Annotated in this window: 70 protein-coding genes, 1 rRNA gene and 2 other annotated features; of the genes, 68 read left to right on the top strand and 3 right to left on the bottom strand. The window is 40.1% G+C overall.

Going from position 1 to position 54,383, the window contains the following annotated elements; genetic code table 11:
- Positions 1-326 precede the first annotated feature (326 nt).
- From gltX to tuf, 22 genes are all read left to right on the top strand, one after another.
- The gene (gene gltX, locus PQ474_RS18505; RefSeq protein ID WP_273846519.1) at positions 327-1,790 is read left to right on the top strand and encodes a glutamate--tRNA ligase; all 1,464 of its coding nucleotides are present in this window, start codon (positions 327-329) and stop codon (positions 1,788-1,790) included.
- 6 nt (positions 1,791-1,796) lie between these two features.
- Positions 1,797-2,010: a binding site (T-box leader), on the top strand.
- A gap of 63 nt (positions 2,011-2,073) precedes the next feature.
- Positions 2,074-2,733: a serine O-acetyltransferase gene (gene cysE, locus PQ474_RS18500; protein WP_273846518.1), complete on the top strand. Its 660-nt coding sequence runs from the start codon at positions 2,074-2,076 to the stop codon at positions 2,731-2,733.
- 47 nt (positions 2,734-2,780) lie between these two features.
- Complete coding sequence (gene cysS, locus PQ474_RS18495; RefSeq protein ID WP_273846516.1) at positions 2,781-4,178, top strand: cysteine--tRNA ligase; 1,398 nt, start codon at positions 2,781-2,783, stop codon at positions 4,176-4,178.
- Position 4,179: 1 nt separating this feature from the next.
- Positions 4,180-4,593, top strand: a complete 414-nt coding sequence (locus tag PQ474_RS18490) for a Mini-ribonuclease 3 (protein ID WP_273846514.1) — start codon at positions 4,180-4,182, stop codon at positions 4,591-4,593.
- A gap of 2 nt (positions 4,594-4,595) precedes the next feature.
- Positions 4,596-5,348, top strand: coding sequence for a 23S rRNA (guanosine(2251)-2'-O)-methyltransferase RlmB (gene rlmB / locus PQ474_RS18485; RefSeq protein ID WP_273846513.1), 753 nt, complete (start codon positions 4,596-4,598; stop codon positions 5,346-5,348).
- Between the two features lie 2 nt (positions 5,349-5,350).
- Positions 5,351-5,860 (top strand): NYN domain-containing protein, encoded by a 510-nt coding sequence (locus PQ474_RS18480; protein WP_273846511.1) that lies wholly within the window; start codon positions 5,351-5,353, stop codon positions 5,858-5,860.
- 79 nt (positions 5,861-5,939) lie between these two features.
- A complete protein-coding gene (sigH, locus tag PQ474_RS18475) occupies positions 5,940-6,596 on the top strand; it encodes an RNA polymerase sporulation sigma factor SigH (RefSeq protein ID WP_273846510.1) in 657 nt (218 codons plus the stop codon).
- Between the two features lie 280 nt (positions 6,597-6,876).
- Entirely contained in the window at positions 6,877-7,026 is a 150-nt protein-coding gene (gene rpmG, locus PQ474_RS18470) for a 50S ribosomal protein L33 (protein WP_273846508.1), read from the top strand.
- A gap of 122 nt (positions 7,027-7,148) precedes the next feature.
- Entirely contained in the window at positions 7,149-7,340 is a 192-nt protein-coding gene (secE, locus tag PQ474_RS18465) for a preprotein translocase subunit SecE (RefSeq protein ID WP_273846505.1), read from the top strand.
- Between the two features lie 65 nt (positions 7,341-7,405).
- Positions 7,406-7,939 (top strand): transcription termination/antitermination protein NusG, encoded by a 534-nt coding sequence (nusG, locus tag PQ474_RS18460; protein WP_273846503.1) that lies wholly within the window; start codon positions 7,406-7,408, stop codon positions 7,937-7,939.
- 169 nt (positions 7,940-8,108) lie between these two features.
- Complete coding sequence (gene rplK, locus PQ474_RS18455) at positions 8,109-8,534, top strand: 50S ribosomal protein L11 (RefSeq protein WP_273846501.1); 426 nt, start codon at positions 8,109-8,111, stop codon at positions 8,532-8,534.
- A 117-nt stretch (positions 8,535-8,651) separates the two neighbouring features.
- Positions 8,652-9,347 carry a 50S ribosomal protein L1 gene (gene rplA, locus PQ474_RS18450; RefSeq protein ID WP_273846497.1) on the top strand — a complete coding sequence of 232 codons (696 nt, stop codon included), beginning with the start codon at positions 8,652-8,654 and terminating at the stop codon, positions 9,345-9,347.
- Positions 9,348-9,409: 62 nt separating this feature from the next.
- Positions 9,410-9,545: a sequence feature (ribosomal protein L10 leader region), on the top strand.
- 38 nt (positions 9,546-9,583) lie between these two features.
- Positions 9,584-10,081, top strand: coding sequence for a 50S ribosomal protein L10 (gene rplJ, locus PQ474_RS18445; protein WP_273846494.1), 498 nt, complete (start codon positions 9,584-9,586; stop codon positions 10,079-10,081).
- A gap of 109 nt (positions 10,082-10,190) precedes the next feature.
- Entirely contained in the window at positions 10,191-10,553 is a 363-nt protein-coding gene (rplL, locus tag PQ474_RS18440) for a 50S ribosomal protein L7/L12 (RefSeq protein WP_273846492.1), read from the top strand.
- 99 nt (positions 10,554-10,652) lie between these two features.
- Positions 10,653-11,255, top strand: coding sequence for a class I SAM-dependent methyltransferase (locus PQ474_RS18435; protein ID WP_273846491.1), 603 nt, complete (start codon positions 10,653-10,655; stop codon positions 11,253-11,255).
- 330 nt (positions 11,256-11,585) lie between these two features.
- Positions 11,586-15,128: a DNA-directed RNA polymerase subunit beta gene (gene rpoB / locus PQ474_RS18430; RefSeq protein ID WP_273846489.1), complete on the top strand. Its 3,543-nt coding sequence runs from the start codon at positions 11,586-11,588 to the stop codon at positions 15,126-15,128.
- 129 nt (positions 15,129-15,257) lie between these two features.
- Complete coding sequence (gene rpoC / locus PQ474_RS18425) at positions 15,258-18,884, top strand: DNA-directed RNA polymerase subunit beta' (protein WP_273846487.1); 3,627 nt, start codon at positions 15,258-15,260, stop codon at positions 18,882-18,884.
- An 88-nt stretch (positions 18,885-18,972) separates the two neighbouring features.
- Positions 18,973-19,221 carry a 50S ribosomal protein L7ae-like protein gene (locus PQ474_RS18420; protein WP_273846485.1) on the top strand — a complete coding sequence of 83 codons (249 nt, stop codon included), beginning with the start codon at positions 18,973-18,975 and terminating at the stop codon, positions 19,219-19,221.
- A 112-nt stretch (positions 19,222-19,333) separates the two neighbouring features.
- Positions 19,334-19,753: a 30S ribosomal protein S12 gene (gene rpsL, locus PQ474_RS18415; RefSeq protein ID WP_273846484.1), complete on the top strand. Its 420-nt coding sequence runs from the start codon at positions 19,334-19,336 to the stop codon at positions 19,751-19,753.
- A gap of 29 nt (positions 19,754-19,782) precedes the next feature.
- Positions 19,783-20,253, top strand: coding sequence for a 30S ribosomal protein S7 (rpsG, locus tag PQ474_RS18410; protein WP_273846482.1), 471 nt, complete (start codon positions 19,783-19,785; stop codon positions 20,251-20,253).
- Positions 20,254-20,304: 51 nt separating this feature from the next.
- Entirely contained in the window at positions 20,305-22,383 is a 2,079-nt protein-coding gene (gene fusA / locus PQ474_RS18405; protein ID WP_273846478.1) for an elongation factor G, read from the top strand.
- A 139-nt stretch (positions 22,384-22,522) separates the two neighbouring features.
- Positions 22,523-23,713: an elongation factor Tu gene (tuf, locus tag PQ474_RS18400; protein ID WP_273846475.1), complete on the top strand. Its 1,191-nt coding sequence runs from the start codon at positions 22,523-22,525 to the stop codon at positions 23,711-23,713.
- Positions 23,714-23,735: 22 nt separating this feature from the next.
- On the opposite strand, the gene PQ474_RS18395 is transcribed toward tuf, so the two are convergent.
- Complete coding sequence (locus PQ474_RS18395) at positions 23,736-24,944, bottom strand: MFS transporter (protein ID WP_273846471.1); 1,209 nt, start codon at positions 24,942-24,944, stop codon at positions 23,736-23,738.
- Between the two features lie 324 nt (positions 24,945-25,268).
- Here PQ474_RS18395 and rpsJ point away from each other — a divergent pair, with 324 nt between their 5' ends.
- The 43 genes from rpsJ (at position 25,269) to PQ474_RS18180 (ending at position 51,379) form a co-directional block, all read left to right on the top strand.
- Positions 25,269-25,577 (top strand): 30S ribosomal protein S10, encoded by a 309-nt coding sequence (gene rpsJ, locus PQ474_RS18390; protein ID WP_017729599.1) that lies wholly within the window; start codon positions 25,269-25,271, stop codon positions 25,575-25,577.
- A gap of 87 nt (positions 25,578-25,664) precedes the next feature.
- Positions 25,665-26,294 (top strand): 50S ribosomal protein L3, encoded by a 630-nt coding sequence (gene rplC, locus PQ474_RS18385; protein WP_273846464.1) that lies wholly within the window; start codon positions 25,665-25,667, stop codon positions 26,292-26,294.
- Positions 26,295-26,319: 25 nt separating this feature from the next.
- Positions 26,320-26,943, top strand: a complete 624-nt coding sequence (gene rplD, locus PQ474_RS18380) for a 50S ribosomal protein L4 (RefSeq protein ID WP_273846463.1) — start codon at positions 26,320-26,322, stop codon at positions 26,941-26,943.
- A complete protein-coding gene (gene rplW, locus PQ474_RS18375; protein ID WP_034745215.1) occupies positions 26,943-27,233 on the top strand; it encodes a 50S ribosomal protein L23 in 291 nt (96 codons plus the stop codon). The genes rplD and rplW overlap by 1 nt, the downstream gene beginning before the upstream one ends.
- Positions 27,234-27,261: 28 nt before the next feature.
- A complete protein-coding gene (gene rplB, locus PQ474_RS18370) occupies positions 27,262-28,092 on the top strand; it encodes a 50S ribosomal protein L2 (RefSeq protein WP_273846460.1) in 831 nt (276 codons plus the stop codon).
- A 61-nt stretch (positions 28,093-28,153) separates the two neighbouring features.
- Positions 28,154-28,432, top strand: coding sequence for a 30S ribosomal protein S19 (rpsS, locus tag PQ474_RS18365; RefSeq protein WP_273846458.1), 279 nt, complete (start codon positions 28,154-28,156; stop codon positions 28,430-28,432).
- A 28-nt stretch (positions 28,433-28,460) separates the two neighbouring features.
- The gene (gene rplV / locus PQ474_RS18360) at positions 28,461-28,802 is read left to right on the top strand and encodes a 50S ribosomal protein L22 (RefSeq protein WP_034745221.1); all 342 of its coding nucleotides are present in this window, start codon (positions 28,461-28,463) and stop codon (positions 28,800-28,802) included.
- Positions 28,803-28,805: 3 nt separating this feature from the next.
- Positions 28,806-29,465 carry a 30S ribosomal protein S3 gene (gene rpsC / locus PQ474_RS18355; protein WP_035664741.1) on the top strand — a complete coding sequence of 220 codons (660 nt, stop codon included), beginning with the start codon at positions 28,806-28,808 and terminating at the stop codon, positions 29,463-29,465.
- 2 nt (positions 29,466-29,467) lie between these two features.
- Positions 29,468-29,902, top strand: a complete 435-nt coding sequence (gene rplP / locus PQ474_RS18350; protein ID WP_273846449.1) for a 50S ribosomal protein L16 — start codon at positions 29,468-29,470, stop codon at positions 29,900-29,902.
- Positions 29,892-30,095 (top strand): 50S ribosomal protein L29, encoded by a 204-nt coding sequence (rpmC, locus tag PQ474_RS18345; protein ID WP_273846446.1) that lies wholly within the window; start codon positions 29,892-29,894, stop codon positions 30,093-30,095. Before rplP ends, rpmC begins: the two co-directional genes overlap by 11 nt.
- Positions 30,096-30,112: 17 nt before the next feature.
- Complete coding sequence (rpsQ, locus tag PQ474_RS18340; protein WP_273846445.1) at positions 30,113-30,373, top strand: 30S ribosomal protein S17; 261 nt, start codon at positions 30,113-30,115, stop codon at positions 30,371-30,373.
- Positions 30,374-30,406: 33 nt separating this feature from the next.
- Positions 30,407-30,775, top strand: a complete 369-nt coding sequence (gene rplN / locus PQ474_RS18335; RefSeq protein ID WP_034631482.1) for a 50S ribosomal protein L14 — start codon at positions 30,407-30,409, stop codon at positions 30,773-30,775.
- Positions 30,776-30,823: 48 nt separating this feature from the next.
- Positions 30,824-31,135: a 50S ribosomal protein L24 gene (rplX, locus tag PQ474_RS18330; RefSeq protein ID WP_273846545.1), complete on the top strand. Its 312-nt coding sequence runs from the start codon at positions 30,824-30,826 to the stop codon at positions 31,133-31,135.
- Positions 31,136-31,161: 26 nt separating this feature from the next.
- The gene (rplE, locus tag PQ474_RS18325; protein WP_273846441.1) at positions 31,162-31,701 is read left to right on the top strand and encodes a 50S ribosomal protein L5; all 540 of its coding nucleotides are present in this window, start codon (positions 31,162-31,164) and stop codon (positions 31,699-31,701) included.
- A gap of 30 nt (positions 31,702-31,731) precedes the next feature.
- Positions 31,732-31,917 (top strand): type Z 30S ribosomal protein S14, encoded by a 186-nt coding sequence (locus tag PQ474_RS18320; RefSeq protein WP_012957149.1) that lies wholly within the window; start codon positions 31,732-31,734, stop codon positions 31,915-31,917.
- Positions 31,918-31,946: 29 nt separating this feature from the next.
- The gene (rpsH, locus tag PQ474_RS18315; protein WP_273846433.1) at positions 31,947-32,345 is read left to right on the top strand and encodes a 30S ribosomal protein S8; all 399 of its coding nucleotides are present in this window, start codon (positions 31,947-31,949) and stop codon (positions 32,343-32,345) included.
- A gap of 33 nt (positions 32,346-32,378) precedes the next feature.
- Positions 32,379-32,915: a 50S ribosomal protein L6 gene (gene rplF, locus PQ474_RS18310; protein WP_273846430.1), complete on the top strand. Its 537-nt coding sequence runs from the start codon at positions 32,379-32,381 to the stop codon at positions 32,913-32,915.
- A gap of 30 nt (positions 32,916-32,945) precedes the next feature.
- On the top strand, positions 32,946-33,305 hold the full coding sequence (gene rplR / locus PQ474_RS18305) for a 50S ribosomal protein L18 (RefSeq protein ID WP_273846428.1): 360 nt from the start codon (positions 32,946-32,948) through the stop codon (positions 33,303-33,305).
- A 21-nt stretch (positions 33,306-33,326) separates the two neighbouring features.
- Complete coding sequence (gene rpsE, locus PQ474_RS18300) at positions 33,327-33,827, top strand: 30S ribosomal protein S5 (protein ID WP_273846426.1); 501 nt, start codon at positions 33,327-33,329, stop codon at positions 33,825-33,827.
- A gap of 13 nt (positions 33,828-33,840) precedes the next feature.
- A complete protein-coding gene (gene rpmD / locus PQ474_RS18295; RefSeq protein ID WP_034631470.1) occupies positions 33,841-34,029 on the top strand; it encodes a 50S ribosomal protein L30 in 189 nt (62 codons plus the stop codon).
- Between the two features lie 32 nt (positions 34,030-34,061).
- On the top strand, positions 34,062-34,502 hold the full coding sequence (gene rplO / locus PQ474_RS18290; RefSeq protein WP_273846421.1) for a 50S ribosomal protein L15: 441 nt from the start codon (positions 34,062-34,064) through the stop codon (positions 34,500-34,502).
- Positions 34,502-35,794, top strand: coding sequence for a preprotein translocase subunit SecY (gene secY / locus PQ474_RS18285; protein WP_273846419.1), 1,293 nt, complete (start codon positions 34,502-34,504; stop codon positions 35,792-35,794). Before rplO ends, secY begins: the two co-directional genes overlap by 1 nt.
- A gap of 75 nt (positions 35,795-35,869) precedes the next feature.
- Positions 35,870-36,523: an adenylate kinase gene (locus PQ474_RS18280; protein ID WP_273846417.1), complete on the top strand. Its 654-nt coding sequence runs from the start codon at positions 35,870-35,872 to the stop codon at positions 36,521-36,523.
- Positions 36,520-37,266, top strand: coding sequence for a type I methionyl aminopeptidase (map, locus tag PQ474_RS18275; protein WP_273846414.1), 747 nt, complete (start codon positions 36,520-36,522; stop codon positions 37,264-37,266). The genes PQ474_RS18280 and map overlap by 4 nt, the downstream gene beginning before the upstream one ends.
- A gap of 18 nt (positions 37,267-37,284) precedes the next feature.
- Positions 37,285-37,593 (top strand): KOW domain-containing RNA-binding protein, encoded by a 309-nt coding sequence (locus PQ474_RS18270; RefSeq protein WP_273846412.1) that lies wholly within the window; start codon positions 37,285-37,287, stop codon positions 37,591-37,593.
- A gap of 4 nt (positions 37,594-37,597) precedes the next feature.
- Entirely contained in the window at positions 37,598-37,816 is a 219-nt protein-coding gene (gene infA, locus PQ474_RS18265) for a translation initiation factor IF-1 (RefSeq protein ID WP_010896341.1), read from the top strand.
- Positions 37,817-37,917: 101 nt separating this feature from the next.
- The gene (gene rpmJ, locus PQ474_RS18260) at positions 37,918-38,031 is read left to right on the top strand and encodes a 50S ribosomal protein L36 (RefSeq protein WP_003322638.1); all 114 of its coding nucleotides are present in this window, start codon (positions 37,918-37,920) and stop codon (positions 38,029-38,031) included.
- A 20-nt stretch (positions 38,032-38,051) separates the two neighbouring features.
- Complete coding sequence (gene rpsM / locus PQ474_RS18255) at positions 38,052-38,417, top strand: 30S ribosomal protein S13 (RefSeq protein WP_273846261.1); 366 nt, start codon at positions 38,052-38,054, stop codon at positions 38,415-38,417.
- Between the two features lie 20 nt (positions 38,418-38,437).
- Positions 38,438-38,830, top strand: coding sequence for a 30S ribosomal protein S11 (rpsK, locus tag PQ474_RS18250; RefSeq protein ID WP_273846259.1), 393 nt, complete (start codon positions 38,438-38,440; stop codon positions 38,828-38,830).
- 166 nt (positions 38,831-38,996) lie between these two features.
- On the top strand, positions 38,997-39,941 hold the full coding sequence (locus PQ474_RS18245) for a DNA-directed RNA polymerase subunit alpha (protein WP_273846257.1): 945 nt from the start codon (positions 38,997-38,999) through the stop codon (positions 39,939-39,941).
- A 78-nt stretch (positions 39,942-40,019) separates the two neighbouring features.
- On the top strand, positions 40,020-40,382 hold the full coding sequence (gene rplQ, locus PQ474_RS18240) for a 50S ribosomal protein L17 (RefSeq protein WP_273846254.1): 363 nt from the start codon (positions 40,020-40,022) through the stop codon (positions 40,380-40,382).
- Positions 40,383-40,781: 399 nt separating this feature from the next.
- On the top strand, positions 40,782-41,618 hold the full coding sequence (locus PQ474_RS18235; RefSeq protein ID WP_273846252.1) for an energy-coupling factor transporter ATPase: 837 nt from the start codon (positions 40,782-40,784) through the stop codon (positions 41,616-41,618).
- Positions 41,594-42,460, top strand: a complete 867-nt coding sequence (locus PQ474_RS18230; RefSeq protein WP_273846250.1) for an energy-coupling factor ABC transporter ATP-binding protein — start codon at positions 41,594-41,596, stop codon at positions 42,458-42,460. Before PQ474_RS18235 ends, PQ474_RS18230 begins: the two co-directional genes overlap by 25 nt.
- A gap of 4 nt (positions 42,461-42,464) precedes the next feature.
- A complete protein-coding gene (locus tag PQ474_RS18225; RefSeq protein ID WP_273846247.1) occupies positions 42,465-43,271 on the top strand; it encodes an energy-coupling factor transporter transmembrane component T family protein in 807 nt (268 codons plus the stop codon).
- 11 nt (positions 43,272-43,282) lie between these two features.
- The gene (gene truA / locus PQ474_RS18220) at positions 43,283-44,047 is read left to right on the top strand and encodes a tRNA pseudouridine(38-40) synthase TruA (protein WP_273846245.1); all 765 of its coding nucleotides are present in this window, start codon (positions 43,283-43,285) and stop codon (positions 44,045-44,047) included.
- Positions 44,048-44,230: 183 nt separating this feature from the next.
- The gene (gene rplM / locus PQ474_RS18215) at positions 44,231-44,668 is read left to right on the top strand and encodes a 50S ribosomal protein L13 (RefSeq protein ID WP_273846243.1); all 438 of its coding nucleotides are present in this window, start codon (positions 44,231-44,233) and stop codon (positions 44,666-44,668) included.
- A gap of 19 nt (positions 44,669-44,687) precedes the next feature.
- Positions 44,688-45,080: a 30S ribosomal protein S9 gene (gene rpsI, locus PQ474_RS18210; RefSeq protein ID WP_273846241.1), complete on the top strand. Its 393-nt coding sequence runs from the start codon at positions 44,688-44,690 to the stop codon at positions 45,078-45,080.
- A 944-nt stretch (positions 45,081-46,024) separates the two neighbouring features.
- Positions 46,025-46,975: a TRAP transporter substrate-binding protein gene (locus PQ474_RS18205; RefSeq protein WP_273846542.1), complete on the top strand. Its 951-nt coding sequence runs from the start codon at positions 46,025-46,027 to the stop codon at positions 46,973-46,975.
- Positions 46,968-47,453 (top strand): TRAP transporter small permease, encoded by a 486-nt coding sequence (locus tag PQ474_RS18200; RefSeq protein WP_273846239.1) that lies wholly within the window; start codon positions 46,968-46,970, stop codon positions 47,451-47,453. Before PQ474_RS18205 ends, PQ474_RS18200 begins: the two co-directional genes overlap by 8 nt.
- Positions 47,453-48,748, top strand: coding sequence for a TRAP transporter large permease (locus PQ474_RS18195; protein ID WP_273846237.1), 1,296 nt, complete (start codon positions 47,453-47,455; stop codon positions 48,746-48,748). The genes PQ474_RS18200 and PQ474_RS18195 overlap by 1 nt, the downstream gene beginning before the upstream one ends.
- 215 nt (positions 48,749-48,963) lie before the next feature.
- Complete coding sequence (locus PQ474_RS18190) at positions 48,964-49,398, top strand: YbaK family protein (RefSeq protein ID WP_273846234.1); 435 nt, start codon at positions 48,964-48,966, stop codon at positions 49,396-49,398.
- Positions 49,399-49,525: 127 nt separating this feature from the next.
- Positions 49,526-50,245: an N-acetylmuramoyl-L-alanine amidase CwlD gene (gene cwlD / locus PQ474_RS18185; RefSeq protein WP_273846232.1), complete on the top strand. Its 720-nt coding sequence runs from the start codon at positions 49,526-49,528 to the stop codon at positions 50,243-50,245.
- Between the two features lie 81 nt (positions 50,246-50,326).
- A complete protein-coding gene (locus PQ474_RS18180; protein WP_273846230.1) occupies positions 50,327-51,379 on the top strand; it encodes an Mrp/NBP35 family ATP-binding protein in 1,053 nt (350 codons plus the stop codon).
- 83 nt (positions 51,380-51,462) lie between these two features.
- Here PQ474_RS18180 and gerD read toward each other — a convergent pair whose 3' ends face one another.
- A complete protein-coding gene (gene gerD, locus PQ474_RS18175) occupies positions 51,463-52,071 on the bottom strand; it encodes a spore germination lipoprotein GerD (RefSeq protein ID WP_273846228.1) in 609 nt (202 codons plus the stop codon).
- Between the two features lie 145 nt (positions 52,072-52,216).
- Here gerD and PQ474_RS18170 point away from each other — a divergent pair, with 145 nt between their 5' ends.
- Positions 52,217-52,807, top strand: coding sequence for a KinB-signaling pathway activation protein (locus PQ474_RS18170; RefSeq protein ID WP_273846226.1), 591 nt, complete (start codon positions 52,217-52,219; stop codon positions 52,805-52,807).
- 61 nt (positions 52,808-52,868) lie between these two features.
- Here the strand turns inward: PQ474_RS18170 and pdaB are convergent, their stop codons facing one another.
- A complete protein-coding gene (gene pdaB / locus PQ474_RS18165) occupies positions 52,869-53,630 on the bottom strand; it encodes a polysaccharide deacetylase family sporulation protein PdaB (RefSeq protein ID WP_273846224.1) in 762 nt (253 codons plus the stop codon).
- A gap of 183 nt (positions 53,631-53,813) precedes the next feature.
- Between pdaB and PQ474_RS18160 the strand changes: the two genes are divergently transcribed.
- The gene (locus PQ474_RS18160) at positions 53,814-54,035 is read left to right on the top strand and encodes a hypothetical protein (protein WP_273846221.1); all 222 of its coding nucleotides are present in this window, start codon (positions 53,814-53,816) and stop codon (positions 54,033-54,035) included.
- Positions 54,036-54,316: 281 nt separating this feature from the next.
- A 16S ribosomal RNA gene (locus PQ474_RS18155) occupies positions 54,317-54,383 on the top strand; the annotation flags it as partial.

The following is a 54,383-nucleotide window of genomic DNA, read 5'->3' as shown; positions in this document are numbered from 1 at the left end:
GGGTTTCTCTTAAAAGGCGCGCTAGCTAAGCGAAGCCATTGCCACGGCCAGAGGAAAGACAAAGTAAGAAAGTAGCTTACTAAAAAAAACGGAACCAAGGAAAAGTAGCCGCTGCCAATGTTTTAAGCCTTTCTGAGCGGGTTTCTCTTAAAAGGCGCGCTAGCTAAGCGAAGCCATTGCCACGGCCAGAGGAAAGACAAAGTAAGAAAGTAGCTCATAATAGAATGATTCCACAATCAACCAAAACTTGACCAAAAAAGTCTTAATGCTAAAATAGATTAAGTGAAAAAAAGCATAAATCATGCTAGAAACGGAAGGTGTTACATATGGGAAGTGATGTTCGCGTTAGGTTCGCACCTAGTCCAACAGGACATTTACATATCGGTGGTGCTCGTTCAGCACTATTTAATTATTTGTTTGCAAAGAGCCAAGGGGGTAAATTCATTCTACGCATTGAAGATACCGATCAGGCTCGTAATGTGGAACAAGCGCAAGAGAAACTATTAGATAGTTTGAAATGGCTTGGTATGGAATGGGATGAAAGTATTGATATTGGTGGCGAGTATGGTCCATATAGCTGTATGGAGCGTGTGGGTCTCTATGAGGAATATATTAAGCAATTGCTTGAGTCAGGGAAAGCTTACTATTGCTACATGACTGAAGAGGAGCTTGAGGCTGAGCGTGAAGAACAGAAAGCTCGCGGTGAAATGCCTCAGTATAGTGGACGTGATCGCGATTTAACGGAGGAGCAGCGCAACGTTTATGAAGCAAAAGGCCTTAAGCCAGTTGTTCGTTTTCGAGTACCTAAAGGAGAAGTTATTAAAATTGATGATGCAGTTCGTGGTGAAGTAACCTTTGAATCTGATGGCATTGGTGACTTTGTCATTGCTCGTAAAGATGGGATTCCAATGTATAACTTTGCTGTTGTCATTGATGATCATTTAATGAAAATCTCTCATGTCATTCGAGGTGAAGAACATTTATCGAATACTCCTAGACAAGTAATGCTGTATCAAGCGTTTGGTTGGGATGTACCTCGTTTTGCTCATGCATCTCTTATTTTAAATCCAGACCGCCAAAAGATGAGTAAGCGTGATGAGTCCATTATCCAATTCGTTGAGCAATATAAAGAGTTAGGTTATCTTCCAGAGACATTAGTGAACTTCCTTGCCCTACTTGGTTGGTCACCGGTTGGCGAAGAAGAAATTTTCTCTATGAAGGAATTAGGTGAGCAGTTTACATTAGAGCGTGTATCTAAAGCTCCGGCTGTATTCGATACCGATAAGCTCGCTTGGATGAATAACCAGTATGTGCAAAAAGCAGAACTTGATACAGTCGTTGACCTTGCCTTGCCGCATCTTGTGAAAGCCGGAAGACTTCCAGAAGACATGACAGAAGAAAAGCAAGCTTGGGCTAGGAAGCTTATTGGCTTGTACCAAGAGCAATTGCAGTACGGCGCAGAAATTGTTGAGTTAACAGAACTTTTCTTTAAGACAGAAATTGAGTATAATGAGGAAGCAGAAACCGTTTTAAATGAAGAGCAAGTTCCTGGAGTGCTCGCTCATTTTCTTCAAGAGCTTGAAGCTGTAGAAGAATGGAATGCAGCTTCAATTAAAGCAGCGATGAAGGCTACACAAAAAGCAACTGGTCAAAAAGGAAAGAAATTATTTATGCCAATCCGTGTTGCGACAACCGGACAGTTGCACGGTCGAGATCTTAACGATTCGATTGAGCTTTTAGGCAAGTCCGTTGTTTCAGCTCGTTTGCAACAATTATTAAATAAATCATAAAGATCTAAAAAAGCGTTGAGAGGGAAAAGTAAAAGGAGTAAGCCTTTCAGAGAGAACCATCATGGCTGAGAATGGTTTAGGTCACTCACTTTGAACATGCACCCTTGAGCCTTTTTCTGAAACTTTTAGTAGGAAAAAGCGGTTAGCTCCGTTAAAGGCTATAGAGTTAGTAGTGAACCTACTATTTAACAGAGTGGAACCGCGCACCCGCGCCTCTGTGCATCCTATATGCACAGAGGCGCTTTTTTATTTAGATAGACAAGAAGAAGGGGGATTGGAGAAGATGGGAAAAAGAATTCGTACATTATTAAATGATGTGGATGTTGTATTTGAGCAAGACCCGGCTGCCCGGAGTCGTTTAGAAGTCATCTTCACCTATTCCGGAGTTCATGCGATTTGGGCACATAGATTGGCCCATTGGTTTTGGAAGAAGCGCTTGTTTTTTATTGCTCGAAGTATTTCTCAAGTGAGTCGATTTTTTACAGGGATTGAGATTCATCCTGGTGCAGTTATTGGTCAACGGTTGTTTATTGATCACGGTATGGGTGTTGTCATTGGGGAAACCTGTGAAATTGGCGATAATGTCACTATTTATCAAGGTGTTACACTTGGGGGAACAGGGAAAGAAAAGGGGAAACGGCATCCAACGGTTGAAGACAATGTATTGATTGCCTCAGGAGCAAAAATATTAGGTTCGTTCAAAATTGGGGAGAATGCACGTATAGGGGCAGGATCTGTAGTCTTAAAAGAAGTACCACCGAACTCAACAGTTGTAGGGATTCCAGGTAGAATTGTAATTCAAGATGGGATCAAAGTTGAACATGGGTTGAATCATCATCTCATGCCGGATCCGATTGCTGATAAATTAAAAGAACTCGAAGAAGAAATAAAAGCATTGAAAGCAGAAAGAGAAAAAATACAGAAAGCTTACTCAAGAAAGTAACTTCCTGCATACGGTATAGAGAAGATTTGTAAGAAGGAGTCGTGCAAATGTCTATTCAGGTTTATAACAGTTTATCAAAGAAAAAAGAGCTTTTCGTTCCGTTAGAAGAAGGAAAGGTGAAAATGTATGTATGCGGACCTACCGTTTACAACTACATTCATATTGGAAATGCTAGACCGCCGATTGTTTACGATATGGTTCGCAGGTATTTAGAATATAGAGGCTATGATGTAACCTTTATCTCTAACTTTACAGATGTTGATGATAAAATCATCCGTGCTGCAAATGAATTAGGTGAAGAGGTTTTCGAAGTGGCTAATCGCTTTATTGAAGCCTATCATCAAGATACCTGTGCCCTTGGTGTTAAAGAAGCAGATATTCACCCACGTGTCACAGAGACGATACCAGAAATTATTTCGTTTGTTCAAGCTCTTATTGAAAAAGGCTATGCTTATGAGTCAAAAGGAGATGTGTATTTTAGAACGAGAAAGTTTGAAGGATACGGAAAACTTTCTTCGCAATCGATTGAAGACTTACGTTCTGGGGCAAGAATTGAAATAGATGAACGTAAAGAAGATGCTTTAGACTTTGTTCTTTGGAAAGCAGCGAAAGAAAATGAAATTTCTTGGAACAGCCCTTGGGGAGAAGGTCGCCCAGGTTGGCATATTGAATGTTCAGCAATGGTCAAAAAATATTTAGGTGACACGATTGATATTCATGCCGGTGGTCAAGATTTAACGTTCCCTCATCATGAAAATGAAATTGCCCAATCAGAAGCTTTAACTGGAAAACCGATGGCTAATTATTGGCTTCACAATGGATTTATTAACATTGATAACGAAAAAATGTCGAAATCACTCGGAAATTTTGTTTTGGCTAATGAGATCATTCGACAACATTCGGCAGAGGTCGTTCGCTTTTTCATGTTGACTGCTCATTATCGTAGTCCTATAAACTTCAGTGATGAATTATTAGAAGGGGCAAAGAGTGGACTTGAACGATTAAAAACAGCCGTTTCAAGTTTGGAATACAGACTTAATGAATCAGCTGGGTTAGGTGAAACCGGTGATTGGCTAGAGAAAATCACGGCACTAAAAGACCGCTTTATTAAAGAAATGGATGATGATTTTAATAGTGCGAATGGAATTGCTGTCTTATTTGATTTAGCCAAAGAAGCAAATCGTTATTTACGTGAATCGAATACCTCTAAAGAAGTATTGGAAGTTTTTCTATCACAATTTAATGATTTATCAAATGTATTAGGCATCAATCTTCAAACTCAGAAGGAGCTTCTTGATGAGGAGATTGAGCAATTGATTGAAAAACGAAACCAAGCTAGAAAAGATAAAGACTTTGCTCTAGCCGATCAAATCCGTGATGAATTAAAAGAGCAAGGAATTATGTTGGAAGATACGGCACAAGGTGTACGCTGGAAGCGAGGATAAGATGAAACTGATTGATGCCTCAATTGATTTGAAACAATTAAACGCATTAGCTCTTGCCTACATGGGGGATTCGGTGTTAGACATGTATGTTCGCTACTATTTAATCGCAAAAGGGAATGTAAGACCACACCGTCTCCATGTTGAGGCAACCAAATATGTCTCAGCGAAAGCACAAGCGTTTATTATTGGGAAGATGTTAGAGGAAGAATTTTTAACAGATGACGAGATTGCGGTTTTCAAACGTGGTCGAAATGCGAAGTCTGGTTCCATTCCGAAGAACACAGATCTGAACACCTATCGCTATTCAACTGGATTTGAAGCCATGTTAGGTTATCATTATTTTCAAGGAGCACAAGAGCGTCTTGATGAGATTATGAAAAGAGCCGTTTGGATAGTAGAAGAAAGGAGGAAATAAAGATGAGTCAGGAAGAATTTATTGTTGGGAAAAATCCCATTATTGAAGCGTTAAAATCCGGTCACTCAATTAATAAGATTTGGATTGCGGAGGGGTCTCAAAAAGGGCAGATGACAAAGGTCGTTCAATTGGCGAAGGAGAATGGTGTACTCGTTCAACATGTGCCAAAGAAGAAACTAGAGCAGCTTGCCGATAGTGACAATCATCAAGGGGTTGTGGCTTCGATTGCGGCCTATGAGTATGCAGAGATGGACGACCTGTTCCAAGCAGCAGAGAAGAAAGGGGAAGAACCATTCTTTCTTTTATTAGATGAAGTAGAAGATCCCCATAACCTCGGATCGATCTTACGGACAGCGGATGCAGTTGGTGCACATGGGGTCATTATTCCAAAAAGAAGAGCAGTTGGGCTAACGCAAACAGTTGCTAAATCTTCTACTGGAGCGATTGAATATGTACCAGTAGTGCGAGTTACGAACTTAGCCCGAACGATGGACGATCTAAAGAAAAGAGGCATATGGTTTGCTGGAACCGATGCTAAGGGAACGGATGATTATCGACAAGCTTCATTTGATATGCCAATTGGGTTAGTGATCGGAAGTGAAGGAAAAGGGATCAGTCGTCTTGTAAAAGAGAAATGTGATTTTCTTGTACGAATTCCGATGGTCGGGCATGTCACGTCTTTAAATGCTTCAGTTGCTGCAAGTTTGTTGATGTATGAAGTCTACCGGAGACGAACAAAAGTAGGCAGTGAATAAGGATGAAAGATATCTTGCTCGTGGACGGCTATAATATGATTGGCGCCTGGCCTGAGCTTCGTCAAATGAAAGATAAAGATCTCGGTTTAGCGCGGGATCGTTTAGTTGAAATCATGGCAGAATATCAGGCATACACGGGGTATAAAGTGAACGTAATCTTTGATGCACATATGGTTGAGGGGATCGGAAAGAACTATCATAATCATCGTGTCGATGTCATTTATACGAAGAAGAATGAAACGGCGGATGAACGCATTGAGAAATTAGTCCATCAGTTAAAGAGAATCGATACCCGAATTCATGTTGCAACCTCGGATTTCACCGAACAATCACTTACCTTTGGAAGTGGTGCTTTAAGAAAGTCGGCGAGAGAACTTCTCATAGAGACGGAAATGACCGGAAAGGGCATCGACAAAGAAGTACAAAAAACGCAAAAAAAGAAAAATTCGACAAAAATTCCGCTTAGTGATGAAATTGCTGAAATTTTTGAAAAATGGCGTCGACAGCGTTGATGTGTGGTTGACCAGCTGGAAAACTGTGCTATATAATGACGTTATAACTTAGTCAACAGCCAAGGTCGGAGGGATTGTCGTGAGCATGGACCTTCAAGAAACGAAATTAAAACCGATTTATGACACAGTGGACGATGACGATTTAGTCATTTTTGTACGAAATGGTGACAGTGGCGCACTGGAATTTTTGATCAACAAATATAAGAATTTTGTTCGCGCAAAAGCAAGGTCTTATTTTTTGATTGGTGCAGATCACGAAGATATTGTTCAAGAAGGAATGATCGGACTTTATAAAGCGGTTCGCGATTTTAATGGGGACAAGCTATCATCCTTCAAAGCTTTTGCTGAATTATGTATTACAAGACAAATTATTACGGCCATTAAAACAGCAACAAGACAAAAGCACATCCCGTTAAATTCATATGTTTCATTGGACAAGCCTTTGTATGATGAGGAATCAGATCGAACGTTACTCGATGTTATTTGCGGGACACGTGTAACCGATCCTGAGGAATTACTCATTAATGCGGAAGAGTTTGCTGATATTGAATTGAAAATGGGAGAACTACTAAGCGATTTAGAACGTCAAGTTTTAATGCTCTATCTTGATGGGAGATCGTATCAAGAGATATCAGTTGATTTAAATCGTCACGTTAAGTCAATTGATAATGCTCTGCAACGTGTCAAAAGAAAACTTGAGCGTTATGTTGAGTTGAAAGGTGTATCACTAACTTAATATCTCTAAGGATAACCCCTGATATTTGGTCATGAATAATGTTAGATCGAATGCAGGGGTTATCCTTATGAACTCCAAGTCTATGAAAAAGAGAAAACCGGTAGATTAAAAGATTTAACAACAAAGAGAAGATTTTAGAGTGAAACAAGTGAAGTATAATGAACGATGAATAGCTACTGGAACAAGAATGACTGACTCTTTCTATTCTTCTAATAATTGACACGTTATACCGTGTATGATAGATTGAATTAGTATGTACTTGAAATGCTGGAGGTGCGAAGTGCGAACGAATGTTGTACTAGCATGTGAAATTTGCCGGTCAAGAAACTATTCAACTCAAAAGAATAAACAAAATACAAGTGAGCGGATTGAAATGAAGAAGTTCTGTAAAGCTTGTCAAGAACATACTCTTCATCGTGAAACGAAGTAGTGTTTATTCGTTGAATCTAAATTTTTATCGGACAAGCTTCGTCCATTTTATTTAACTATTAATGATATTCGAATAGATAAGGGCAATTTTGTCTATATTGATTGATGCTGGGGGTGTCTGTCGTGGCTGGCGGAGTGAAAAACATTGGAAGTTTCTTTCGAGACGTCGTAAAAGAAATGAAGCGCGTATCGTGGCCATCTCGTAAAGAGTTAACACGTTATACGTGGGTTGTTATTGGTACAGTAGCTTTTATTTCTGTATTCTTTTTTATCGTAGATTACGGGATTTCAACACTTCTTCGTTTCTTAAACTAATTATATTGGATAGATCATTAAAGCGCTTAGCGAAGGAGGGAAGGACAAAATCGTCCTATTGAAAAATGGAAAAAAATTGGTATGTGCTTCATACGTATTCAGGTTATGAAAATAAGGTAAAGACGAATCTGGAAAAACGTCTAGAATCAATGGACATGACAGATAAAATCTTCCGTGTACTCGTACCTGTAGAAGAAGAAACAGAAGTGAAAAACGGGAAGAGTAAGACTGTATCAAAAAAAGTATTCCCTGGTTATGTTATTGTTGAAATGATTATGACAGATGACTCGTGGTATGTTGTTCGAAATACACCAGGAGTAACAGGGTTTGTTGGATCTGCGGGTGCTGGTTCAAAACCAACTGCGCTTCTTCCAGAAGAAGCGGAAGCAATCTTGAAACAAATGGGTGTAGAGCAACCAAAAGCGGAAATCGACTTCGAAATTAAAGAATCTGTAAAAGTTAAAGAAGGTCCTTTTGCTAACTTTGTTGGATCCATTGAAGAAATTCAAATGGATAAACAAAAAGTAAAAGTACACGTAAATATGTTTGGTCGTGAAACGCCGGTCGAACTGGACTTTAACCAAGTGGAAAAGATTTAATTCGAAAAAAACTTGCTATCTTGTGATAGAAGTGATAGAATCTTCATGGTTGACAAATGGTTTCATTAAATGAGCCATCGGGTGCATGTGTGCATCCGTTTTTTGAGTGGGAGGGTGCAAATTTAAACACCCGGATACCACATCACGGACTTTAAGGGAGGTGTGTCACGTGGCTAAAAAGGTTATTAAAATGGTAAAATTGCAAATCCCTGCTGGGAAAGCTAATCCAGCGCCACCAGTTGGTCCTGCATTAGGTCAAGCAGGTGTTAATATCATGGGATTCTGTAAAGAATTTAACGCTCGTACTTCAGACCAAGCTGGTCTTATTATTCCAGTTGAAATCACGGTATTTGAAGATCGTTCGTTTACATTCATCACGAAAACTCCACCTGCAGCTGTTCTTCTTAAGAAGGTTGCTGGGATTGAGTCTGGTTCTGGAGAGCCTAATACAAAAAAGGTTGCTACAGTAAAGCGTGATAAAGTACGCGAGATTGCTGAGACAAAAATGCCAGATCTAAACGCAGCTAGTGTAGAATCTGCTATGCGTATGGTTGAAGGTACTGCTCGCAGCATGGGTATTGTGATTGAAGACTAATTGGTAAGTTTCTGGAGGTTGCGATGAGGAGATACCCTCTTTACCTAATTTATTAGGTTCGCAACCTTTAATAGTGGGAGGTATTACCGCTAAAACCACATTCGAGGAGGAAATAGCATGGCTAAGAAAAGTAAAAAATATGTAGATGCTCTTAAACTTGTTGATCGCGATACAGCGTATCAAGTAGAAGAAGCAATTGAGTTAGTTAAAAAGACGGCAACAGCGAAATTTGACGAAACAGTTGAAGTAGCTGTACGCCTTGGTGTTGATCCTAAGAAAGCAGACCAACAAATTCGTGGTGCTGTTGTTCTTCCAAACGGTACAGGTAAAACACAACGTGTGCTTGTATTCGCAAAAGGTGAAAAAGCAAAAGAAGCTGAAGCTGCTGGTGCTGACTATGTAGGTGATGAGGATTTCATCAACAAGATTACTCAAGGGTGGTTTGAGTTTGATGTAATCGTAGCTACACCTGACATGATGGCTCAAGTTGGTAAGCTTGGTCGCGTTCTTGGACCGAAAGGCTTAATGCCAAACCCTAAAACTGGTACGGTAACATTTGATGTAACGAAAGCTGTTAATGAAATCAAAGCTGGTAAAGTTGAATACCGCGTTGATAAAGCTGGTAACATCCACGTTCCTATCGGAAAAGTTTCTTTTGAAACTGAAAAACTAACTGAAAACTTCAAAACGATCATTGAAACTCTTGTAAAAGCAAAACCTGCTGCTGCAAAGGGAACTTACATGAAGAACGTTGCTGTTGCTTCTACAATGGGACCTGGAGTACGCGTAAACGCTACTGCTCTTACTAGATAATTAATGATTGACATAGATGTCTTGTGTGTGTATACTCTTAAGAGTGTCTTACACAAGACGCATTAAAATTGAATGTCATACCGTAGACAGTAGGTGTGTAATACACACTTAATTTCCTACCGAGGTAAGCGATAGATACAGGATTTTCACTGTGTTTGTATGCCCTCATGTCTACATGGGGGCTTTTTATATGCTTCTTTTGACGGTATGGTACGAAAACCATAGGAGGTGTAAGAATGAGCGTATTAGAACAAAAAAAGCAAGTCGTTTCTGACATTGCTGCGAAACTACGTGATAGTAAAGCAACAGTTGTTGTTGATTACCGTGGACTTAACGTTGCTGAAGTAACTGAACTTCGTAAACAGCTTCGTGAAGCTGGCGTTGAATTCAAAGTATACAAAAACACACTTGCTCGCCGTGCAACTGCAGAAGCAGAACTTACTGCTCTTGATGAGCAACTAGTAGGACCTACTGCTATTGCATTCAGTACTGAAGATGTCATTGCTCCTGCTAAAGTGATTAACGAATTCGCTAAAAAGCATGAAGCGCTTGAAATCAAAGCTGGTGTAATCGAAGGTCAAGTAGCTACTGTTGCTGAAGTAAAAGCTCTTGCTGAACTTCCATCACGCGAAGGTCTTCTTTCAATGCTTGCGAACGTACTTCAAGCTCCAGTTCGTGGACTTGCGTTGGTTACAAAAGCTGTTGCAGAACAAAAAGAAGAACAAGGCGCATAATAATCAAGCTTTTAAAGCTAGATTACAAGCTGTCCAATTGTAATAGAGCGTACTTGGTTCTACTTAGTGCGTAAAAAAATAATGAAAACAATAATAGGAGGATTTAAAAATGACTAAAGAACAAATCATTGAAGCGGTTAAAGAAATGACTGTTTTAGAACTTAACGACCTTGTAAAAGCTATCGAAGAAGAATTTGGTGTAACTGCTGCTGCTCCTGTAGCTGTAGCTGCTGCTGGTGGAGACGCTGGTGCTGCAGAACAAACTGAGTTTGATGTAATCCTTACATCTGCTGGTGGTTCTAAAATCAACGTTATCAAAGTTGTTCGTGAAATCACAGGTCTTGGTCTTAAAGAAGCAAAAGCTCTTGTTGATGGTGCTCCAGCTCCAATCAAAGAAGGTGCTTCTAAAGAAGAAGCTGAAGAAGCTAAAGGCAAGTTAGAAGATGCAGGTGCTTCTGTAGAAGTTAAGTAATAGAGTTTTATAAAGGGGATTCGCTTCTGGCGAGTCCTTTTTTATTTGATGAGTAATTGGTCTATAATGGAATGGAATGATTTTTTAAGGAGCGATGTTATGTCGGACCATTATTATACAGAAAAACCAGGGGTTGATAGTCAGGAGAGAGATTGGAAGTTTGACTTAAGAGGCGTAACCTTTTCCTTTTTCTCAGACCGTGGTGTTTTTTCAAAGAAAGAAGTCGACTTTGGGAGTAAGTTATTAACGGATGTTTTTTCTTTTCCTGCTGTAACCGGAGATATTTTAGATGTTGGTTGTGGCTATGGACCGATAGGCCTGTCGATAGCCAAATCTGATTCTACTAGAGTGGTTCATATGATTGATGTAAATGAACGTGCGTTACAGTTATCAGAACGGAATGCAGAAAGAAATCAAATTAAAAATGTCGAAATCTACAAAAGTGATCGACTAGTAAGTGTAACGAAAACGGATTTTGCGGCAGTTGTAACGAATCCGCCTATACGCGCAGGGAAACAAATCGTACACTCGATTTTTGAGCAAGCCTATCAGCATTTAGTGAATCAGGGAGAGTTATGGGTGGTCATTCAAAAGAAACAAGGGGCGCCATCTTCGGTTGAGAAATTAGAAAGTCTATTTAATGAAGTAGAAGTTGTCGAAAAGAAAAAAGGTTACTTCATTATTAAAGCAAAAAAGGTTTGACCTAGCTTGTCTTTTGTGATATTGTTATTTAATGCGTATAACTACCTATTTTTAGATCGTATTTTCGTTAAAAGTCAAGTGGCAATTTTTGAATAAAGATGTGAAGTAGTGGTTATACTGGAATAATCGATTGAAGTTTGTGAAAATAGGTCACTATTTATTTTCCTGTTAAAAGAAAGAAATCGAGCTTTCTTTTAATGTACGTACATACTTAGTGTGCGAGTTTTATTTAATCTATAAAAATGTTGAAATCTAGTTTGGTGAATATGGCTCATCAGGTAGACAAAATGTTTTTAGATACTATAACGCGAGATTTGAGGGGTGAATCAGTTGACAGGTCAACTAGTTCAGTATGGACGCCACCGCCAGCGAAGAAGCTATGCAAGGATTAACGAAGTGTTGGAGCTGCCGAATTTAATTGAAATTCAAACAGCGTCCTATCAGTGGTTTCTTGATGAGGGCCTAAGAGAAATGTTCCAAGATATTTCTCCGATTCAAGACTTTACAGGAAACTTAGTTCTAGAATTTATTGATTATAGTCTTGGAGAACCAAAATATCCAGTGGATGAATCGAAAGAACGTGATGTGACTTATGCTGCACCATTACGTGTTAAGGTTCGCTTAATTAACAAAGAAACTGGAGAAGTGAAAGAGCAAGAAGTATTTATGGGAGACTTCCCACTCATGACTGAGACGGGAACGTTTGTCATTAATGGTGCCGAACGTGTCATTGTTTCTCAGCTTGTTCGATCTCCTAGTGTATACTACAGTCAAAAAACCGATAAAAACGGTAAAAAAGGGTTTACGGCAACTGTTATTCCGAACCGTGGTGCGTGGTTGGAACTTGAAACAGATGCTAAAGATATCGTTTACGTTCGGATCGACCGCACAAGAAAAATACCAGTGACGGTTCTTTTGCGTGCGTTAGGTTTTGGATCTGATCAAGAGATCATTGATTTATTAGGTGAAGATGAGTACCTTCGCAATTCGTTAGAAAAAGACAACACGGATGGAACCGAGAAAGCGTTACTAGAAATTTATGAGCGTCTTCGTCCAGGTGAACCACCGACAGTTGAAAATGCAAAAAGCTTATTAGATTCACGTTTCTTTGATCCGAAACGTTATGATTTAGCGAATGTTGGTCGTTATAAGATTAATAAGAAGCTTCATATTAAAAATCGTTTATTCAACCAGCGTTTAGCAGAAACACTAGTTGATCCTGAAACGGGTGAAGTGATCGCTGAAGAAGGAACATTACTAGATCGCCGTACACTTGATAAAATCCTACCTTATATTGAGAACAATGTAGGATTCCGTCATGTAAACGCATCTGGTGGTGTTGTTGGTGATGAGGATATTGAACTACAATCTATTAAGATCTATGCTCCAAATGATCAAGATGGAGAAAGAACGATCCGTGTAATCGGAAATGCAATGGTTGACCGTTCGGTGAAGCACGTTACACCTTCTGATATTATTGCGTCTATTAATTATTTCTTCAACTTGTTACATGGTGTTGGAGATACAGATGATATTGACCATTTAGGAAATCGTCGTCTTCGTTCCGTAGGTGAACTGTTGCAAAACCAATTCCGTATCGGTTTATCTCGTATGGAACGTGTTGTTCGTGAGCGTATGTCCATTCAAGATCCAAATATGATCACGCCACAGGCACTAATCAACATTCGTCCTGTTATTGCGTCGATTAAAGAGTTCTTTGGTAGTTCACAGCTTTCACAGTTCATGGATCAAACGAATCCATTAGCTGAGTTAACTCATAAGCGGCGTCTATCTGCACTAGGACCGGGTGGTTTAACTCGTGAACGCGCCGGATTTGAAGTTCGTGACGTTCACTACTCCCACTATGGTCGTATGTGTCCGATTGAAACGCCAGAGGGACCGAACATTGGGTTGATTAACTCATTATCTTCTTACGCGAAAGTGAATGAATTTGGTTTCATGGAGACACCGTATCGTCGTGTAGATCCTGAAACTGGAAAAGTGACTTCGCAAATCGATTACTTAACAGCTGATGAAGAAGATAACTACGTTGTCGCTCAGGCGAATGCTCGTTTATCAGATGACGGTTCGTTTGTAGATGATAATATCATTGCTCGTTTCCGTGGGGAAAACACCGTTGTCCCTCGTGAACGTTTAGATTATATGGATGTATCGCCGAAGCAGGTTGTATCTGCTGCGACATCTTGTATTCCTTTCTTAGAAAATGATGACTCGAACCGTGCCCTAATGGGAGCGAACATGCAACGTCAAGCTGTACCTTTACTTGTTCCTGAGGCACCGATTGTCGGTACTGGAATGGAGCATGTGTCTGCAAGAGACTCAGGTGCTGCGATTGTTTCTAAGTCAAAAGGAATCGTTGAACGTGTAACAGCGAAAGAAATCTGGGTGCGCCGTCTAGAAGAAGTGGACGGTAAGGAAGTAAAAGGCGACCTTGATAAGTATAAATTACAAAAATATATCCGTTCGAACCAAGGAACAAGTTACAACCAACGTCCGATTGTCGCAGAAGGGAACGTCGTTGAAAAACGCGAAATCTTAGCTGATGGTCCGTCAATGGAGCTAGGCGAAATGGCACTTGGCCGTAACGTAATGGTTGGATTTATGACTTGGGACGGTTACAACTATGAGGATGCAATCATTTTAAGTGAGCGCCTTGTAAAAGATGATGTGTACACGTCTGTTCATATAGAAGAGTATGAATCAGAAGCTCGTGATACAAAGCTTGGACCTGAAGAAATTACACGCGATATCCCGAACGTTGGGGAAGATGCATTAAAGAATCTTGATGAGCGTGGAATTATTCGTACAGGTGCTGAAGTAAAAGATGGCGACATTCTTGTTGGAAAAGTAACTCCTAAAGGGGTAACGGAACTAACAGCCGAAGAACGTCTTTTACATGCCATTTTCGGTGAAAAAGCTCGTGAAGTCCGTGATACATCGCTACGTGCACCGCATGGTGGAGATGGAATTGTACTTGATGTTAAAATCTTCAACCGTGAAGATGGAGACGAATTACCACCTGGTGTGAACCAATTAGTTCGTGTCTACATCGTACAAAAGCGTAAAATTCACGAAGGTGATAAAATGGCGGGACGTCATGGTAACAAGGGTGTTATTTCTCGTATTCTTCCTGAAGAAGACATGCCTTACTTACCGGATGGAACTCCAATTGACATCATGTTAAACCCACTAGGGGTACCTTCTCGTATGAATATCGGTCAGGTACTTGAATTGCATCTTGGTATGGCTGCACGTAAGCTTGGAATTCATGTAGCATCACCAGTATTTGATGGTGCGAATGAAGAAGATGTGTGGGGTACGATTGAAGAAGCTGGTATGGCACGTGACGGAAAAACCATTCTTTATGATGGACGTACAGGTGAACCATTTGATAACCGTGTATCAGTAGGGATCATGTATATGATCAAACTTGCGCACATGGTTGATGATAAGTTACATGCTCGTTCAACTGGACCATACTCTCTAGTTACGCAACAACCACTTGGCGGTAAAGCTCAGTTTGGTGGACAGCGTTTCGGTGAGATGGAGGTTTGGGCACTTGAGGCTTATGGTGCGGCTTATACACTTCAAGAGATCTTAACGGTTAAGTCCGATGATGTGGTTGGACGTGTTAAGACCTATGAAGCGATTGTTAAAGGTGAGAATGTTCCAGAACCAGGTGTACCAGAATCATTCAAGGTATTAATTAAAGAGCTTCAATCTCTAGGGATGGATGTTAAGATGCTCTCTAGTAATGAAGAAGAGATTGAGATGAGAGAACTTGATGATGAAGACGATCAGACAAGTGAGAAACTTAATCTCAACTTCGAATCAAGTGAGTCAAACGTATAAAACAGCTTTGGGAGCTAGTAAAAGCTAGTTCCCTCAAGTTGTCTATCTGTATAGTTAGATGATGGCGTATCAGGCACTTTTTATTTACGAGCTCAATTAGACATGGAAACGAAAAGGGAGGTTAGCCCCTTGATAGATGTAAATAATTTCGAATATATGAAAATTGGTCTTGCTTCACCAAACAAAATCCGCTCTTGGTCAAGAGGGGAAGTTAAGAAGCCTGAAACCATTAATTATCGTACACTAAAGCCGGAAAAGGATGGTCTTTTCTGTGAGCGTATTTTTGGACCGACAAAAGACTGGGAATGTCATTGTGGGAAATATAAACGCGTTCGTTACAAAGGTGTTGTATGTGACCGTTGTGGAGTAGAGGTAACTCGTGCAAAAGTTCGTCGTGAACGCATGGGGCACATTGAACTTGCTGCGCCGGTATCTCATATTTGGTATTTCAAAGGAATCCCGAGTCGAATGGGTCTAGTCCTTGACATGTCTCCACGTTCATTAGAAGAAGTGATCTACTTTGCTTCGTATGTTGTAACAGATCCAGGTGATACACCACTTGAAAAGAAACAACTTCTTTCAGAAAAAGAATATCGTACATACCGTGATAAATACGGTCGTTCATTCAATGCTCAAATGGGTGCTGAAGCGATTCGTAAGTTACTAGCCGATATTGACTTAGAAAAAGAAGTAGGTTTATTAAAAGAGGAACTTGTAACAGCTCAAGGTCAACGTCGTACTCGTGCGATTAAACGTCTTGAAGTGTTAGAGGCATTCCGTCATTCAGGCAATGAGCCTTCATGGATGATCCTTGATGTCCTTCCTGTTATTCCTCCAGAACTTCGCCCGATGGTTCAGTTAGATGGTGGTCGTTTTGCAACATCTGACTTAAATGATTTATACCGTCGAGTGATCAACCGGAATAACCGTTTGAAGCGTCTTCTTGATTTAGGGGCTCCAAATATCATCGTTCAAAATGAGAAGCGTATGCTTCAAGAAGCTGTTGATGCGTTGATTGATAATGGACGTCGTGGTCGTCCTGTAACAGGACCAGGTAATCGTCCACTTAAATCTCTTTCTCATATGTTAAAAGGGAAACAAGGTCGTTTCCGTCAGAACTTACTAGGTAAACGTGTTGACTATTCTGGTCGTTCCGTTATCGTAGTAGGTCCTAACTTGAAAATGTACCAATGTGGACTTCCAAAAGAAATGGCACTTGAATTATTCAAGCCATTTGTGATGAAGGAACTTGTAAGTAAAGGTCTTGCTCATAACATTAAGAGTGCAAAGCGTAAGGTAGAACGTGTTCAACCTGAAGTTTGGGATGTGCTAGAAGAAGTGATTCGTGAGCATCCGGTTTTACTAAACCGTGCACCAACGCTTCACCGTCTTGGTATCCAAGCATTTGAACCAACTCTAGTTGAAGGTCGTGCAATTAAACTTCATCCACTTGTTTGTACAGCTTACAACGCTGACTTTGATGGAGACCAAATGGCTGTTCACGTACCGTTATCTGCTGAAGCTCAAGCGGAAGCGCGTATTTTAATGCTTGCTGCTCAAAATATCTTGAATCCTAAAGACGGAAAACCTGTTGTTACACCATCACAGGATATGGTTCTTGGTAACTATTATCTAACGATGGAACGCGATACGGCTAAAGGCGAAGGATCAATCTTCAAAGATACGAATGAAGCATTAATTGCTTATCAAAACGGTTATGTCCATTTACACAGTCGTGTAGCCATTCCGGTTTCGTCTCTTAACAAGCCGACATTCCGTGAGGATCAACATGATAAATTGTTACTAACGACAGTTGGGAAGTTGATCTTTAACGAGATCTTACCGGAAACATTCCCGTATATTAACGAACCAACTCAGTTTAACTTAGAAGTGGAAACACCTGAGAAATATATTGTTCCAACAACAACAGATGTGAAGAAGTATTTTGCTGAAAATGAACTTGTCTTACCGTTCAAGAAAGGTTTCTTAGGAAACGTTATTGCGGAAGTGTTCAAGAAATTTGCCATTGCTGAAACATCAAAAATGCTTGACCGAATGAAAGAGCTTGGATTTAAACATTCGACAAGAGCTGGTATTACCGTTGGTGTTGCGGACATCGTGGTATTAGCTGAAAAGAAAGAAATCATTGGAAAAGCTGAGCTAAAGGTTGAGAAAATTCTTAAGCAGTTCCGCCGTGGTTTAATTACGGAGGAAGAGCGTTATGATCGAGTCATTTCTGTATGGAGTGAAGCGAAGGATGTTATTCAAAATAAATTAATGGGTACGCTTGACCGAAGTAACCCGATCTTTATGATGAGTGACTCTGGTGCCCGTGGTAACGCATCTAACTTTACACAACTTGCGGGTATGCGTGGTTTAATGGCCAATCCATCTGGTCGTATCATTGAACTTCCGATCAAATCAAGTTTCCGTGAGGGATTAACTGTACTCGAGTACTTTATCTCTACTCATGGTGCGCGTAAAGGTCTTGCCGATACAGCCCTTAAAACAGCTGACTCAGGTTACCTAACTCGTCGTCTTGTTGACGTTGCCCAAGATGTTATTGTTCGTTCAGATGATTGTGGTACAGACCGTGGCTTAGCTGTTCGTGCGATCAAAGAAGGCAACGAAGTAATTGAAAACTTATACGATCGTCTTGTAGGTCGTGTGGTATTTAAAACACTTAAGCATCCAGAGACTGGCGAAGTGTTAGTCAAGAAGAATGAACTTATTGATGAAGACATCGCTAGAACAATTATTGAAGCTGGTGTAGAGGAAGTAACCATTCGCTCCGTATTCACTTGCGATACTCGTCACGGTGTTTGTAAGAAGTGTTACGGTCGTAACCTTGCAACTGGTAGCGACGTTGAGGTTGGGGAAGCGGTTGGTATTATTGCGGCCCAATCAATCGGTGAGCCAGGAACACAGCTTACAATGCGTACATTCCATACAGGTGGGGTAGCTGGAGACGATATTACTCAAGGTCTTCCGCGTATCCAAGAAATATTTGAAGCTCGTAACCCTAAAGGTCAAGCGGTTATCTCTGAAATCGATGGAGAAGTGATCGATTTCAAAGAAGGAGATAAGCGTGAAATCACAATCCGAAGTGAAATGGAAACGAAGAACTATGCGATTCCATACGGAGCTCGTATTAAAGTTTCTGTTGGTGACGTTGTTAAATTCGGTGAACCAATCACAGAAGGTTCGATTGATCCTAAGGAATTATTAAAAGTTAAAGGTATGAGCGGCGTTCAAGAATACTTACTTCGTGAAGTACAAAAAGTTTACCGTATGCAAGGGGTAGAAATTGGCGATAAGCACGTTGAAGTAATGGTTCGTCAAATGCTTCGTAAAGTACGTGTCGTTGATGCTGGTGAAACAAATGTATTACCAGGTTCTCTTATTGAGATCCAACAGTTTAACGATGAGAACAAAAAAGTTCTTCTTGAACAACAACGCCCTGCAACAGGTAAACCAGTATTGCTAGGTATTACAAAAGCATCTCTTGAAACAGATTCATTCTTATCAGCTGCATCATTCCAAGAAACGACACGTGTCTTAACTGATGCTGCTATTAAAGGTAAGCGAGACGAATTACTTGGTCTTAAAGAAAATGTTATCATTGGTAAGCTTGTACCTGCAGGAACGGGGATGCCACGTTACCGCCATTTAAATATTACATCTGAATATGATCAAGCTGAAAATGAATCAGTTGATCAACCAGTTGTAGAAGAAGTGCTAGCTCCAAATAAATAAATTAAAACAACAGTTGACAGTGTGTTACGAGAGTGATAATATATCCTAGTGTGCCTGAGAGAAATCCTGTTGCTTTGGAGGATGATTCATGTCTTATGAAAAAGTTTTACAGGCAAATGACCTAATAATAGGTACGAAACAAACGCTTAAGGCGCTTGATGAAGGTATTGTTTCTGAGGTATTTATTGCAAAAGATGCGGAGTACCGAGTTATTTACAAAGTTGAAGCATTAGCAAAAGCCAAAGATCTACCACTAGTATATGTCGACTCAATGAAGAAGCTTGGAAAAGCTTGTGGGATTGAAGTTGGCGCTGCCACTGTTGCTCTAAGGAAGTAAATAGATGTTTTTGCCACTCGGTGTCATCCGTTTGGCAAAAACTTTCCTTTTGCCTAAAGATGAACCACCAGGACCAGTGGTCTTAATTCACTTAATGAGAGGAGGAAATAAAATGCCTACAATTAATCAGTTAATTCGTAAAGGACGCGTTGCAAAAGTTAAGAAGTCAGATTCACCTGCTCTTAACAAAGGTTTCAACAGCTTCAAGAAGTCTCAAACAAACCTTTCTTCACCACAAAAGCGTGGAGTTTGTACTCGTGTTGGTACAATGACACCGAAGAAACCGAACTCGGCTCTTCGTAAATATGCTCGTGTACGTTTAACGAACCAAATTGAAGTTACAGCTTACATCCCAGGTATCGGTCACAACTTACAAGAGCACAGTGTTGTTCTTATCCGTGGTGGACGTGTAAAGGATTTACCGGGGGTACGTTACCATATCGTACGTGGAGCTCTTGATACGGCTGGTGTTCAAAACCGTATGCAAGGTCGTTCTAAATATGGAACTAAGCGTCCAAAAGAGAAAAAGTAATCTACTAATAGTTGAAAGGAGGGAATTATATGCCTCGTAAAGGACCAGTCGCTCGTCGCGATGTTTTACCAGATCCGATTTACAAATCAAAGCTTGTTACACGTTTAATCAACCGTATCATGGAGGATGGAAAACGTGGAAAAGCCCAAACGATTCTTTATAATGCGTTTGATCTTGTTAAAGAACGTAGTGGAAATGACCCAATGGAAGTATTCGATCAAGCTCTAAAGAACATTATGCCTGTTCTTGAAGTTAAAGCTCGTCGTGTTGGTGGAGCTAACTACCAAGTGCCGATCGAAGTTAAACCAGAACGTCGTACTACACTAGGTCTTCGTTGGTTAGTGAACTATTCACGTCAACGTGGAGAGAAAACGATGGAAGAGCGTCTAGCTAATGAAATTCTAGATGCTGCTAACAACGCAGGTGCTGCGGTTAAGAAGCGTGAAGATACACACAAAATGGCTGAAGCGAACAAAGCGTTTGCTCACTACCGTTGGTAAAATCTATAACTTTCAAATAAAATTGATTGAAACAGGAAGGAGAAATACCCTATGGCAAGAGAGTTCTCCTTGAAAGATACACGTAATATCGGGATCATGGCTCACATTGATGCTGGTAAAACAACAACAACTGAACGTGTACTTTTCTACACTGGACGTATCCACAAAATTGGTGAAACTCATGAAGGTGCATCTCAAATGGACTGGATGGCACAGGAGCAAGAGCGTGGTATCACGATCACTTCTGCTGCTACAACAGCTGCATGGAAAGATCACCGCATTAACATCATCGATACACCTGGACACGTAGACTTCACAGTTGAAGTAGAACGTTCATTACGTGTATTGGACGGAGCTGTAGCAGTACTTGATGCTCAATCTGGTGTTGAGCCTCAAACAGAAACAGTTTGGCGTCAAGCAACAACATATGGTGTACCACGTGTCGTTTTCGTTAACAAAATGGACAAAACGGGTGCAGATTTCCTTTACTCTTTAGGTACTTTACGTGATCGTCTTCAAGCAAATGCACATGCTATCCAATTACCAATTGGTGCTGAAGATGATTTCGAAGGTATTATTGATTTAATCGACATGGTTGCTTATTTCTACGAAGATGATCTTGGAACTCGTACTGAAGCGAAAGAAATCCCTGCTGAATACAAGGATAAAGCTCAAGAGTTACACGAACAACTTGTAGAAGCTGCGGCTGAACTTGATGAAGAGTTAACTATGAAATATCTTGAAGGTGAAGAAATTACGAAGGAAGAACTTAAGGCTGCAATCCGTAAAGGAACTTGTAACGTTGAGTTTTACCCAGTAATTTGTGGTTCGGCATTTAAGAACAAAGGTGTTCAGCTTATGCTTGACGCTGTTCTTGACTACCTACCATCACCTGTAGATGTACCAGCAATCAAAGGTATTATTCCTGATACTGAAGAAGAAGTGACGCGTGAATCTTCTGATGAAGCGCCATTCTCAGCTCTAGCGTTTAAGGTTATGACTGACCCTTACGTTGGTAAGCTTACATTCTTCCGTGTATACTCAGGTACACTAGATTCAGGTTCATATGTTAAGAACTCTACAAAAGGTAAGCGTGAGCGTGTTGGACGTATCCTACAAATGCATGCAAACTCTCGTGAAGAGATTTCGACAGTATACGCTGGAGATATTGCTGCTGCAGTAGGTTTGAAAGATACAACTACTGGTGATACTCTATGTGATGAAAAGAATCTTGTAATTCTTGAATCTATGGATTTCCCAGAGCCAGTAATCTCTTTATCTGTTGAGCCTAAATCTAAGGCTGATCAAGATAAAATGGGTATGGCTCTTGCGAAGCTTGCTGAAGAAGATCCAACTTTCCGTACTGAAACAAACGAAGAAACAGGTCAAACCATTATTTCTGGTATGGGTGAACTTCACCTTGATATCATTGTTGACCGTATGAGACGTGAGTTTAAAGTAGAGGCAAATGTTGGTGCGCCTCAAGTTTCTTACCGTGAGACGATCCGCCAAACGGCACAAGTTGAAGGTAAGTTCGTTCGTCAATCTGGTGGACGTGGACAATTTGGACACGTTTGGATTGAGTTCTCTCCAAATGAAGAGGGTGCAGGTTTTGAATTTGAAAATGCTGTAGTAGGTGGATCTGTTCCTCGTGAATACATCGGTTCTGTTGAACAAGGAATCAAAGAATCGCTTGTTAATGGTATGGTGGCTGGTTACCCAATCATCGATATCAAAGCTAAGCTTTTTGATGGTTCTTACCATGATGTTGACTCGAGTGAAATGGCGTTTAAGATCGCTGCATCTATGGCACTTAAAAATGCAAAATCAAAATGTGGTGCTGTATTACTTGAGCCTTTAATGAAGGTTGAAGTTGTTATTCCTGAAGAGTACATGGGAGATGTAATGGGTGACGTTACAGCTCGCCGTGGACGCGTTGAAGGAATGGAAGCACGTGGAAATGCTCAAATTGTAAAAGCATTTGTACCACTTGCTGAAATGTTCGGATATGCAACTTCACTTCGTTCACGTACACAAGGACGCGGAACGTACTCAATGGTATTTGATCATTATGAAGAAGTACCAAAGAGCATTGGTGAAGAAATTATCAAGAAACAAACTGGTCAATAATATTTTTGACTTAATAATTGTTTCCGATAATATTTTGTTGTAAGCTAAGAAAGGTGTTATTCAAGTATGGATATATCACCTTTCTTATCCATAAAAATACTTACTTATACTTATGTTCAATTAAGGGAGGAAATGAATCATGGCTAAAGAAAAATTCGATCGTTCCAAGACACATGCCAATATTGGTACAATTGGACACGTTGACCACGGTAAAACAACTCTAACTGCTGCAATCACAACAGTTTTAGCTAAGAAATCTGGTAAAGGTGTTGCAATGGCGTATGACGCTATCGATGGTGCTCCAGAAGAGCGCGAGCGTGGTATCACAATCTCAACTGCACACGTTGAGTATGAAACTGATAACCGTCACTATGCACACGTAGATTGCCCAGGACACGCTGACTATGTTAAAAACATGATCACTGGTGCTGCACAAATGGACGGAGGAATCTTAGTAGTTTCTGCTGCTGACGGCCCTATGCCACAAACTCGTGAGCACATCCTTTTATCTCGTCAAGTAGGTGTACCTTACCTTGTTGTATTTATGAACAAGTGTGACATGGTTGACGATGAAGAGCTACTTGAATTAGTAGAAATGGAAGTTCGTGACCTTCTTTCTGAGTACGATTTCCCTGGTGATGACATTCCTGTTATCCAAGGTTCTGCTCTTAAAGCTTTAGAAGGAGACGAAGCATGGGAAGCTAAAATCATCGAGCTTATGGAAGCTGTTGATAGCTATATCCCAACTCCTGAGCGTGACAAAGAAAAGCCTTTCATGATGCCTGTTGAGGATGTATTCTCTATCACTGGTCGTGGTACAGTTGCAACTGGTCGTGTAGAGCGTGGTCAACTTAATGTTGGTGACACTATCGACATCATCGGTATTACTGAAGAGCCTAAATCAACTACTTGTACTGGTGTTGAAATGTTCCGTAAGCTTCTTGATTATGCTGAAGCTGGTGACAACATTGGAGCACTTCTTCGTGGGGTTGCTCGTGATGAAGTACAACGTGGTCAAGTACTTGCTAAGCCAGGTACAATCACTCCACACACAAACTTCAAAGCTGAAGTTTATGTTCTTTCAAAAGAAGAGGGTGGACGTCACACTCCATTCTTCACTAACTACCGTCCTCAGTTCTACTTCCGTACAACTGACGTAACTGGAATTTGTAACCTTCCAGAAGGCGTTGAGATGGTAATGCCTGGTGACAACATCGAGATGACTGTTGAGCTTATCGCTCCAATCGCTATCGAAGAAGGTACTAAGTTCTCTATCCGTGAGGGTGGACGTACTGTTGGTGCCGGCGTTGTTGCATCAATCCAAAAATAATTAATTTATAAAGAAACCCACCTTATATAAGGTGGGTTTCTTTACTGTTTTGCTGGTGTTTTGATAAAACGAACATACAGAATGGAGCAAAAAGAGTTAATATCCCTATTACTGTAAAAGCTATGCCCCAATTAAACTGATCTAAAAGAATTCCAAAAAATAAAGGTGCAAATATCGTTGCACTAAATCCAATTACAGATTGAATGCCTAATGCAATGCCGAGTAATTCAGGGTCGGTTACTTCTGTTATTGCTGTGTTATAGATAGGAGAATCCGCTACTATTGTAAACCCATAAATGACAGCAATGATAATCATAACGAATATAGGTACAAAGGTTAACCAACCAATTGATAGTGTACAAGCAATACTAATAAGAAGAAAAAGACTTGCCGTTTTGCCTCGTCCAAACTGATCAGATAATCTCCCTCCTATATAAGTAGCCATCCCACCGATAATTATAATCAAGGCCCCAGTCGTATTTCCTAACTGGAAGGCAACTTGTTGGTCATATCCTTTATTGATAAAATAGAAAACCAAAAAGGGTCCAATCCAAGACCACATGGCATATAGTTCCCAGCAGTGACCGGTGTATCCTGCATTGATTAATAGGTTATTCTTTTTAAAAACTCCTTTAATTTTATCAACCGTTAACGTTTGACCTCTTAGCTTAATAGAAGAAGGAATCTGTAAAGGTAGAATTAATAATGCTGCAGTGATACTCAAAAAGGACGTAATCAGAATGACCCCTTGCCATCCTACTGCATCAATTAATAATGCAGAAATGAGAAGCGAACTACCAGAACCAACAACTAATGATCCGACATAAATACCAAGAGCGCGTCCTCTTTTTTCTGGAGGGAATAGTTCAGCCACCATTTTCATACCCGGAACATAGATACCAGCTACCCCTATCCCTGATAGTGTACGAAACATAATCGCCGACCAAAATCCATCAGCCCAAAAGGCAAATGCTAACCCAGAAACGCCCGCAAGAAAAGCACCAAAGATAAATGAATATTTTGGGTTATATGTAGAAATTAAAAAACTATAGAAGATAACAGCCAATACATACCCTATATGAAAGAACGCTAGGATAAAACCTGATTCGCTAGAAGTAAGATTCCACTCTTCTTCGATGACAGGTATAATAGAAGAGTAATTAAACCACACTTGCATAACAAAGAATTGAGCGATTGATAGAAACCAGAGCAATCGTTTTGAATTTTGCATTTTTCTCCTCCGCATTCTAATGCTTGTACATAAATTGTAGCAGATGTTTCGACTTACAGCATTTACTAATACAATAAATGAATAATTAATAGCAAAAGAGATTGCTTTTTTGTTCTAGGCACTATATAATAGTAAAAGTGTGATCAGCGTAAGTAATTCCACTTGCACTGGTTTTTATTTTTGTGTATAATGTGGAATGTTGATCATTGACAGCGATGATGCGGAAGGTTGCTGACACACCCGGCCCCATTGCCATGGCAGGGTGTAGGAAATTTTCGCGGAGTATGTCTGTTTATAAAAATGGACGATAAAGGAGGGGCTATAATGGCAAAGCAAAAGATTCGCATTCGTTTAAAAGCATATGATCACAGAGTCCTTGATCAATCTGCAGAAAAGATTGTAGAAACAGCAAAACGTTCAGGTGCAAGTGTATCGGGTCCGATTCCACTACCTACTGAAAAATCTGTTTACACAATTCTTCGTGCGGTTCATAAGTACAAAGATTCTCGTGAGCAGTTCGAAATGCGTACTCACAAACGTCTTATTGACATCGTGAATCCTACGCCACAAACTGTGGACGCGCTTATGCGTTTGGATTTACCATCTGGCGTTGATATCGAAATCAAACTTTAATCTTGTATATAACTTAAATAATGATTGTTCATTATTATGATATGAAAATGGCAAATAAAATATGATTTTTTATAGGAGGTGTAACGGATGACCAAAGGAATCTTAGGTAGAAAAATTGGCATGACTCAAATTTTTGCTGAAAACGGTGAAGTAATCCCAGTAACAGTAATTGAAGCAGAACCCAATGTAGTTCTTCAAAAGAAGACTGTTGATTCTGACGGATACGAAGCAATCCAAGTTGGATTTGCAGACCAAAAGAAAGCAAATGCTAACAAGCCAGCTGAAGGCCACGCTGCGAAAGCAAACACGGCTCCTAAGCGCTTCATCAAGGAAATCCGTAACGTAAATCTTGACGAGTATGAAGTAGGTCAAGAAGTTAAGGTAGATACATTCGCTGAAGGTGATGTAGTTGATGTGACAGGAACGTCTAAAGGGAAAGGTTTCCAAGGTGCTATCAAGCGTCATAACCAATCTCGTGGACCAATGTCTCATGGTTCTCGCTATCACCGTCGCCCGGGTTCAATGGGACCTGTAGCTCCAAACCGTGTATTCAAAGGGAAATTACTTCCTGGTCGTATGGGTGGAGAAACAATCACTGTTCAAAATCTTGAAATCGTAAAAGTGGATACTGAGCGTAACTTACTATTAGTTAAAGGTAATGTACCTGGAGCTAAAAAGAGCTATGTAGAGATCCAAAGTGCGGTTAAAGTAAAATAAGAAATAGTAGAAAGGAGGACACATCATGCCGAAAGTAGCTTTATTTAACCAAACTGGTTCACAAGTTGGAGATATCGAATTAGCTGATTCGATCTTTGGTATTGAGCCAAATAAAAGTGTGCTTCATGACGCTGTAGTAATGCAACAAGCATCTCTTCGTCAAGGTACACACAAAACAAAAGGACGTTCTGAAGTACGTGGTGGTGGTCGTAAACCATGGCGTCAAAAGGGAACTGGTCGTGCACGTCAAGGATCTATCCGCTCGCCACAATGGGTTGGTGGTGGAGTTGTATTCGGACCTACACCTCGTAGCTACAGCTACAAGTTACCTAAGAAAGTTCGTCGCTTAGCAATCAAATCTGCACTTTCTAGCAAAGTTTTAGCTGAAGAGATTGTAGTATTAGACAACTTATCATTCGAGACACCTAAGACAAAAGAAATGGCTGCAGTTCTTTCTGGTCTTTCTGTTGATCGTAAGGCGTTAGTAGTAACTGCTGACTATAACGATGCGGTTGCTCTTTCTGCGCGCAACTTACCTGGTGTAACATTTGTTACAGCTGATGGAGTTAGCGTTCTTGATGTGCTTAAGCATGATAAGCTTGTAATTACGAAAGACGCCGTTCAAAAGGTAGAGGAGGTGCTTGCGTAATGTCAAACGCTCGTGATATCATTAAGCGCCCTGTGATTACTGAACGTTCAACTGATCTAATGAGTGATAAAAGATATACATTCGAAGTTGATGTACGTGCTAATAAAACTCAAATCAAAGATGCTATTGAAGAGATCTTTGAAGTGAAAGTTGATAAAGTAAACACAATGAATTATAAAGGTAAATCAAAGCGTTTTGGTCGTTACACGGGTTACACAGCTCGTCGTAAAAAAGCGATCGTTACATTATCACCTGAGAGCAAAGAATTAGAGTTCTTTGAAGGTGTATAAAAAATAATCAAGAAGGAGGGAACTGAAAATGGCGATTAAGAAGTATAAACCAACCAGTGCCGGCCGTCGTGGTATGTCCGTATTAGATTTCGCGGAAATCACTACTGATAAGCCGGAAAAATCGTTACTTGCACCTTTACACAAAAAAGGCGGACGTAACAACCAAGGTAAATTAACTGTACGTCACCAAGGTGGTGGACATAAGCGTCAATATCGTGTGATTGATTTCAAACGTAACAAAGATGGTATTCCAGGCCGCGTTGCTACGATCGAATATGATCCAAACCGTTCTGCCAACATCGCACTAATCAACTATGTTGATGGTGAAAAACGTTACATTCTTGCTCCAAAAGGACTTAAAGTTGATATGATGATCGAGTCTGGTGCACAAGCGGATATTAAAGTAGGTAACGCGTTACCACTTATTAATATTCCTGTGGGTACTGTGATTCACAATATCGAACTTAAGCCTGGAAAAGGTGGACAATTAGTCCGTTCTGCTGGAACAGAAGCTCAATTACTAGGTAAAGAGGGAGATTACGTACTTGTTCGTTTGAACTCTGGTGAGACTCGCTACATCCTAGCTACTTGCCGCGCTACAATCGGTCAAGTTGGTAATCTTGAGCATGAGTTAGTGAATATCGGTAAAGCTGGTCGTTCACGTTGGTTAGGCAAGCGTCCAACTGTTCGTGGATCAGTAATGAACCCGAATGATCACCCACACGGTGGTGGTGAAGGTCGTTCGCCAATCGGACGTAAATCACCAATGTCACCATGGGGTAAACCAACTCTTGGTTACAAAACTCGCAAGAAAAACAAAGCATCAGATAAGTACATTGTACGTCGTCGTAAAAAATAACGGGGTTGCTCTGCGGTTCTCTTTTTAGAACCGTAGCACAATCACGAAGGGAGGTTTTCTCATGGGTCGTAGTTTGAAAAAGGGACCTTTTGTCGATGATCATCTTATGAAGAAAGTTGAATCAATGAATGAAACTGAAGATAAGAGAGTTATCAAGACTTGGTCACGTCGTTCAACGATTTTTCCTGAGTTCATCGGTCACACTATCGCAGTGTATGATGGCCGTAAGCACGTGCCTGTATACGTTTCTGAGGACATGGTTGGTCACAAGCTTGGTGAATTTGCACCAACTCGTACGTATAAAGGTCATGCCGCTGATGATAAGAAAACAAGACGTTAATATGTAAGTAAGAGAGGAGGTCAATCCTATGCAAGCTAAAGCAGTAGCAAAACAAGTTCGTATTGCTCCTCGTAAAGTTCGCTTGGTTATTGATTTGATTCGTGGTAAGCAAGTTGGTGAGGCAGTAGCAATCCTACGCCACACACCTAAAGCTGCTTCTCCAGTTGTAGAAAAGCTTTTAAATTCTGCAATCGCGAACGCTGAACATAACTATGAGATGGAGCCAAACAACCTTGTAATTAGTGAAGCGTTTGTAGACGAAGGCGTTACTTTGAAACGTTTCCGTCCACGTGCAATGGGACGTGCGAGTCGTATCAACAAACGTACTAGCCATATTACATTAGTTGTAACTGAAAAGAAGGAGGGATAAGACGTGGGTCAAAAGATTAATCCTACTGGACTTCGAGTTGGCGTTATTAAAGACTGGGAGTCAAAATGGTACGCTGATAAAGATTATGCTGTATTATTACACGAAGACATTAAAATTCGTGAGTATATTGAAAAACGCTTAAAGGACGCTTCTGTTTCTAAAATTGAAATCGAACGTGCTGCTAATCGTGTTAATGTCACAATTTCTACTGCTAAGCCAGGAATGGTGATCGGAAAAGGCGGTTCAGAAGTTGAAGCGCTACGTAAAGCGTTAAATGAATTGACTGGCAAACGTGTTCACATTAATATTTTCGAAATCAAGCAAGCAGACATGGATGCAAAACTTGTAGCTGAAAATATCGCTCGTCAATTAGAAAATCGTATTTCGTTCCGTCGTGCTATGAAGCAAGCTATCCAACGTACAATGCGTGCGGGTGCTAAGGGTATTAAAACTCAAGTATCTGGTCGTCTTGGTGGAGCTGATATCGCTCGTGCTGAACATTATAATGAAGGAACTGTTCCACTTCACACACTTCGTGCTGATATTGATTACGGTACAGCTGAAGCTGACACAACTTACGGTAAATTAGGTATAAAAATTTGGATTTATCGTGGTGAAGTCCTTCCAACGAAAGGAACGAAAAAAGAGGAAGGAGGCAACTAATTATGTTAATGCCAAAACGTGTTAAATATCGTCGCGAACATCGTGGAAACATGCGTGGACGTGCAAAAGGCGGTACAGAGGTTCATTTCGGTGAGTTCGGTCTTCAAGCTTTAGAAGCTTCTTGGATCACAAACCGTCAAATCGAATCTGCTCGTATTGCAATGACTCGTTACATGAAGCGTGGTGGTAAAGTATGGATCAAGATCTTCCCATCTAAGCCATACACTGCTAAGCCATTAGAAGTTCGAATGGGTTCTGGTAAAGGGGCGCCTGAAGGTTGGGTTGCTGTTGTCAAACCTGGAAAGATTATGTTTGAAATCGCTGGTGTTTCAGAAGAAGTTGCTCGTGAAGCTTTACGTTTAGCTTCTCATAAATTACCAGTTAAATGTAAGTTCGTAAAACGTAATGAAGTGGGTGGTGACGCAAATGAAAGCTAATGATATTCGTACTCTAACCACTGCTGAAATTGAGCAAAAGACGAAATCACTTAAAGAAGAATTGTTTAACCTTCGCTTTCAACTAGCGACTGGTCAATTGGATAATCCAGCCCGTATTCGTGAAGTTCGTAAAGCAATTGCTCGTGCGAAAACAGTTTTGCGTGAACGTGAGCTTGGAATTAACAACGGCTAAAAAGGAGGTTTGCGAAAATGGAACGCAACCAACGTAAGGTTTACACAGGACGTGTAGTTTCTGACAAAATGGATAAAACAATTTCTGTACTTGTTGAAACATATAAAAAAGATCGTCTATACGGTAAGCGCGTTAAGTACTCTAAAAAGTACAAAGCACATGATGAAAACAATAGCGCTAAAATTGGCGATATCGTTAAAGTTATGGAAACTCGTCCTCTTTCTAAGGATAAACGTTTCCGCTTAGTTGAAATCATTGAAGAATCGGTTATTATCTAATAGAATCCTTGGTTTGAAGGGAGGTAAGTTTGTATGATTCAACAAGAATCCCGTTTAAAAGTTGCTGATAATTCTGGTGCTCGTGAAGTACTATGTATTAAAGTATTAGGTGGATCTGGTCGTAAGACGGCTAACATTGGTGATGTAATTGTTTGCTCGGTAAAACAAGCAACACCAGGCGGCGTTGTCAAGAAAGGTGACGTTGTTAGAGCTGTTATCGTACGTACTAAGAGCGGTGCTCGTCGTAATGATGGTTCATACATCAAGTTTGATGAGAATGCTGCAGTTATCATTCGTGATGACAAGAGCCCACGTGGAACTCGTATTTTTGGACCAGTAGCTCGTGAACTTCGTGAAAATCAATTCATGAAGATTGTGTCTCTTGCTCCGGAAGTTCTTTAATAGAAGATAATTGAAAGGCCCTGTCAAGGAGGTGCGAACATGGCAAATATGCATGTCAAAAAAGGTGACACAGTAAAGGTCATCTCTGGAAAAGACAAAGGGAAACAAGGTGTAATCCTTGAGGCGTTCCCGAAGAAGAATCGTGTACTTGTTGAAGGTGTGAACATCGTTAAGAAGCATGCTAAACCTTCTCAAGATAACCCACAAGGTGGAATCTTGAATCTAGAAGCACCTATTCATTCTTCCAACGTTATGCCTATCGACCCTAAGTCTGGCGAACCTACTCGTGTAGGTTATAAAGTAGAGAACGGTAAAAAGGTACGTATTGCTAAGAAGTCTGGCGAATCTTTAGATAAGTAGTCAGTGTGTGAAAGGAGGTCAATCGTATGAGTCGTTTAAAAGAAAAGTATTCAAGTGAAATCGTGCCTAGTCTAGTAGAGAAATTCAACTATTCATCTGTTATGGCTGTGCCTAAACTTGAAAAGATTGTTGTAAACATGGGTGTTGGTGATGCTGTTTCTAACGCTAAAGCACTTGATAAAGCTGTTGAAGAGTTAGCTGAAATCACTGGTCAAAAACCATTGGTAACGAAAGCAAAGAAATCAATCGCTGGTTTCAAATTGCGTGAAGGTATGCCAATCGGTGCGAAGGTAACACTTCGTGGCGAGCGCATGTATCAATTTCTTGATAAATTAATTACTGTTTCACTTCCACGTGTACGTGACTTCCGTGGGATCTCAAAGAAAGCTTTTGACGGTCGCGGAAACTACACTTTAGGTGTGAAAGAACAATTAATCTTCCCTGAGATTGATTATGATAAAGTCGACAAAGTTCGTGGCATGGATATTGTTCTAGTAACAACTGCTAACACGGATGAAGAAGCTCGTGAACTTTTAACTCAAATGGGAATGCCATTTCAAAAATAATATAAGTCGTTTCGAAGAGGAGGGAAAACGTTGGCGAAAAAATCAATGATTGCAAAGCAAAAACGCACACAAAAGTATAAAGTACAAGAATATACTCGTTGTGAACGTTGCGGTCGTCCTCATTCAGTTTTGCGTAAGTTTAAACTTTGCAGAATTTGCTTCAGAGAACTTGCTCATAAGGGTCAAATTCCTGGTGTGAAAAAAGCTAGTTGGTAATCCCAAGAACGGGAAGGAGGTAAATAATTATGGTCATGACAGATCCAATTGCAGATATGCTTACTCGCATTCGTAATGCAAACACAGTACGCCACGAGAAATTAGAATTACCTGCTTCAAAAGTGAAGAAGGAAATTGCTGAAATTCTTAAGCGTGAAGGTTTCATTCGCGATTTCGAATACATTGAAGATAACAAGCAAGGTGTAATTCGCATCTTCTTAAAGTACGGTTCAACAAATGAGCGTGTAATTACTGGTCTTAAGCGTATCAGTAAGCCTGGTTTACGCGTTTATGCAAAAGCTGGCGAACTTCCTCGTGTACTAGGTGGACTAGGAATCGCTTTAGTTTCAACATCAAATGGTTTAATGACAGACAAGGATGCACGTCAACAACAAGTTGGTGGCGAAGTATTAGCATACGTTTGGTAATATAATCCTTGAAATGAACGGAGGTGTACAAGAATGTCTCGTATTGGTAAAAAACCAGTTGAAGTACCAAGTGGAGTAACGATTACTCTAGATGGCACTTTAATGACTGTTAAAGGTCCTAAAGGTGAGCTTAAGCGTAACCTTCATGAGGATATGAAAGTTGTTATCGAAGAAAACCTAGTTACAGTTGAACGTCCTTCTGACAACAAGTTGCACCGTGCGCTTCACGGTACAACGCGTAGTTTGATCAACAACATGGTTGAAGGTGTAACGAAAGGATATGAGCGTGGACTTGAGCTAATCGGTGTCGGTTACCGTGCTACTAAATCAGGTTCTAAACTTGTTCTTAACGTTGGTTACTCTCATCCAGTTGAAATCACTCCTGAACAAGGAATTGAGATCGATGTTCCTTCTAACACGAAGGTTATTGTAAAGGGTATTGATAAAGAGCGCGTTGGTGCTGTAGCATCTAACATTCGTTCTGTACGTTTACCGGAGCCTTATAAAGGTAAAGGAATTCGTTATGAAGGCGAATATGTTCGTCGTAAAGAAGGTAAAACAGGTAAATAATCACTAACTCACGGAAAGGAATGACGTTCAATGATTACGAAACGTAATAAAAACGTAGCTCGTAAGAAGAGACATTTGCATGTTCGTCGTGCGATTACAGGAACACCTGAACGTCCTCGTCTAAATGTTTTCCGTTCATCTAAACATATTTACGCTCAATTAATTGATGATGTAAATGGTGTAACATTAGCATCTGCTTCTACTCTAGATTCTGAAGTAGCTGCTGATGTAACGAAAAAAGATGCGGCTAAACTTGTAGGTGAACTCGTAGCAAAACGTGCGATTGAGAATGGACATAAAGTAGTTGTATTTGACCGTGGTGGTTATGTGTATCACGGCCGTGTAGCAACACTTGCAGATGCAGCCCGCGAGGCTGGATTGCAATTCTAAAGAAAAAAGGAGGGAAAACGAATGCGTCGTATTGACCCTAATACGTTGGAACTTGAAGAAAAAGTAGTAGCTGTCAATCGTGTTGCTAAAGTAGTAAAAGGTGGACGTCGATTCCGCTTTGCTGCATTAGTTGTTGTCGGCGATAAAAATGGTCACGTTGGATTCGGTATGGGTAAAGCTCAAGAAGTACCTGAAGCGATCCGTAAGGCTGTAGAAGATGCAAAGAAAAACCTTATTGAAGTACCAGTTGTTGGAACAACTATCCCTCATGAGATCGTTGGACACTTTGGTGCTGGACGGGTACTTTTAAAGAACGCTTCAGAAGGTACTGGAATTATCGCAGGTGGCCCAGTACGTGCTGTACTTGAGCTAGCTGGTATCGGTGATATTCTTTCAAAATCTCTTGGTTCAAATAACCCTATCAACATGGTTCGTGCAACAATGCAAGGACTTAAAGGTTTAAAACGTGCTGAAGAGGTTGCTAAACTTCGCGGCAAATCCGTGGAAGAACTGTTAGGTTAAGGAGGGAAAATAAATGGCTAAGAAATTAGAAATTACCCTCACTCGTAGTCTTATCGGACGCCCGGAAGACCAACGCGTTACTGTGAACACTCTTGGTTTACGTAAAATGCACCAAACAGTCGTTCAACAAGATAATGCTGCGATTCGCGGTATGGTAAATAAGGTATCTCACCTTTTAACTGTTAAAGAAATCGAAGCTTAATAGCTTATTCATAATTACGAGGAGGTGTCAACATGAAACTTCATGAGTTGAAGCCTGCAGAAGGATCACGTAAAGTACGTAACCGTGTAGGTCGTGGTATCGGTTCTGGTAACGGTAAAACATCAGGAAAAGGACACAAAGGTCAAAACGCACGTTCTGGCGGAGGTGTTCGCCCTGGTTTTGAGGGTGGTCAAAACCCATTATACCGTCGTCTTCCGAAACGCGGATTTACAAATCCTACTCGTAAGGAGTTTACAGTAGTTAACCTTGATACGTTAAACCGCTTTGAAGCGGGTACTGAGGTTACTCCAGAACTTCTTATCGAAACAGGAACTGTAAAAAACGTAAAATACGGAATTAAGATCCTTGGTAACGGTAAACTTGAAAATAAATTAACTGTTAAAGCACATAAGTTCTCAGCATCTGCAGTAGAAGCTATCGAAGCTGCTGGCGGAAAAACTGAGGTGATTTAATGTTCCGGACGATCTCCAACATTATTCGAGTGGGTGATTTACGCCAAAAGGTTGTTTTCACCCTGCTTATGCTCATTGTCTTTCGTATCGGAAGTTTTATTCCTGTTCCAGGAGCGAACAAGGATGTTCTTAATTTTCACGATCAAGCGAATGCATTTGGGTTTTTAAATACGTTTGGTGGTGGAGCATTAGGGAACTTTTCGATTTTTGCCATGGGTATTATGCCATATATCACTGCGTCCATCGTGGTGCAGTTGTTACAAATGGATGTTGTACCTAAATTCGCTGAATGGGCAAAAGAAGGGGAAGCTGGTCGACGTAAATTAGCTCAGTTTACCCGTTACGGAACGATTGTATTAGGTTTTGTTCAAGCTTTAGGGATGTCCATTGGATTTAACTCTCTATTTCCTGGATTGATTCCTAATCCAAGTGTTCCAACTTATTTGTTTATAGCTTTAGTATTAACAGCCGGTACTGCATTTCTTATGTGGTTAGGTGAGCAAATTACAGCAAAAGGCGTCGGTAATGGTATTTCTATTATTATCTTCGCTGGTATCGCTGCTGGTATTCCAAATGGAATTAACCAAATCTATGTACAGCAGATTGAAGGTGCTGGTGATCAACTGTTCCTTAGTATCGTAACAGTTCTTCTTATGGCACTTGCTGTTTTAGCTATAGTAGTCGTTGTCATTTTTGTTCAACAAGCATTAAGAAAAGTACCTGTACAATATGCGAAGCGTTTAGTCGGACGTAGTCCAGTTGGTGGACAGTCTACGCATTTACCTTTAAAAGTTAATGCTGCTGGTGTTATCCCCGTCATTTTTGCACTTTCTTTATTTATGTTTCCACCAGTAGTTGCTGGCTTTTTTGGGACAGGAAATGAGATTGCTGCATGGGTGACAAGAGTATTTGATTATACTCAACCAATCGGTATGATTGTCTACGCATTATTAATTATTGGATTTACGTACTTTTATACGTTTATCCAAGTTAATCCGGAAAAAATGGCTGACAACCTTAAAAAACAAGGTGGTTACATTCCAGGCATTCGGCCCGGTAAGACAACACAGACTTACTTAACACGGATTTTATATCGATTAACGTTTGTTGGTGCACTCTTCCTAGCTACGATTTCTATTATTCCAGTATTCTTCACACGTCTTATGGATTTACCTCCTGCAGTACAAATTGGTGGTACTGGATTATTAATCGTCGTTGGTGTAGCATTAGACACGATGAAACAAATCGAAAGTCAACTAATTAAACGTTCTTATAAAGGCTTTATTAAGTAATTAAGGGGATCTGGGAAAGGCTATCTTTCCCGTTCGCCTTCTGTTGTTAAATCGGAGCGATGGAGGGAGATTGGAATGAATTTAATTTTAATGGGTTTACCTGGTGCTGGTAAAGGTACACAAGCAGAAAGAATCGTTGAAGAGTATAACATTCCTCATATTTCAACTGGTGATATGTTTCGTGCTGCAATCAAAGGAGAAACGGAGCTTGGTTTAAAGGCAAAGTCTTTCATGGATGCAGGCGAACTAGTTCCTGATGAAGTGACGATTGGTATTGTTCGTGAACGATTAACAAAAGAGGATTGTCAGAGCGGGTTTTTACTAGATGGATTCCCTCGTACAGTTGCTCAAGCTGAAGCGTTAGAGGAGTTACTAACATCGATGGAGCGTAAGATTGATTATGTTCTGAATGTTGAAGTTCCTGAAAAGCTTCTATTAGATCGACTGACAGGACGCAGGGTTTCACCTACATCTGGAAGAACGTATCATGTCATTTTTAACCCTCCTAAAACAGAAGGTGTTTGTGACGTTGATGGAAGTGAGTTAATCCAACGTGATGATGACAAGCCTGAAACGGTTAAAAAACGTCTTGAAGTTAACCAAGCACAAGCGCAACCTCTTGTAGATTTCTACACAGAAAAAGGTTATTTGCGTGAAATCAATGGTGACCAAGATATTAATAAAGTTTTCGAAGATATTGACCAGCTCCTGAAAGGACTTCGTGCATGATCATTTGTAAGACAGATCGAGAACTAGACATCATGCGAGAAGCTGGAAGGATTGTTGCTTTAACGCATCAAGCGCTAAAGGAACATATTCAACCTGGCATATCGACAAAAGAATTAGATGCGATTGCAGAAAAGTTGATTCGCTCATACGATGCAACGCCATCTTTCAAAGGTTATAATGGGTTTACAGGTAGCATCTGTGCTTCGGTAAATGAGGAATTAGTGCACGGAATTCCTGGGAAGCGAGTGCTTAAAGACGGTGATGTCATTAGCGTTGATATTGGTGCTTATTACAATGGCTATCATGGAGATTCAGCATGGACATATGCAGTTGGCAACATTTCTGAGAAGGATCAGGAGTTACTTGATGTGACAGAAGCCTCTCTTTTTAAAGGGTTGGAGTTTGCTAAACCTGGTAATCGCTTATCAGATATCTCGCATGCTATTCAATCTTATGCAGAACCATTTGGCTATTCGATCGTGAGAGAGTATGTCGGGCACGGAGTTGGGCAAGACTTGCATGAGGACCCTCAAATTCCTCATTATGGTCCCCCAGGAAAAGGTCCTAGACTTAAACCAGGAATGGTTCTTGCGATTGAACCAATGATTAATGCTGGTACACGCTATGTACGTACTCTTTCTGATGACTGGACAGTTGTCACAGTGGACGGAAAGAATTGCGCGCATTTTGAGCATACGATTGCTATTACGGAATCAGGTTATGAAATCTTAACAAAAGCTTAATTGTAGGTGATGATGACGATGCAAGACTCTGGTCAATCTCCGGAGATAGGTCAAATCGTGATGGTTACAAAAGGACGAGATTATGGTCAATTTGGAGTGATTGTTGACTTGATTGATGAACGTTTTGTAAGAATCGCTGATGGCGATAAGCGTAAAATTGACCGCGCTAAGAAAAAGAACATTAATCACCTGGAATTAATTGATTACATTGCTGATGAAGTTAAGGGCAGCTTTATAGAAACAGGACGTGTTACTAACGGGAAATTACGTTACGCGCTAACGAATTTTCTAGAGAAACAGTCTGATTTACTGAAGGAAGGAGAGTGAACCTGTGGCTAAAGAAGATGTAATTGAGGTGGAAGGTACGGTTATTGAGCCGCTTCCTAATGCAATGTTTCGCGTTGAACTAGAAAATGGTCATAAGATTCTTGCCCACGTTTCTGGAAAGATTCGTATGCATTTCATTCGAATTCTCCCTGGTGATAAGGTGACAGTAGAACTTTCACCTTATGATCTAACACGTGGACGAATCACATATCGATACAAATAATACGTTGCGAGAGCGACTAGCAAAATAATCAATCATTGTTTTGCTTTAATCTGATTAGATCTCTAATCAGTGCACTCCGTACCATATAGGAGGTAAAAAAAATGAAGGTAAGACCATCAGTCAAGCCTATTTGTGAAAAGTGTAAAGTTATCCGTCGTAAGGGTACTGTAATGGTTATTTGTGAAAATCCTAAACACAAGCAAAAACAAGGTTAATATATAAGGAGGTGCTGCACATGGCACGTATCGCAGGCGTCGATATTCCACGTGATAAACGCGTAGTTATTTCACTAACGTATGTCTTTGGAATCGGCAAAGCTAAATCGTCTGAAATTCTAGCGAAAGCAGGTGTATCTGAAGATACACGTGTTCGTGATCTTACTGAAGAAGAATTAGGACGTATCCGTGAAGCGGTTGAAGGGTACAGAGTAGAAGGTGACCTTCGTCGTGAAGTTTCACTTAACATTAAGCGTCTAATTGAAATTGGTTCATATCGTGGTGTTCGCCACCGTCGTGGTTTACCTGTTCGTGGACAAAATTCTAAAAACAATGCACGTACGCGTAAAGGTCCTCGTCGTACTGTAGCAAATAAGAAAAAGTAGTAAAGGAGGTCGCATAAAAAATGGCTAAAAAAACGAATACTCGTCCAAAGCGTCGCCAACGTAAAAATGTTGAAGCTGGGATTGCTCACATTCGTTCTACATTCAACAATACGATTGTGACAATTACAGATACACATGGTAATACAATTTCTTGGGCAAGTGCTGGTGGATTAGGTTTCAAGGGTTCTCGTAAGTCAACTCCATTTGCTGCTCAAATGGCTGCAGAGCAAGCGGGTAAAACAGCAATGGAACATGGTATGAAAACTGTTGAGGTTTCAGTTAAAGGACCTGGAGCAGGTCGTGAAGCGGCAATCCGTTCTTTACAAGCTGTTGGTCTTGAAGTGAACATGATTAAAGATGTTACTCCAGTTCCTCACAACGGTTGTCGCCCGCCAAAACGTCGTAGAGTATAACGGAATCAATCATTGTATAGATTTCCCTAAATTGTCAATAATGGATAGAGCGATAACAGTCCTGTTGGCAAAAGTGGTGTAAAGCTTAGGAATTGCCTACTGGTTATCCGGTTAGGCAATCCTTGCAGTCTACCGGAGTTCGACGTTTTGAAGGAGGGTTTGTTTAATGATTGAAATTGAGAAGCCAAATATTGAAGCGGTTGAAGTAAGTGAAGACGCAAAGTATGGAAAATTTATCGTTGAGCCATTAGAACGTGGATATGGTACAACTTTAGGAAATTCCCTACGTCGTATTCTTCTTTCCTCTTTGCCTGGCGCTGCTGTAACTTCTGTTCAAATTGATTCAGTTTTACATGAGTTCTCAACTATCGAAGGCGTAGTTGAAGATGTAACAACCATTATTTTGAACTTAAAAAAGCTGGCTCTTAAAATCTATTCAGATGAAGAGAAGACCCTTGAAATTGATATTCAAGGTGAAGGAGTTGTAACAGCAAATGATTTAACTCATGATAGTGATGTTGAAGTCTTAAATCCAGATCTTCACATTGCGACACTTGCGGCTGGTGCGCATTTACATATGCGTCTAATTGCAAAACGTGGTCGTGGTTATATCCTTGCTGAGGGTAATAAGAACGATGAACAACCAATTGGGGTTATTCCTATCGATTCTATTTACACACCGGTTTCACGAGTAAATTATCAAGTTGAGAATACACGCGTCGGTCAAGTAACTAACTATGACAAACTAACTCTTGATGTCTGGACTGACGGAAGCATACGTCCTGAAGAAGCTGTTTCTTTAGGTGCTAAAATCTTAACTGAGCATTTAAATATCTTTGTTGGTATGACCGATCAAGCACAAAACGCTGAGATCATGGTTGAAAAAGAGGAAGATCAGAAAGAAAAAGTTCTAGAAATGACAATTGAAGAACTTGATCTATCTGTACGCTCTTACAACTGCTTAAAGCGTGCTGGAATCAATACGGTTCAAGAACTTACTCATAAGTCTGAAGAAGACATGATGAAAGTTCGTAACCTTGGTCGTAAGTCACTTGAAGAAGTTCAAGAGAAGCTTGGAGAGCTTGGTCTAGGTCTTCGTAAAGAAGAATAGGTAGGCAATCTAACTTCCATCGTTTATAATAGTCTTTGCTCGTTTTAATTGAGCAGGTAACAAAGGAGGGAAAACAACATGGCATACGCAAAATTAGGTCGTGATAGCTCTGGTCGTAAAGCTTTATTCCGTGATTTAGCTACTGATCTTATTATCAACGAGCGCATCGAAACGACTGAAGCAAAAGCGAAAGAGCTTCGCTCAATCGTTGAGAAAATGATTACTCTTGGTAAGCGTGGAGATTTACATGCACGTCGTCAAGCTGCTTCTTTCATTCGTAGAGAAGTTGCTGATACGGAGTCTGGTCAAGACGCTATCCAAAAATTATTCTCTGATATTGCATCTCGTTATGAAGAGCGTCAAGGTGGTTATACTCGTATTCTTAAAATTGGACCTCGTCGTGGTGACGGTGCTCCAATGGTTATCATTGAGCTTGTATAATCAAATTGGTCTTAGTGAATAGATGAGGCGACAAAGGGCAAATCAGATCTGAGCACGTATGCTCTGTTTCTGGGCCCTTTTTTGTTTGCCCTTTTTTAGGTATATTGGTTTTAATCATTTGGATTAGTGTTTGATTTATGTTTATCTAATAGCAGGCGAAAATGATGTGGGTTTGCGGTATCAAAATAAGGTTCACAATCTAGTGAGACTTCCTATGTAAAAATTAGATTTGATTATCACCGTGTTTCACTTTGTATGGAGTAGATCATTGTCTTTTCTTTTTTCTGAAAAAGGGGAGTAGAGTGAAAATTTAGCATCTACACCTGATCGATTACATAGGGCATACTTTTCGAGTGTCAGAGTCTACATAAACACATGTTTGTTTAAGGGAGGGATTGTGTGTCTTCTTTGATTCAGCTTAAGAATATTACGTTTCAATATGAGCAAGAGAGCAAGTTGGCTATAGATCATGTAAGTCTTGCAATTTCAGCAAAAGAATGGATTGCTGTACTAGGTAGAAATGGTTCAGGAAAATCTACATTTGGGCGTCTTCTTAATGGACTACTAATTCCATCAAGTGGGACAGTTCTGATTAATGGATTATCAACAGCGGATGAGAAGGACATTTGGACAATTCGCCAAAGCGTTGGAATGGTCTTTCAAAATCCAGATCATCAGTTTGTTGCGACAACCGTCCGAGATGACCTTGCTTTTGGTTTAGAAAATTTAGGACTTGCGCGTCAGGTGATGCAAGAGAGAATTGATCACTATGCTGATTTAATTGGCATTTCTCATCTACTAGACGCAGAGCCTTATCGTTTATCTGGGGGGCAAAAACAAAGAGTTGCTATTGCCGGGGTAATGGCGATGGAACCGGACGTTTTGATCTTTGATGAATCGACGTCTATGTTAGACCCAGTCGGACGTAAGGAAGTCCTAGATACGTTACAGATGCTACACCAGCGCGGGATGACAATCATTTCAATTACTCATGATATGGATGAGGCTGTTCGTGCCGACAGAATTCTCATCTTTAATAAGGGACGTATTGTAGAGGATGCTTCACCAATGGATGTATTTTCTTCTCCTGATCTACTAACACAAATGGGATTAACCCTTCCATTCCCCGTTCAATTGCAAAATGAACTTCGCCGTAAGGGAATGACGTTTAAGAAAGTATGTTTATCGGAAAGGGAGTTGATCTCAGAATTATGGACATTGTATTTAGCGAAGTAGATCATTGTTATATGCCAAAGACCCCCTTTGAAAAAATGGCCCTTAAAGATATTAGCCTTACGATTCCTTCAGGCTCCTTTACAGCGATTATCGGACATACGGGGTCAGGGAAGTCTACGTTAGTTCAACATATCAATGGCTTGCTTAAGCCGACCTCTGGCACTGTGCAAGTCGGCTCTTTTACGATGAAAGCAGGCCAAAAGAAAATAGATCTTCTTCATTTGCGTAAAAAAGTAGGACATGTCTTTCAATATCCAGAACACCAACTATTTGAAGAAACGGTTGAAAAAGATATTTGCTTTGGTCCTGTTAATTTTGGACTTTCAAAAGAACATGCGACGAAACGAGCGAAAGAGCTTATAAAGGTAGTGGGTCTAGATGCTAGCTTTTTAGACAAGTCTCCTTTTCACTTAAGTGGTGGACAGATGAGGAGAGTAGCGATTGCGGGTGTGTTGGCAAGTCGACCGTCTGTACTCGTGCTGGATGAACCTGCTGCTGGTCTTGATCCTGAAGGAAGAGATCAGATGATGGAGTTGTTTTCTACGTATCATAAAGACCATAACACTACGACGATCTTAGTCACTCACCATATGGAGGATGCGGCTAAATATGCCGATCAAATCATTGTCATGCACAATGGAAAGATCAAAATGTGTGGGGGTAGAGAGTTGATTTTCGAAGAAGCGAAAAAGCTTGAGGAGCTCGGCTTAGGTCTTCCTAATACGGTTCGCTTCTTACAAGAACTAAAAGAGAAGTTTCGTCTAACTTCGGTACCGAACCAGTTTGATGTTGAAGGAACCTCAGCATTTATCGCAGATCTTTTGCGTGCAAAGGAGGAATAGGCCTATGTTACAAAATGTCATTATTGGACAATATGTTACGGGGGCTTCCTACTTGCACCGGTTAGATCCTCGTTCTAAGCTGATCAGTGTCTTTCTCCTCGTGCTCGTTATTTTTTTAGCAAATAACTGGTATGCAAATGGCGTTGTCATTTTGTTTACTATTTTGATGGTGATTCTTTCAAGGGTTCCTCTATCATTTATCTATAAAGGAATAAAGCCCATCCTATGGCTTGTTCTCTTTACATTGATTCTGCACTTATTTATGACAAGAGAAGGAGAAGTCATTTTTAGTCTTGGGTTCTTAACGGTCTATGAAGAAGGATTAAAACAAGGTCTTTTCATCTCGATTCGCTTTATTACGATTGTGATGCTGACATCACTTGTGACATTGACGACAAAACCAATTGACTTAACCGATGGACTTGAAGATTTGTTCAGCCCTTTAAAAAAAGTCGGATTACCCGCTCACGAGTTAGCTTTAATGATGTCGATCGCTTTACGTTTTATTCCTACTCTTATGCAGGAAACGGAAAAGATCATGAAAGCACAAATGGCTCGTGGGGTTGACTTTACATCAGGACCATGGGGAAAAAGGATTAAAGCGTTACTCCCGTTACTCATTCCGTTATTTATTAGCGCGTTTAAAAGAGCGGAAGATTTGGCGCTGGCAATGGAGGCAAGAGGCTACCGAGGTGGCGTGGGACGTACGAAATACCGCCTGTTGGCTTGGGGAGGACAGGATACCATTGCTATAATCGTCTGTATAGCGTTTGGAGCGATGATTGTAGCAATACGATATATTTGGATCTAGGAGTGGTAAAGTTGAAACGTGTGGCGTTATGGGTGATGTATGAAGGGACTCAATTTTCTGGTTACCAAGTTCAACCGGGTAAACGAACGGTACAACGAGAGATCGAGGCTGCATTAGCCACCCTACATAAAGGGGAATCGATTCGTGTTCATTCATCTGGAAGAACGGATACTCATGTTCATGCAAGAGGACAAGTTCTACATTTTGACACACCTCTACAAATCCCACTTGATAAATGGCCAAAAGCAATGAATGCCTGTTTGCCTGACGATGTGCGTATTATGGAAGCGACTCATGTGTCAGATGATTTTCATTCGAGGTATCACGCAGTAAAGAAAGAATACCATTACCGCGTTTTACTAAGTAAACAACCAGATGTGTGGAGAAGAAATACAACGTTCCACTACCCGTATTCATTTGATCTTGAAAGGATGAAGGAAGCGGTACCCTTATTAATAGGGACTCACGACTTCAGCTCATTTTGTGCGTCGAATACAGCCGTGAAAGACAAAGTAAGAACTTTATATGAAATTTCGGTTGAGCTTGAACAAGATGAGCTTGTATTTCGATTAGTAGGGAACGGTTTTTTGTATAACATGGTTCGGATCATCGTCGGAACATTGCTAGATATTGGAGGCGGGAAAGGGGAGCCTTCTGAATTATCGACAATTCTTCAAGCCCAAGATCGTACACTAGCAGGCAAAACAGCACCAGGAAACGGATTATTCCTCTGGAAAGTCACGTATGAAACACCTATTTTTAGTGAGGAATATTAATAAAATATAAAAATAATGCATATGACAACGAATCCTAGTGTAACAAGTTGTTGACATTGGGTTTTCAATATTATATGATGTTAGATGGTAATTCCAAAACCCACTAGCCCCGGGTTCGGAATGTTACAATAGACACTGGTTTTAAAAAAATTGATAGATTTTCTATAATACGGAGGGAAATTCATGCGTACAACATATATGGCAAAGCCTAACGAAGTTGAGCGTAAGTGGTTTGTAGTCGACGCTGAAGGTCAAACGCTTGGTCGTTTAGCTTCAGAAGTGGCTTCAATCCTACGTGGTAAGCACAAGCCAACTTTTACTCCTCACATTGACACTGGTGATTTCGTTATCATCATCAATGCTGAGAAAATTGAACTAACTGGTAACAAATTAAATGACAAGATCTACTACCGTCACACAAATCACCCAGGTGGTTTGAAAATGACTAAAGCTGCTGACATGCGTGCTAACAAGCCTGAGCGTATGCTAGAGCTTGCTATCAAAGGAATGCTTCCAAAGAACACTCTTGGACGCGCTCAAGGTATGAAACTTCATGTATATGCAGGTCCTGAACACAAACATCAAGCTCAAAAACCAGAAGTTTACACACTTCGCGGTTAATCGATAGGAGGGTATTATTTTGGCACAAGTACAATATTATGGTACAGGTCGTCGTAAGCATTCTACTGCTCGCGTACGCCTATTGCCGGGTGACGGCCGTATCGTTATCAACGGTCGCGAATTAGATGAATATTTTGGTCTAGAAACTTTAAAGCTTATCGTTAAACAACCACTAGTGGAAACAGGTGTTGAAGGTCAATATGACGTTCACGTAAATGTTGATGGTGGTGGTTACACAGGACAAGCGGGCGCTATCCGTCATGGTGTTGCTCGTGCTCTACTTAAAGTAGATCCTGACAACCGTCCTGCACTTAAAACTGCTGGCTTCTTGACTCGTGATGCTCGTATGAAAGAGCGTAAGAAATACGGTCTTAAAGCAGCACGTCGTGCACCTCAGTTCTCAAAACGTTAATATATCTACGTTTCAAGGCTCTCAAACCTTTTGGTTTGGGGGTCTTTTTTATAGTTTGGCAATCGTTGAAGTGAGAGTCCTCGTAGTAGAGGTTGCGAGCCTTGATTGAGTGGACATGTGTTCCGTTATTAGGGACCAGAAGCTCCTTTTTAAGAGGTTTGCGGACATACGTTCCGTTATATTATTATTTGATAGACAATTTCTCCTGATTTTGAACAAATAACGGAACCTATGTCCGTTCATAAAGCCACCATTTATTGAAGAGCTTCTAAACGAGTAGGAGACAATCAACTCATCCTTCAAAACCATCACCTTTTGGCCAATTATGATAGAGAAGTAAACATGTTCTAAAAAAGGTAATATCCGTTCAATACTCTATCACAATTATTAGTCGAAATATGTTGCAAAATGGCAAAAATCTCGTTATGATGATTTTAATAATAATTTGTTTAGTAAACAAATTAAATAAGGGGATTTGAGGTGAAGGTTATTTCGCGTTATTAATCGTGAACGTAATAGAGCTTTTTATTGTCTATCTTGTTCATCTCGTCATGAGGGGCACAAATGTAAGCGCTTCGTAACATTTGTGAAGAGGAGTAACCCCGAAACAGGTAGAGTAATATACTTTTCCAACAAGAGAAAGTTGGGAAGGCAATCAAATAGTAATCAGAAATTGGTTCGCACTATGCAAATGGTTCTTAAAAGGGAGTTTCATATTAAAAGGTCAAGATCATCTATCTGATAAGTAAATGATATTCAAATTGATAAAAATGTGATGGACATATCAATATAGATAAAGCTTTTTTATTAAATGTTTAGACCGAAAAAGGTCAGGGACTTGTTTAAATGGTTACATTAAAAAATAAGAGCGATTAAATTTTATGCTTTAAGGAGGAGTAAATCGTGAAAAGACAACTTAAGTTACTGTTGGCCTTTTGGCTGTAATGATACTTGCAGGCTGTTTAAACCAATCAGAAAAGGAATTAAAGCTGGCACACAATCAAACGCTTGATCATCCAATCCATTTGTCTTTAGTTGAATTTGGCAGATTAGTTGAGGAAAAATCAAACAAAGACATAACGGTTACTATTTTTGCTAATGGACAATTGGGTAGTGAGCGTGAAGTGATTGAATTAACTCAAACCGGTGCTGTTGATGTTGCAAAAGTAAGTGCTAGTGCACTAGAAGGGTTTGATTCGGATTACTCAATCTTTAGTTTGCCTTACGTTTTTGAAGATTACACTGAGTTTGAAAGTGTAATGAACAATGATGCTATTACCGATCAACTATATTTTGAAACAGAAGATATCGGTTTCATTGGGCTAACTTACTATAATGCGGGTACTCGTAACCTGTACACGAAAGATAAAGCCGTCACTAGCTTAGCTGATATGAGAGGGTTAAAGACAAGGGTTCAACCGAGTCAAACAAGTGTAAAAATGATCGATGCTTTAGGTGGTATTCCTACAGCAATGGCATATGGTGAGGTTTACACAGCTTTGCAGTCTGGTGTCATTGATGCAGCTGAAAATAATGAAACCGCTCTAGTTGGAAACAACCATGGTGAAGTCGCTAAATATTATATGTATACAGGCCATCAAATTGTACCTGATATGTTAATTATGAATGCTGAACGCTTCAACAGGTTTACGGAAGCAGAAAAGTTAATCATAGAAGAAGCTGCGACAGAATCAACACTTTATCACGAAGAAATTTGGTCAGAAACGATTGAAGAAATGACGGAAACAGCGATAGATAAAATGGGCGTACAATTCATTGAAGTGGACAAGTCCATCTTTATTGATGCCGTCCAACCGCTTCATAAAGAATATGCTGCAAGCGATAAAACAAAGGAAATCTATCAATTAATAAAAGGAGGAACGACCGGTGAATAAACTTAAAGGAATCCTAGATAAAACACTTATTACGAGTTCATCCCTTTTATTAATCGTGATGGTCATCTTCTCAATTTGGCAAGTGATTGCAAGGTATGTGTTGAACATTTCTTCTCCAGGAACGGAAGAATCGATTAGATATTTACTCATTTGGTTTGGGTTACTCTCGGCGGCTTACGTATTCGGTGCAAAGAAACATATTGCCATCCTATTCTTTAGAGAGAAATTCAATGTGAAAACTCAATTCCTATTTGAGAGAACAACAGATGTGTTCATCCTTTTATTTGCCGCGATCTTAATGATCTATGGAGGTATAAAGATCGTCATGCTGACGTCAGGACAAACAGCTGCAGCTACGGGTATCTCGCTTGGGGTTGTATATGCGGCGTTACCTACTAGTGGGGTCTTCATCATCATTTATACGATTTATAGCATGATGACGAATAAACTAAGTGAGAAAGAAGAGGTGGGAGTATAATGACAATGATCGCAGGGATCGTTTTATTTGTTAGCTTCTTCTTACTATTATTATTTGGGGCGCCTATTGCCCTAGCTATTATCTTAAGTTCGGTTGCAACTTTTTTACTGATCGTACCATTTGATGTCGCTATACTGACTTCCGCACAAAGAATGGTTACGGGGATTGATAACTTTACAATGTTGGCGATTCCTTTGTTTGTCCTTTCGGGAATTATTATGAATAATGGTGGGATTGCGTTTAGACTCGTGAATTTTGCAAAAGTGCTAGTCGGTCGTTTACCTGGATCACTTGCCCACACAAATGTTGTCGGGAATATGTTATTCGGCTCAATCTCAGGATCAAGTGTAGCCTCTGCTGCAGCGATGGGACGAATTATGACACCCATGCAAACCAATCAAGGATACAAAAAAACGTATTCTGCAGCAGTTAACATTGCATCTGCTCCAACTGGGCTGATCATCCCACCTAGTTCAGTTTTGATTGTTTATTCCTTGGTTAGTGGAGGTACATCGGTTGCCGCTTTATTTATGGCAGGTTATATTCCCGGGATTCTATGGGGATTAGCGGTTATGGTTGTGGCCTACTTCATGGCAAAAAAAGAGGGTTACTCGATTTCTGAAACGCCAAATACAAAAGATAAAGTGTATATTGTCGGTAGTGCAATCCCAAGTTTATTTTTAATCGTCATTGTTATTGGGGGAATTGTTGCAGGAATCTTTACAGCGACTGAAGGTGCAGCAGTTGCCGTGCTTTATGCAACGTTACTTTCTCTTATTTATAAAAGCTTGAAGGTAAGAGATATCCCAGCCATTTTGAAAGAGACAATTGAAATCACAGGGATGATTTTATTCCTTATTACAGCATCTGCGTTGTTCTCGCTCGTTATGTCTTATATTGGTCTACCAGAAGCGTTAAGTAGGGCTTTATTATCTATTACGGAAAATCAAATCGGGATTATCCTGATTATGATTGCTATTCTTCTTATGATTGGTACATTTATGGATATTACACCAGCTGTGTTAATTTTCACACCAATCTTCTTACCCGTTGCCCAAACGTTCGGGATGGATCCAGTTCATTTTGGAATGGTCGTCTGTTTTGCGCTATGTATTGGAAATATGACGCCACCGGTCGGAAGTGCCTTATTTGTCGGGTGTAGTGTAGCAGAAGTAAGAATCGAAAACGTCATAAAGACCTTGTTACCCTATTTTGCAGCAGTCATTATTGTCTTACTGTTTGTCGCTTTCATTCCACAGATCAGCTTATTTTTACCTAACTTATTTGGATTATAAAATGAAATAAGTGATGAAAAACCCTCTTTGGTTTTATCGAAGCTTTCTGTAAGGCTAATGGCCTTTCTCAGTAAGTTCGTTAATCAGAGAGGGTTTTCTATTTATGCCAATCTTTTCAGCTAGTTGGACAATATCGACAGCTTTTCCACTGCATGTTGCAATTGGAGTTCGTCATACTATAAATAAAAGATAATAAATGAAAGGAGAGGAAGTTAATGAATGTAACCGTGCTATCAGACAAACGCAGAGAGAAGCAATGGAAATTTGAACGTAGCGTATTGAAGAATTTATCGTTAAAAGACCTTAAAGCGGATGTTGAACAGCATTTCAAACCAGTCGTTCCGTTTCATTTTCTTTCCCATCCTTTTTTATTAGATCCATGTATGGATATGGCGATTGATGCTTTTCTCTTAGGAGCAGAGTACGGAAAATTCGGATATTTAGGTGAGTCTGAAAAACAAGTAAAGGAAAGATGCGACGATGATTTAACAGAAATTTCTCATTGTATCTTTAACCTGCTTCAAGGCTGGCTCCTTGATTCTGACTACTTACTGGATTCTCTCCAAATTGCGACCGAAGCCTTTGTTGAACAATGGTGGGCGAAGGGCTTTAGAGAAGGAGAGAAGCGATATCGTTTAAGATTACATTAAAGTTTGTTATTGCTTGCTCTCAAGCAATTTAAAGAAAAGTCATCTTTTTTGAATAACTATGTAAATTCACTTCATAATCTTTCCCTTGTCCCAATATATATAGAAGAGTGGACGAGGAGGGATGGTAGTGAACTTAGTAAAATGGATAAAGGGTGGGGCATTTGCATTAGGTGTCGTTGGTTTGTTATTTATCATCCAATATCAATTTGTAAGCAATGATTCATGGACGACATGGAATCTTCCTTTATCAGGTAAAGTGATAGTAGTGGACCCAGGTCATGGAGGAATTGATGGTGGAGCTGTATCCAAAAGTGGAATCCTTGAAAAAGAAGTTACTCTACTAATTAGTGAACAACTGAGGGACTATCTACAAGAGGCGGGTGCTCTCGTTCTAATGACTAGAGAAGACGACCATGATTTGGCTAATGCGGATACAAGAAAAGTTCGCCAACGCAAAAATGAAGATTTAAGGCGACGTGTAGATATTGTTAATGATTCCGATGCGGATTTATTCGTAAGTCTTCATCTCAATGCAATTCCTTCTCCTAAGTGGAGTGGCGCCCAAACGTTTTACAATCGAGCAATGCCGGAAAATGAAGAATTGGCAAGATTTGTTCAAGACGAAGTAAGGCGTAATCTTGAAAATACAAATCGACAAGCAAAGCCTATTCATAATGTGTACTTGTTGAAAAACGCTAATATTCCAGGTGTTTTAATCGAAGCAGGCTTTTTGTCGAATCCGACTGAAGCAGAATTGCTACAAACGGAAGAATATCAACAAAAAGTAGCAGCGGCTGTGTATCAAGGAATTTTGCGTTACTACACAGATGAAAAGGTACCTGAATAATAAGTGCAAACGGATTCACGCTCCACCAAGTTCCTATGCTATACTAGGCATATAACTGGAATAAAGGAAGGTGTGTCTGCATTGGTAACTGAATCTGTAGTACTCGAAGCCTTAAAACGTGTAAAGGATCGAGACTTAAATAAAAGTCTTATTGAAACAGGGGGAGTCCGGGAAGTTAAAGTAAAAGATGGCAATGTGAGTTTGAAGATTGCCTTAGCTAAAACCGGGACTCCAGAACAAATGGAAGTGCAGCAAGAAATCGTTAATGTTGTAAAAGGGGAAGGAGCGAATTCTGTCGGCCTTCGTTTCGAAGAATTAAGCTCAGATGAAATTTCAAATCTTGGTGGCGTGAATGAGCCAGCATTTGAAGGACCATCGATCTTAGCTCCTAATAGCAAAACAACGTTCGTTGCTGTAACAAGTGGAAAAGGTGGGGTCGGAAAATCAACCGTTTCAGTCAATTTAGCGACAACCCTTGCTAGATTAGGAAAGAATGTTGGTATTATTGATGCTGATATTTATGGATTTAGCGTTCCTGATATGATGGGAATCGAAGAAAGACCAAAAGTAATAGCGGATCGTATTTACCCAGTGGAGCGGTTTGGTGTAAAAGTGATCTCGATGGGGTTTTTCGTAGAAGACAATGCCCCTGTTATTTGGAGAGGACCAATGCTTGGAAAAATGTTAAACCAATTTTTCACAGAAGTAGAATGGGGAGATCTAGACTATTTAGTATTAGATTTACCTCCTGGTACAGGGGATGTAGCATTAGATCTGCATACAATGCTGCCTCATTCTAAAGAAATTCTTGTTACGACACCACACGCAACCGCAGCATTTGTAGCGGCACGTGCAGGGACAATGGCGATTAAAACCCACCATGAAATTCTAGGTGTAGTAGAAAATATGGCCTATTTTGAAAGTCGTGTAACAGGAGAGAAAGAATACGTCTTTGGTTCAGGTGGTGGAGAACGCTTGACGGAAGAGTTAAAAACAGAATTATTAGGTCAAATTCCGCTTGGACAACCTGATTTAAATAAAGATGACTTTGCCCCTTCTATTTACGCGGCCGATCATCCTATTGGAGACATCTACGCTCAAATAGCGAAACGAGTCATTGATAAAACAAGTTAATAGAAAGAAGAGGATGACAGCTCCGGTCAAGCTTGACCTTTGTTGTCATCCTTTTCTTGTTGTCGGTGGTCTAAAACGACGTTTTAAGAAGATTTCTCTTCTCCGCCCTCTTCTTTGCCACCACCTGATTGTTGGTCTTGTTTTTCTAATTGCTGTTGGGCAACTTTTGTTAAAATCTCATTTACTTTCGCTGTGAAGAATGGACTTTCAAAAGCTTCGGACATAATTGTCATAACTTGCTGACGATATTCCTTTGATTTCATCGTTTCGAGAATAGCTGCTTCCATCTCAGGATCCTGAAGAACAGTAATCATCATGGCTTGGTATTCAGGATCTTTCATTAACCCTTTTAATATTTTTTCATTTTCCGTTTGCATGCTCTCTGCAAACTTTTGAGCGAATTCCGGATCTTGCATGACATCTTGCCAGAACTTTCGCCCTTCTTCTGATGTAAGTGTTTGCTGAATCGTTAGTTTAACAAAAGCATTATCCATGACAATCTCTTGCTGGAGTTCCTCATCACCCATGATTTCTTTAATCGCTTGTTTTCCTTCATCTGTCTTGAGCATATCGACCATCATCTTCTTGGTGCTTTCGTAATCGGGACTGGCTCCACCACTTTCAGCCTGAGCACAACTAGCGAGAATAGTTAGGAGCATAGTGAAAATAAATACATAAGTGATCTTTTTCATGCTGTATGAGCTCCTTTCAGTCATTTTGTCATTAATTTGAGATATTTCGCGACGTTTTATACATGACGACCGGGAGAAGGCTAGCAATTTTTACTGGACATTGATACAATCATGAAAGCAGAATTGGATATTGGAGGATTGACCTGTGAACAGTCGAAAAGTCGTTTATCTGTTTTTTACCACGCTTTTAGTCGGAAGCATTAGTGGTGCGATTGTTGGATTTATTTTAGATTACCAAGTTTATACTGAAGGTACGTTTCTTAATATGTTTTTTGGGTTAATCTGGCTCTTAGGGATTTGTGCTGCTTTTAGTTTAGTTAGTCAGATGGGTTTCTTTGCGTACTTAACGGTACATCGGTTTGGTTTAGGCTTATTTAAATCGCAAAAATTGTGGAATTATGTACAGATTATTATTATTGCGTTCGTTGTTTTTGATTTAATCTACTTTCGGTTTATAGCTTTTGCAGAACCGCATGAAACCATTCTTCATTACATGGTCATGCCGATCTTACTCTTGATTTTTGGTCTTTTAGTGGCTTACCTAAAGGCAAAAGATACAAACCAAGGTGCATTTATTCCGGCTTTGTTCTTCATCGTAGTTATAACAGCTATTGAGTGGGTACCGGCACTGACCGTTAATGATCCGAAGTGGCTATGGCTCTACTTCACCCCTTTAATTACAGCGAATACTTGGCAGATTTTGCTCTTGCATCGATTAACTAAACCATCTAAATAAAAAGAACCCTCCGCAAAATATGGCGGGGGGTTTCGACTATTTATGATAAAAGGGACTTCTTTTACTTAATTTCTTCGTTTTCAGCCTTCGTACTAGCCATTAAATCTTCAACGGTTGTAAAATTAAACCCTTTCCCACGTAGTTGATCAATGATAATAGGAAGTGCCTTATGAGTCTGTTTAACAGAATCTGACGCATGGAATAAAATGATATCACCAGAATTCGTTGAAGGGACTACCTCTTCAACAATGGCATCTACTCCCGGATTTTGATAGTCTTTTGAATTAATGCTCCAATGGATAATAGAGAAGCCTTGCGAATCGGCTACTTGCAAAACATTTTTATCAAAAGAACCGTTTGGAGGTCTTAATAGAGTAGGGCGTTCTCCAGTCAACTCAGCTAAGACTTGACTGCTTTGATTAATATCTCTTCTGATCTTCTCCGTATCCCAACTCGTATAATCTTTGTATTGATAACCGTGGCTACCAATGGTGTGACCTCTATCTTTTATTTCTTGAACTAGATCTGGATAACGTTCCGCCCACGAGGCAGAAATAAAAAAGTTTGCATGATCTACTTCTTTTTGGTCTAGAATGTCTAAAATCGGTCCAATACGATTTTCACCCCAACTAATGTTAAAAGTTAAGGCTATTTGTTTATCATCGGTTTCAGCTTTGTAGAAAGCTTGCGGTCCATCAGAAGTAGAGAAAACGGCTATTTGTGACCGTTCTACATAAAGTAAACCAGCTGTAAAGAACGCAGCGATGATTATAAGTGATAATTGCTTAATGCGCTTAGCGTGAAAAATCCAAAAGATATTCATTTCTTACCCTCCTTGTCCATTGTTATGACCAATCTATGGTGAAAAGGATAAAGTTATGAATAAAATTGGGACAAATAGAAAATAATTTAAAGAACTTAAGGTTAATTTTAGTTTGGATGGTAGCTGTTGGCCGAGTGAAGTTTAATTGCTTAGTTGTTTAGTCATATAGTCGAGGTGGTAGTCGTGTTAGGGGTTATTTTAAATGAAAAGGAAGTTCAGGAAATAGAGTATATGTTAAAAAGAGAAATGGAAGAATTACTTTTAGATATGTCTGATCCCCGTATTGATGAAGTTGTAAAACGGGCAATGGAAGAGAAATATCAAATTGTCTTTAAAATCTATAAACGTTTTGTCCCACCTAAAGAAACGATGAAGTATGTTTTAAACAAGCGCAACACACAATGAGTGTGTGTTGCTTTTAATTTTGATTAAAGTGTTGACTTTATATTTTAATATATGGTATATTACTTTTTGTCGCCAAAACAATTGATGTTAACGGGTTGTTGACAATGAATTGTTGGTGTGTTATATTATGAAAGTCGCCAATGAGCGATACGTAGTTCTTTGAAAACTGAACAAAAGCCAAGCGAAAAGAGAAAACATGATTTTCTCGTCAATTTTAAGTGATTTTGTAAAATCACAATGAAGTATCGTTAGCGATACAGTTTGAGCACAAATTAAACACTTTTATGGAGAGTTTGATCCTGGCTCAGGACGAACGCTGGCGGCGTGCCTAATACATGCAAGTCGAGC

This window comes from Halalkalibacter alkalisediminis, assembly GCF_028610705.1.
In the GTDB taxonomy this organism is placed as follows: Bacteria; Bacillota; Bacilli; order Bacillales; family Bacillaceae_D; genus Halalkalibacter; species Halalkalibacter alkalisediminis.
The sequence above is the reverse complement of the archived record's forward strand: the minus strand, read 5'-3'. Positions and strand labels throughout refer to the sequence as shown.

What these genes read in the sequence shown, in the direction of transcription:
- gltX (WP_273846519.1), top strand. Translation starts at nt 327, where the DNA reads ATGGGAAGTGATGTTCGCGTTAGGTTCGCACCTAGTCCAACAGGACAT.
- cysE (WP_273846518.1), top strand. Translation starts at nt 2,074, where the DNA reads ATGGGAAAAAGAATTCGTACATTATTAAATGATGTGGATGTTGTATTT.
- cysS (WP_273846516.1), top strand. Translation starts at nt 2,781, where the DNA reads ATGTCTATTCAGGTTTATAACAGTTTATCAAAGAAAAAAGAGCTTTTC.
- PQ474_RS18490 (WP_273846514.1), top strand. Translation starts at nt 4,180, where the DNA reads ATGAAACTGATTGATGCCTCAATTGATTTGAAACAATTAAACGCATTA.
- rlmB (WP_273846513.1), top strand. Translation starts at nt 4,596, where the DNA reads ATGAGTCAGGAAGAATTTATTGTTGGGAAAAATCCCATTATTGAAGCG.
- PQ474_RS18480 (WP_273846511.1), top strand. Translation starts at nt 5,351, where the DNA reads ATGAAAGATATCTTGCTCGTGGACGGCTATAATATGATTGGCGCCTGG.
- nusG (WP_273846503.1), top strand. Translation starts at nt 7,406, where the DNA reads ATGGAAAAAAATTGGTATGTGCTTCATACGTATTCAGGTTATGAAAAT.
- rplA (WP_273846497.1), top strand. Translation starts at nt 8,652, where the DNA reads ATGGCTAAGAAAAGTAAAAAATATGTAGATGCTCTTAAACTTGTTGAT.
- rplJ (WP_273846494.1), top strand. Translation starts at nt 9,584, where the DNA reads ATGAGCGTATTAGAACAAAAAAAGCAAGTCGTTTCTGACATTGCTGCG.
- rplL (WP_273846492.1), top strand. Translation starts at nt 10,191, where the DNA reads ATGACTAAAGAACAAATCATTGAAGCGGTTAAAGAAATGACTGTTTTA.
- PQ474_RS18435 (WP_273846491.1), top strand. Translation starts at nt 10,653, where the DNA reads ATGTCGGACCATTATTATACAGAAAAACCAGGGGTTGATAGTCAGGAG.
- PQ474_RS18420 (WP_273846485.1), top strand. Translation starts at nt 18,973, where the DNA reads ATGTCTTATGAAAAAGTTTTACAGGCAAATGACCTAATAATAGGTACG.
- rpsL (WP_273846484.1), top strand. Translation starts at nt 19,334, where the DNA reads ATGCCTACAATTAATCAGTTAATTCGTAAAGGACGCGTTGCAAAAGTT.
- rpsG (WP_273846482.1), top strand. Translation starts at nt 19,783, where the DNA reads ATGCCTCGTAAAGGACCAGTCGCTCGTCGCGATGTTTTACCAGATCCG.
- fusA (WP_273846478.1), top strand. Translation starts at nt 20,305, where the DNA reads ATGGCAAGAGAGTTCTCCTTGAAAGATACACGTAATATCGGGATCATG.
- tuf (WP_273846475.1), top strand. Translation starts at nt 22,523, where the DNA reads ATGGCTAAAGAAAAATTCGATCGTTCCAAGACACATGCCAATATTGGT.
- PQ474_RS18395 (WP_273846471.1), bottom strand. Translation starts at nt 24,944, where the DNA reads ATGCAAAATTCAAAACGATTGCTCTGGTTTCTATCAATCGCTCAATTC.
- rpsJ (WP_017729599.1), top strand. Translation starts at nt 25,269, where the DNA reads ATGGCAAAGCAAAAGATTCGCATTCGTTTAAAAGCATATGATCACAGA.
- rplC (WP_273846464.1), top strand. Translation starts at nt 25,665, where the DNA reads ATGACCAAAGGAATCTTAGGTAGAAAAATTGGCATGACTCAAATTTTT.
- rplD (WP_273846463.1), top strand. Translation starts at nt 26,320, where the DNA reads ATGCCGAAAGTAGCTTTATTTAACCAAACTGGTTCACAAGTTGGAGAT.
- rplW (WP_034745215.1), top strand. Translation starts at nt 26,943, where the DNA reads ATGTCAAACGCTCGTGATATCATTAAGCGCCCTGTGATTACTGAACGT.
- rplB (WP_273846460.1), top strand. Translation starts at nt 27,262, where the DNA reads ATGGCGATTAAGAAGTATAAACCAACCAGTGCCGGCCGTCGTGGTATG.
- rpsS (WP_273846458.1), top strand. Translation starts at nt 28,154, where the DNA reads ATGGGTCGTAGTTTGAAAAAGGGACCTTTTGTCGATGATCATCTTATG.
- rplV (WP_034745221.1), top strand. Translation starts at nt 28,461, where the DNA reads ATGCAAGCTAAAGCAGTAGCAAAACAAGTTCGTATTGCTCCTCGTAAA.
- rplP (WP_273846449.1), top strand. Translation starts at nt 29,468, where the DNA reads ATGTTAATGCCAAAACGTGTTAAATATCGTCGCGAACATCGTGGAAAC.
- rpmC (WP_273846446.1), top strand. Translation starts at nt 29,892, where the DNA reads ATGAAAGCTAATGATATTCGTACTCTAACCACTGCTGAAATTGAGCAA.
- rpsQ (WP_273846445.1), top strand. Translation starts at nt 30,113, where the DNA reads ATGGAACGCAACCAACGTAAGGTTTACACAGGACGTGTAGTTTCTGAC.
- rplN (WP_034631482.1), top strand. Translation starts at nt 30,407, where the DNA reads ATGATTCAACAAGAATCCCGTTTAAAAGTTGCTGATAATTCTGGTGCT.
- rplX (WP_273846545.1), top strand. Translation starts at nt 30,824, where the DNA reads ATGCATGTCAAAAAAGGTGACACAGTAAAGGTCATCTCTGGAAAAGAC.
- rplE (WP_273846441.1), top strand. Translation starts at nt 31,162, where the DNA reads ATGAGTCGTTTAAAAGAAAAGTATTCAAGTGAAATCGTGCCTAGTCTA.
- rpsH (WP_273846433.1), top strand. Translation starts at nt 31,947, where the DNA reads ATGGTCATGACAGATCCAATTGCAGATATGCTTACTCGCATTCGTAAT.
- rplF (WP_273846430.1), top strand. Translation starts at nt 32,379, where the DNA reads ATGTCTCGTATTGGTAAAAAACCAGTTGAAGTACCAAGTGGAGTAACG.
- rplR (WP_273846428.1), top strand. Translation starts at nt 32,946, where the DNA reads ATGATTACGAAACGTAATAAAAACGTAGCTCGTAAGAAGAGACATTTG.
- rpsE (WP_273846426.1), top strand. Translation starts at nt 33,327, where the DNA reads ATGCGTCGTATTGACCCTAATACGTTGGAACTTGAAGAAAAAGTAGTA.
- rpmD (WP_034631470.1), top strand. Translation starts at nt 33,841, where the DNA reads ATGGCTAAGAAATTAGAAATTACCCTCACTCGTAGTCTTATCGGACGC.
- rplO (WP_273846421.1), top strand. Translation starts at nt 34,062, where the DNA reads ATGAAACTTCATGAGTTGAAGCCTGCAGAAGGATCACGTAAAGTACGT.
- secY (WP_273846419.1), top strand. Translation starts at nt 34,502, where the DNA reads ATGTTCCGGACGATCTCCAACATTATTCGAGTGGGTGATTTACGCCAA.
- PQ474_RS18280 (WP_273846417.1), top strand. Translation starts at nt 35,870, where the DNA reads ATGAATTTAATTTTAATGGGTTTACCTGGTGCTGGTAAAGGTACACAA.
- map (WP_273846414.1), top strand. Translation starts at nt 36,520, where the DNA reads ATGATCATTTGTAAGACAGATCGAGAACTAGACATCATGCGAGAAGCT.
- PQ474_RS18270 (WP_273846412.1), top strand. Translation starts at nt 37,285, where the DNA reads ATGCAAGACTCTGGTCAATCTCCGGAGATAGGTCAAATCGTGATGGTT.
- rpmJ (WP_003322638.1), top strand. Translation starts at nt 37,918, where the DNA reads ATGAAGGTAAGACCATCAGTCAAGCCTATTTGTGAAAAGTGTAAAGTT.
- rpsM (WP_273846261.1), top strand. Translation starts at nt 38,052, where the DNA reads ATGGCACGTATCGCAGGCGTCGATATTCCACGTGATAAACGCGTAGTT.
- rpsK (WP_273846259.1), top strand. Translation starts at nt 38,438, where the DNA reads ATGGCTAAAAAAACGAATACTCGTCCAAAGCGTCGCCAACGTAAAAAT.
- PQ474_RS18245 (WP_273846257.1), top strand. Translation starts at nt 38,997, where the DNA reads ATGATTGAAATTGAGAAGCCAAATATTGAAGCGGTTGAAGTAAGTGAA.
- rplQ (WP_273846254.1), top strand. Translation starts at nt 40,020, where the DNA reads ATGGCATACGCAAAATTAGGTCGTGATAGCTCTGGTCGTAAAGCTTTA.
- PQ474_RS18230 (WP_273846250.1), top strand. Translation starts at nt 41,594, where the DNA reads ATGGACATTGTATTTAGCGAAGTAGATCATTGTTATATGCCAAAGACC.
- PQ474_RS18225 (WP_273846247.1), top strand. Translation starts at nt 42,465, where the DNA reads ATGTTACAAAATGTCATTATTGGACAATATGTTACGGGGGCTTCCTAC.
- rplM (WP_273846243.1), top strand. Translation starts at nt 44,231, where the DNA reads ATGCGTACAACATATATGGCAAAGCCTAACGAAGTTGAGCGTAAGTGG.
- PQ474_RS18205 (WP_273846542.1), top strand. Translation starts at nt 46,025, where the DNA reads ATGATACTTGCAGGCTGTTTAAACCAATCAGAAAAGGAATTAAAGCTG.
- PQ474_RS18195 (WP_273846237.1), top strand. Translation starts at nt 47,453, where the DNA reads ATGACAATGATCGCAGGGATCGTTTTATTTGTTAGCTTCTTCTTACTA.
- PQ474_RS18190 (WP_273846234.1), top strand. Translation starts at nt 48,964, where the DNA reads ATGAATGTAACCGTGCTATCAGACAAACGCAGAGAGAAGCAATGGAAA.
- gerD (WP_273846228.1), bottom strand. Translation starts at nt 52,071, where the DNA reads ATGAAAAAGATCACTTATGTATTTATTTTCACTATGCTCCTAACTATT.
- pdaB (WP_273846224.1), bottom strand. Translation starts at nt 53,630, where the DNA reads ATGAATATCTTTTGGATTTTTCACGCTAAGCGCATTAAGCAATTATCA.